The following is a 56,922-nucleotide window of genomic DNA, read 5'->3' as shown; positions in this document are numbered from 1 at the left end:
GGTGCTGCAGGGCCACTCCACCGAGACGGGGTGGCGGGAGCTCTCCGAGGCGGCGCTGGCGATTCGCGCGGGTGCCCGGTATTTTGCATCGAATCTTGATACCTCCTTGCCGATGGAGCGCGGGCTCATGGTGGGGAATGGGGCGATGGTCGCTGCTATTGAGTGCTCGACGGGAGTCTCGCCGCAGTCGGCCGGGAAGCCGCAGCCCACGATGTTCCTCCAAGGGGCCGAGCGGGCAGGAGCCAAGCGCCCGCTGGCGGTGGGCGACCGGCTGGATACGGATATCGAGGGTGGCGTGGCGGCCGAGATGGACGTCCTTCACGTCATGACGGGCGTATCGGGCCCCCAGGACCTGCTTCGTGCGCCAGCGACGCGCCGCCCTACCTTCCTGGCCAAGGATTTCACCGAAGCGTGGAATGACGCCGAGACCCTGCGCCCTGGCCCGCAGGGCGGGTTCCAGGCGGAGCGCTCGGGGGACACGATCACGCTGAGCGGCGGCGACGAGTCCTCGACGTTCATGCAGGCGGTGCGTACGGTGCTGGGCGCCGCGTGGGAGTCGGAGGACACTGCGGAGCTGAGCGTCGAGGCGCAGGGCGACGTGGCCCAGGCCGTGGTGAAAGAGTGGTGGTGAACCATGGCGGAGCCCACTCCGGCTCCTCGTCCCCGGGATCCGCGGCAGCCGCGGGTGAGTGCGGAGGACGTGGAGAGGACGTTTCGGGCGCTCCTCGCTGAGGAACCGCTCACCGATGAGCAACTACACCACGCCCACGACGTGCTCGTGGCGGCCTTGCAGGAAGGATGAGAAGGATGGGTGGACGTCGTCGGCTCGACGCGGAATTGGTGCGGCGGAAGATCGCTCGGTCCAGGGAGCAGGCGCGCACGATGATCCTCGAGGGGCGCGTGGAGGTCAATGGTTTCGCGGCGTCGAAGCCGGCGACGGTCGTCGATGAGGCGGCCTCACTCCGGGTGCTGAAGGCCGAAGAGGACCAGTGGGCCTCGCGCGGGGCGCACAAGCTCCTCGGCGCACTCGAGGCCTTTGAGCCCCGCGGCCTGAGCGTGAAGGGTCGACGCGTGCTCGATGCGGGGGCATCCACCGGCGGTTTCACCGATGTCGTGCTCCAACGGGGCGCCGCGGAGGTGGTTGCCGTGGACGTGGGCTACGGGCAGCTCGTGTGGCGTCTGCAGAACGATCCTCGCGTGACGGTGCTGGACAGGACCAATATTCGGCATCTCACCCCGGAAATGGCGGGCGGGCCGTGCGACCTCATGGTGGGCGATCTCTCCTTCATCTCGTTGAAGCTGACGCTGCCGGCCATCGCGGACTGCCTCAGTGAGGGGGCGGATCTGCTGCCCATGATCAAGCCGCAATTCGAGGTAGGAAAGGAGAGGCTCGGGCACGGCGGGGTGGTGCGCCAGCCGGCTCTCCGAGAAGAAGTCACCCTGGATATCGCGCGCTTTTCGCGGGAGCTGGGGCTCAGCACCCGGGGCGTGGTGGCCTCGCCGCTGCCGGGCCCGAGCGGCAACGTAGAGTACTTCTTGTGGCTCACTAAGGACGCAGGAGCCAGCTCTCCGACGGATGAGGAGCTGGAGCGCATGGTGTCCGCCGCTGTGAAGGAGGGACCGCAATGACGGAAGAGCGCAGAGTGCTCCTCGTCCCGCACGCGGGGAGAAAACCCAATGTCGAGGCCGCCGCTCGGGCGGCTGAGCTGCTGCAATCCGCGGGGATCGGGGTGCGGGTCGTGGAGCACCAGGACCCGACGCCGCTCGATGAGAACCCCATCCTCGCCGGGCTGGAGCGCTGCACGCATGAGCCTTCGGCAGCCGATGGCGTCGAGCTCGTCCTCGTGCTGGGCGGGGACGGGACCTTCCTCCGTGCGGCGGACCTCGCTCACCAGGCAGATCTTCCGGTCCTGGGGATCAACCTCGGGCACGTGGGGTTCCTCGCCGAGTGGGAGGCGGAGTCCCTCGACGAGGCCATCGACCGCGTGGTTCGCCGGGACTATCGCGTGGAGGAGCGCATGACCCTCGACGTCCTCGTCCGTGATACCAACCTGGAGACCATCGGGCGGGGCTGGGCGCTCAACGAGGTAAGCGTCGAGAACCATCACCGTTCTGGGGTTCTCGACGCCGTCCTGGAGATTGACTCGCGGCCGGTGAGCTCCTTCGGCTGCGATGGGGTGCTCATTTCCACGCCGACCGGGTCCACGGCCTATGCCTTCTCCGCTGGGGGGCCTGTGCTGTGGCCGGAGCTGGACGCGATCCTCGTGGTTCCCAACAATGCGCACGCCCTGTTTACGAAGCCGCTGGTAGTGAGCCCGCACTCGACGGTGGCGGTGGAGTCCGTGTCCCAGGCGTCCCCGGCCTCGGCGGTGATGGATGGCTTCCGCTCGATTGCGTTGCCGCCCGGTTCGCGGGTGGAAATCCGCCGGGGGCGGCGCCCGGTCAAGTGGGTGCGCCTCGACTCGAAGCCCTTCACGGACCGGCTCGTGACCAAGTTGCGGCTGCCCGTGGAAGGGTGGCGCGGACCGTGGGGGCGAGGGAGCCACGCAACACACTAGGCTGTAGACCATGCTTGCGGATATCGCGATGTGGAACCTCGGGGTGATCCCCGAGGCTTCGGCTGAATTTAGCCCCGGCCTCACCGTCCTCACGGGTGAGACGGGTGCGGGGAAAACGATGGTCGTCACGGCGCTTCGGCTGCTGACGGGTGGTCGCGCCGATGCCTCTCGCGTCCGATCGGGGGCCGATCGTGCGATTGTCGAGGGACATTTTCGGGTGGATGACCTGCCGGCGGATCACGCCGAGAGCGCTGTCCGCCTCGTAGACAGTGTGGGGGGAAGCGGCGATGAGGGGGAGTTCATCGTCTCCCGTCAGGTGAGCGCCCAGGGGCGGTCCCGGGCGCACCTCGGCGGACGAAGCGTTCCCGCCGCAACCCTCAAGGAGTTCAGCGCGGAGCTTCTCACCATCCACGGCCAGAATGACCAGCTCCGGCTCCTCGACGCTGAGCGGCAGCGCGAAGCGCTCGATCGCTGCGATCCGGCGATCGGCCCCGTGCTCGCCCGCTACCAGGATGCATGGCGCGAATGGAAGGCCCTGGACACAGAGCTCAAGGACAAGACGTCCAAGCGGCGGGAGATCGCCCAGGAGGTAGACCGGCTCCGCTTCGCGCTCAATGAGATTGACTCCATCGATCCCCAGCCGGGAGAGGACGAGGAGATCGTCGAGACCATTCGACGGCTCCAAGACGTCGATACCCTGCGGGAGGATGCGACCCAGGCGCTCACCGCGATCGACGGGGCAGAGGCCTTTGGTGACATGGACCCAGAGGATCGTGCGGCCAGTACGCTGCTCGGGCAGGCGGAGGCGGCGCTGGCCGCCAGCGAGGACCCGGCGCTGCGCGCCATGGGGGAGAAGCTCGCGGCGATCACCTCGGAGCTTGGAGATATCTCCGCGGAGTTGGGGAGCTTCCTCTCCGACCTGCCCGCTGACCCCTCCCAGCTCGAGGAGCTTCTCCAGCGCCAGCAGCAGCTCAAGACGCTCACCAGGAAGTATGCGGCGGATTGCGCGGGTGTGGTGGCCTGGCGGGAGAAGGCCGCGGCGAAGCTCGCGCACCTGGACGTCTCCCCCGAGGCGCTCGATGGCATCGCTAAGAAGCTCACCGCCGCGGAGAAGCGGATGCGCAGCGCCGGCCGGGAGCTTCATGCCGCGCGGCAGAAGGCCGCCCGCGCGCTGAGCGCGGCTGTCACGGAGGAACTGCACGGGCTCGCCATGCCGAAGGCGCGCCTCGAGGTGAAACTAAAGGAGACCGCGCCAGGTCCCCATGGCCTCGACGACGTCGAGCTGCTCCTCGCCCAGGCGCCCGGGGTTGAGCCCCAGCCGCTCTCCACCACGGCGTCGGGGGGTGAGCTCTCGCGGGTGATGCTCGCGCTGGAGGTCATCCTCTCGCAGGGTTCGAGCGGCGGGACGCTCGTCTTTGATGAGGTCGACGCGGGTGTCGGCGGGAAGGCTGCCGTGGAAATTGGCCGACGCCTCGCGCGGCTGGCCCTGCGGCATCAGGTGATCGTCGTGACGCATCTTCCGCAGGTCGCGGCCTATGCGGATGCCCATGTGCACGTGGCCAAGGAGGTCGCGGAGGATTCCGTCGTCTCGGGCGTCGAGGTCCTGGCGGAGGAGCGGCGAGTGGAGGAGCTGGCGCGCATGCTCGCCGGCCTCGAGGACACGGCGACGGGGCGCGCGCACGCCAAGGAGCTGCTCGAGAAGGCGCAGCGAGAAATTGCCCAGATGAAGGCCTAGGCGCCGGCGCGCCTCCCGCTGGGGAGGGGGCGCGGGGGGAAGAATAGTCGGCATGAGTCTGTTCTCCCGCTCTTCGGATCAACCCGGAACCCACGGCGTGCTGCGCGACTGCACTCCCCACGGCAAGGGCTTCCGGCGCCTTCACGACGGAGACATCGCGGTCATCGACAGCCCGGATCTCTCCCGCCGTGAAGCGCAGCGCCTCATCGACGCGAACCCGGCCGTCGTGGTGAATATTGCCAGCTACTCCACGGGAACTATCCCCAACTACGGGCCGCAGATGCTGCTGGACGCGGGGATGATCCTCGTGGAGGACGCCGGGGCGGAGATCCTTGATAGTTTCCGCGATGGCAAGAAGGGGCGCGTCGACGAGGACGGCGCCATCTTCGCGGGAGAGCGGCAGATCGGGGAGGGATCGATCGTTGATCGCGAGGCCGTGGAAGCGAGCTTCGTGGAGGCACAGCAGTCCCTCGTCGACCACATGGAGGCCTACTTCGGGAACACCATCCAGTTCATCCACTCGGAGTCTCCGCTGCTTATCGACGGCGTCGGGATTCCCGATACGGGTGCATCCATCGATGGGCGGGTGGCGCTGGTGGTCTCCCCGGACCCGAACCTCGTGGAAAAGCTGGCCCGCCTGAAGCCCTTCATCCGGGAGCAGCGTCCCGTCATCATCGGTGTGGCCGAGGCTGCCGATGTTCTCGCGGAGGCGGGGCTGGACATGGACCTCATCGTCGGGAACCCGTCGGATATCGGCGCGGATACGCTGCGCGGCGGCGCCCGCGTTGTCCTCCCGGCGGAGCCTGATGGTCACGCGGCTGGCCTCGAAAGGATCCAGGATCTTGGTATTGGCGCGATGACCTTCCCCGCCGCGACGGACTCGGCGACGGATCTGGCCATCCTGCTCGCCGACTTTCACGGCGCGGAGCTCATCGTTAACGTGGGCCCGGCGCTCGACCTCGACGCCGTGTTCAGCGACGCCGAGCAAGCCACCCCGGCCGCCCTTCTCACGCGGGCGAAGGCAGGCGCCAAGCTCGTCGACTCGGAAGCCGTGCTGCGCCTGTCCGCCTCCCGCTCGGGATCGGGTGGGGCGTGGGCGTGGGCCCTGCTGGGGATCCTCGTGGCGATCCTGGTCATCGTCCTCCTCGTGGGCTTGGGCGGCGACGGGGCTTTCGTCGAGAACCTCATCAACACGTGGAACACCATCGCACTGACAGTTCAAAGCTGGTTTAAGTAAGCCGGGAGGGACAGCACACTCATGGCAGGACACAATGGGCAGGGCCGCGGCGGATTTCTCATCGCGGGATTAGGCTTCGGCGTGGCGGCGGGCACCCTCCTGGGGGCGTTGGTCATTAGCCCCGCGACGGACGGGCTCGGTGGATCGGGTATCGATCAGCAGCAGCTTGACCAGGCCAATAGCCAGGCGGAGATCGCCCGGGCGCAGGCGGATAGCGCGGACAGCGTAGTCGCTGAGCTCGCCTCGGGCTCCGTGAAGGGGACCTTGGAGGACTCCTCGGTGCTCGTCATCCGCACCGCCGATGCCGACGACGAGGACGTCTCCGCGGTGAACTCCCTTCTCAAGGACGCGGGCGCACACACCACCGGCGAGCTGCGGCTTACCGAGCTGTTTAGCAGCAGCGACGGCGCGGACAGGCTGAAGTCGATCGTTGCGAACACGCTGCCGACGGGCGCCCAGCTCAACGAGAAAGACCTGGACCCCGGCACCCACGCGGGCGATGCCCTCGGCCCGGCGCTTCTCAACAAGCCGGGGACCAAGGACCCGGCCGCCTCGGAGAAGGATCGCACGCTCCTCCTCGAGGCACTCAAGGGCGAGGGCTTCATCAACTACGAGGACTCCCTCGAACCCGCGAACTCCGTCATCCTCATCACGGGGGATTCCGACGGCAGCGGGGACAAGAACTTCGATGCGGGGATGCTCGCGAACTTCTCCCGCTCCCTGGCAGTGCAGTCTGATGGTCTTGTCGTGGCGGGGCGCATCCACACGGCAGCGGATAGCGGTCTGCTCGGCCAGCTCCGCGGATCCAAGATCAAGGAGCTCTCGACGGTCGATTCCCTGGACCAGGATTGGGGCCGGCTGGGCGTCGTGCTCGCCGTCTCTGAGCTGCTGAAAGACCAGCACGGACACTATGGTGCGGCAGCCTCGGCCGAGGCAGTTGTGCCTCATCTGTCGAAGGACTGATATACTGAAGGCCCGTGGGTTGTGCCGGTGCGGAGCACTCCAAGAGTGTTCCCGGTGACCTGCGGATTCTTCGTTTCCGGGCACCCCACACTGTCCATGAACCCGAGAAACGCTTCAGGAGTCCGCTCGTGCCTCAGAAATCGCGTCCAACCAAGTATGTTTTCGTCACGGGAGGCGTCGTCTCCTCCCTGGGCAAGGGCTTGACGGCAGCGAGCCTCGGCCAGCTTCTCATTGCTCGAGGTCTGTCCGTCACCATGCAGAAGCTGGATCCCTACCTCAATGTGGACCCCGGCACGATGAACCCCTTCGAGCACGGTGAGGTGTTCGTCACCGATGATGGCGCGGAAACGGACCTGGACCTCGGACATTATGAGCGATTCCTTGATCGCAACCTGAGCTCGAACGCCAACGTCACCACCGGCAAGGTCTACTCGACGGTGATTGCCAAGGAGCGGCGCGGCGAGTTCCTGGGCAAGACCGTCCAGGTCATCCCGCACATTACGGATGAGATTAAGAACCGCGTCCTCGCGATGGGCGAGCCCGATGAGGAGGGCAACCGCCCGGACGTCGTGATTTCTGAGATCGGCGGCACGGTGGGTGACATCGAGTCCCTCCCCTTCCTCGAGGCGGTGCGCCAGATGCGCCATGCCGTCGGCCGGGAGAACATCTTCTTCATCCACTGCTCCCTCGTGCCCTACCTCGCCCCCTCCGGTGAGCTGAAGACCAAGCCGACCCAGCACTCCGTCGCTGAGCTCCGGGGCATCGGTATCGTCCCCGACGCCCTGGTGTTGCGCTGTGACCGGGAGGTGCCGGCGGCCCTGAAGGAGAAGATCGCGCTCATGTGCGATGTCGACACGGAGGGTGTCATCTCCTGCGCGGATTCGCCGTCCATCTACAACATTCCCGAGGTCCTCTACCGGGAGCACCTCGACACCTTCCTCATCCGCAAGCTCAACCTTCCCTTCCAGGACGTGGACTGGACTCAGTGGCAGGAGCTCCTCGACCGGGTGCACCACCCGAAGACGGAGATCACGGTGGGCATCGTCGGGAAGTACGTCGACCTGCCGGATGCCTACCTGTCCGTCGTGGAGGCGCTGCGCGCTGGTGGCTTTGCCCACTACGCGAAGGTCCACATTGAGTGGATCTCCGCGGACGAGTGCGCGAGCCCGGAGGGGGCCGCGAAGGCCCTCGCTGGCGTTGACGCCGCTGTGGTCCCGGGTGGCTTCGGCGTCCGGGGCATTGAGGGCAAGATCGGCGCGATCAAGCACGCCCGCGAGACCGGCCTGCCCTTGCTCGGCCTGTGCCTGGGTCTGCAGTGCATTGTCCTCGATGCGGCGCGTACCGCGGGGATCGACGACGCCACCTCCACGGAATTCGATCCCGAGACCGAGCACCCGGTCATCGCGACGATGGCCGAGCAGAAGGCCGCCGTGGCGGGGGAGGCCGACCTCGGCGGAACGATGCGCCTGGGTGCCTACCCGGCGAGCCTTCAGGAGGGATCCGTGGTGGCTGAACTCTACGGCACGACCTCGGTGAGCGAGCGCCACCGCCACCGCTATGAAGTGAATAACGCCTACCGTGACACCATCACGGAGGGCTCCGACCTGGTCTTTTCCGGAACCTCTCCCGATGGCACCCTGGTGGAGTTCGTCGAGTACCCGAAGGAGAAGCACCCGTACCTCGTCGGGACGCAGGCGCACCCGGAGTACACCTCGCGCCCGACGCGCCCCCACCCGCTCTTTGCCGGCCTCATTCGCGCGGCGCTGGAAAGGAAGGAGTCCTAAGACATGGCTGCAGGCCAGCACACGTTCACGGTTCATGATTCGGAGGTCCTCGTCGAGTCGCCGATTCTCGGGCTCCGCCGCGATGAGGTGGAGATGCCCGGTGGGAAGCGCAGCTACCGGGAGATCGTCGAGCACTTCGGGGCGGTGGCCATTGTGGCCCACCGGAAGAATGCGTCGACTGGGGCGAGTGAGATCGCCATGGTCAAGCAGTACCGTCACTGTGTGGGCCAGCGGCTGTGGGAGCTTCCGGCGGGAATCCTCGACGTTGCCCACGAGCCCGAGCTCACCTGTGCCCAGCGGGAGCTGGAGGAAGAGGCGGGGCTCGCTGCGGAGTCGTGGGGCGTGCTCGTGGACCTGGTGACGAGCCCCGGGTTCTGCGAGGAAGCCGTGCGCGTCTTTCTCGCCGAGGATCTCCGTGAGATTCCCCGCCCCGAGGCCACGGACGAGGAGGCCGATATGGCCTTCCGCTGGATGGGGCTCGACGAGGCCACGGCGATGATCTTCCGGGGCGAGGTGGTGAACTCCATCGCGATCGCCGGCATCCTCAGCGCCCGCGAGGTGCTCTCCGGCCGGGCCACGGCGCGGCCCGTGGACATCCCCTTCGAGTTCCGGCCCCGGCACCTTGCGGAACGCCGGATTGCTCAGGGCGTCGAGCCGGACATGAAGAGGATATGAGCGTCGATCCCCGCGGGCTCGCCACCCAGTGGATCAACCACCTCACGGTGGAGCGGGGGCTCTCCGCGAACACGCTGAGCAATTATCAACGCGATATCGAGCGCTATTGCGAGTGGCTGGAGGCATCCCAGATCACTGACCTTCGGGCCGTGAGCACGACGGATGTCGAGAACTATGTCGCAGAGCTGCGTCGGCGCGGGCTCGCGGCCTCTTCGGCGGGGAGGGCGCTCGTCGTGGCTCGGGGGCTTCATCGCTTTGGGGTGGCGGAGGGGCATCTCGACGTCGACGTCGCCCAGGATGTCCAGCCGCCGTCCACAGGCACCCACCTGCCGGACACGCTGACAATCGATGAGGTTGAGCATCTCATCGAAGCGATCCCCACCGGGGAAGAGGCGCGGGCGGAGGATCTCCGTGATCGGGCCCTCGTCGAGGTGCTCTATGGGACCGGCGCGCGCGTCTCGGAGGTCCTTCGGCTGTGCGTCGATGACCTCACGGACTGCGGCGGCATCCTCCGCTTCCTGGGCAAGGGATCGAAGGAGCGCATCGTGCCGATTGGCGGGAAGGCTCTCGAGGCCGTCGACGCCTACCTGGTGCGCGGGCGCCCGCAGCTGAGCAAGGGGAAGAGCCCTGCGCTGTTCCTCAACAAGCGAGGCGGGGCGCTGTCCCGTCAGAGCGCCTGGGCTGTGATCAAGCAGTGCGCGCAGAGGGCGGGCATCGAGGCCGAGATCTCTCCGCACACCCTGAGACACAGTTTTGCCACGCACCTCCTGGAGGGCGGGGCGGATGTGCGCGTGGTGCAGGAGTTGCTGGGGCACTCCTCCGTGACGACGACCCAGATCTACACCCACGTCAGCGCGGAGAACCTCCGCAGCGTGTGGACCATGGCTCACCCGCGGGCCCGATCGCGCGGATGATGGCCGAGCACGGTGGGGCTCATGTGTGATCCCCACCCGGGCATGTAGGCTAAAGTCACAGGGGTGAGACATCCCTCAGTGTCAAGGAAGAAGGGTTGACTGTGAGCGATTCGGGACTTTTTGACGCCCCCGACGTGGAATATGGGCTGACTGGGCGGCCCGTTCGTGAGCTGCCCGAACCCGCACCGTTGGAGAAGCACGGCCCCGCAACCGTTCTTGCCATGTGCAACCAGAAGGGCGGCGTGGGGAAGACCACGTCCACCATTAACCTGGGCGCCTGCCTCGCTGAACTCGGGCGGAAGGTCCTCATGGTGGACCTCGACCCGCAGGGGGCGCTCTCTGCCGGCCTGGGGGTCAAGCACCAGGACTTGGATGTCACGGTGTACAACCTCCTCATTGATCACACGACGACGATCCACGGCGTCCTCGTGCACACCGCTATCCCCGGCCTTGACCTCATTCCGGCGAACATTGATCTCTCGGCTGCAGAGATCCAGCTGGTCAACGAGGTGGGGCGGGAGCAGACCCTGGCCCGGGCGCTGCGTCCGGTCATGCGCGATTATGACTACATCATCGTGGACTGCCAGCCCTCCCTTGGCCTGCTCACCGTCAATGCCTTGGCCTGCGCCCACGGGGTGATCATTCCGATGGAGTGCGAGTTCTTCTCGCTGCGCGGCCTGGCACTCCTCACGGACACGGTGGAAAAGGTGCGGGATCGGCTGAACTTTGACCTGGAGATCGTCGGCATTCTCGTGACGATGTTCGACCGCCGGACCAGCCACGCCCGGGAGGTCATGAGCCGGGTGATGGAAGTCTTCGACGACAAGGTCTTCGACACCGTCATCACGCGGACGGTGCGATTCCCCGAGACCTCGGTGGCCGGGGAACCCATCATCACCTGGGCCCCGAAGTCTCAGGGAGCTGAGCAGTACCGCAACCTCGCCCGCGAGGTGATCGAGCGGACCACCCGATAGCTGGTCCCATGGCATCTCGCCCGCACCCCGCGGAGGGGGAGGCCGTCCAGCCGGAGCTCACCGGCTTCCGCGTCGCGCTGCACAACTTCGAGGGGCCCTTTGACCTGCTGCTCCAGCTCATCCACGCCCAGCGGATGGACGTGACGGAGGTCGCGCTCGCGCAGGTGACAGATGAGTTCGTGGCCTATACCCGAAGCCTCGGGCCGGAGGCTGACCTGGATGAGACCACGCAGTTCCTCCTCGTCGCGGCGACGTTGCTCGATCTCAAGGCTGCCCGGCTCCTTCCACACGGTGATGTGGATGATGAGGAGGATCTGGAGCTGCTATCCGCGAGGGATCTCCTCTTCGCCCGGCTTTTGCAGTACCGCGCGTACAGCAGGGTCGCCGATCAATTCCGGGAGTGGCAGCGCGATGCCCGCCGTCGATACCCGCGGGCGGTGGCACCCGAAGAGCGCTTCCTCTCCCTCCTCCCGCCCGTGGCGCTGCAGCACACCCCCGAGAGTTTTGCGCAGCTCGCCGCGAGCGTCTTTAGGCCTGCTCCGCCCGAGGAGGTGCAAACCAGTCACGTCCACCAGGTGCCGGTGAGTGTTCCGGCGCAGGCACGCAAGATCCTCGACATCCTCAAGCTGCTTGGAGCCCGGGAATGGACGAGCTTCGGGGCGCTCACCCGGGAATGCAGCGTCTCGATGGAGATCGTGGGCCGCTTCCTGGCTCTGCTGGAGCTCTACAAGGCTAAGGCCGTCGACACCGAGCAGGAGGAGGCGCTCGGGGAACTGCGCATTCAGTGGACGGGCCTGGATGTGGACCCGTCCGTCGTCGCCTCCTCCAACTGGGATTAGGCGGCCAGGGCTTTAGGGCCGCGCCTGGAGGATGGAGAGGGTGGTCTCGTCCAGATCCTCATTGGAATAAATGCGGACGAGGGGCTCGGAGGGATCGTCCTCGGTGCGGACGCGGCGGCCCTCCCACACCGCGTGGAGCCCGAGCTTTTCGAGGACGCGGATGGACACGGGGTGGTTGACGGTGACGCGGGCGCTCACGGGGAGGGAGGTCTCGCAGCGGGAGGCCTCGAGGAGGGCGCGCTCGGCGACCTCGGTGGCGTAGCCGTGGCCCCACTTCTCGGGCCGGAGGCGGAACTTGAGGTCCCAGACGCGGTTGGCCACGCCCTCCAGCCCTCCGACGCCGATGAATTCCGTGGGCTGGTCGCGGAGGTAGACGGCCCAGGGGCCCAGACCGTACTGGGCCCAGCACTGCTGGGCGTGGTCAATGAGCGCGAGCGTCTCCCTCGCTGACTCGTGGCGGGCCTGGGGGCGATGCTCCCAGATGCGGGGATCGCCATACACCTTGAAGGCCTCCTCGGTATGCGTGACATCGAGGGGGAGAAGAAGCAGTCTGTCGGTGCGTGTAATGATACTCATGTCACAGTAGTGTAGGTCACAGTGTCTGCGCGGGGTGAGAGGGGTAGTCCGAGGTGCCCCCGGCGTCGCCGATAGAATGCGCCCTGTGCATATCTCCTCCGATCAGCTCCCGCTCGTCTCGCCGCTGCGCTCCCGGCTGGAGTCGATCCTCCTCGTCATCGACGCGCCTGCGAGCGTCGACACCTTGGCCTCCGCGGTGGAGAGCAGCCCCGAGGAGGTCCTGCGCGAGCTCACCACCGTGGCCGAGGAGTTCGACGCGCGGGGAAGCGGCATCGACCTGCGCGAGACCGAGGAGGGCTGGCGCTTCTACACCCGCCCTGCCAATGCAGAGGCCGTCGAGCAATTCCTTCTCGACGGCGCGAGGACGACGCTTTCCCGGGCGGCTATGGAAACCCTTGCGGTGGTGGCCTATCGCCAGCCGGTGACCCGGGGGCAGGTCTCGGCGGTGCGTGGCGTCAATGTCGACGGCGTCATGCGGACCCTCCAGCTGCGGGGGCTCATCAAGGAGGTGGACACACCGGATTCGGGCGTCGCCCATCACTACGCCACCACGGAGCTTTTCCTTGAGCTGCTGGGGCTGGACTCCCTCGATCAGCTTCCCGAGCTAGCACCCCTGCTGCCCGACGTGGATAGCATCGAGGACGCCGCGATGGGGTAGAATACCTGCACCGTAGAGAACAATCGAACACCGAACAGAGAGGCACGAGACCGTGACCCCACCCGCTCGCCGAGATGGTACACCGGACAGAAAACACGAGGACACGCCCCAGAAGGGCTTCCGCTCCCGCTCCCAGCGGAGGAAGGGGGGAGCGCGGCAGGCCCCCCAGGAGAAGAACTACGTGCAGGGGGTGACCGCCGATCAGCGGAACATGCCGCTCATCTCCCACGCCAAGCCAGCCCGTCGCCAGCACGTCGATGAGGCTGAGGTCCGCCGACGCCAGGCCGCAGCCCAGGGGCAGGAGAGCGACGGCATCCGCCTGCAGAAGGTCCTTGCCCGGGCCGGTGTGGCCTCTCGCCGCAACTCCGAGATCCTCATTGAGGAGGGGCGCGTCGAGGTCAATGGGAAGATTGTCGAGCGGCAGGGGATGCGCGTCAACCCGGCCGTGGACATCATTCGGGTCGACGGCGTACGCGTGAATGTCAACGAGGATCTCGAGTACTGGATCCTCAATAAGCCGCGCGGCCTCCACAGCACCATGCAGGATGAGCTGGGCCGTCCCTGCGTGGGCGATCTCATCAGCGAGAAGGTGAGCTCGGGGCAGCGGCTCTTCCACGTGGGCCGGCTGGACGCGGACACCGAGGGGCTCCTGCTCCTCACCAATGATGGGGAGCTGGCCAATCGGCTCATGCATCCGAAGTACGGCATCACGAAGACTTACCTCGCTACCGTTCTGGGTGAGGCGGATAAGGACGTCGTGCGGGCGCTGCGCCGCGGCGTCGAGCTCGAGGATGGCCTCGCGAAGGCTGACTACGCGCAGATCGTGGACACCTACAATGGCCAGTCGCTCATCCGCGTCGAGCTGCACGAGGGCCGCAAGCACATCGTCCGCCGCATGCTCAAGGAGCTGGGCTACCCCGTGCAGCGCCTCGTGCGGACGAAGATCCACACGGTGCAGCTGGGCGAGCAGAAGCCCGGCCACCTTCGTGCCCTGAACTCTTCCGAGCTGACCAGCCTCTACAAGGCGGTGGAAATGTGAGTGAGACGATGACAGACCTCTCGAATCGCCCCGACGGTGGGCTCATTCTCGCGGTGGATGGCCCCTCGGGCACCGGCAAATCCACGATGTGTCGCGCCGTCGCGAAGACCCTGGGTGCCGCGTACATCGACACCGGGGCCATGTACCGCGTGGCCGCCCTCGCGGTTCTGCGCGCTGGCATCGATCCGCAGGACACGCAGGCGGTCATCGAAGCAACCCGCGATCTCCCCCTGGGAATTAATGATGATCCCGATTCCACGAACGTCCTCCTCGACGGCGAGGACGTCTCCGCCGAGATCCGCGGCCCAGAGGTCACGCAGATCGTCTCGGCTGTGTCTGCCATCCCGGAGGTGCGCGAGAACCTCGTCGCCCTTCAGCGCTCGATGGCGGAGCGGGCCGGGCGCGCGGTGATGGAGGGCCGGGACATCGGCACGGTCGTTCTCGCGGACGCCCCGGCGAAGGCCTTCCTCACGGCAGACGCGGAGGTGAGGGCGAAGCGCCGCTTCGATCAGGACCAGGCCGCCGGCCGCGAGGTGGACTTCGAGACCGTCCTCGCCAACGTCGAGCGCCGCGATCGCCTGGATTCCGAGCGCGCAACCTCCCCGCTGCGCCCGGCCGAGGACGCCATCATCATTGACACCTCGGATATGAGCCCGGAGGAGGTCCACGATGCGCTCCTCGGCGTGGTCGAGGAGTCCTGCGGCGAATGGGACGAGGAGCTCGAGGATTTCGACGAGGAGGAGCGCTGGGAGGAGCTCGAGGAGGAGTATGGCCTCGGGCGCCCCGACGTCGTCGAGGAAGCACTCTGCACGGTGGCGATCGTGGGCCGGCCGAACGTCGGCAAGTCCACGCTAGTGAACCGCTTCATCGGGCGCCGGGAAGCCGTCGTCGAGGATCACCCGGGCGTGACCCGCGACCGCATCTCCTACCTGGCGGACTGGAACGGCCAGCGCTTCTGGGTGCAGGATACGGGCGGCTGGGACCCGAATGTGAAGGGGATCCACGCCTCGATTGCCCGCCAGGCCGAGGCCGCGATGGCCACCGCGGACGTCATCGTCATGGTGGTGGACACCAAGGTGGGCATCACCGCCACGGATGAGGTCATGGCCCGACGCCTCCAGCGCAGCGAAGTCCCGGTACTCCTCGTGGCGAACAAGTGCGATTCTGACATGCAGCTCGCCGACATGGCCGAGTTCTATGCCCTGGGCCTCGGGGACCCGTTCCCCGTCTCCGCGCAGCACGGCCGCGGCGGCGCCGACGTGCTCGACGCCGTGCACGCCGCCTTCCCGGAGGAGCCGCGCAGCGCCTCCATCACGGAGGGGCCCCGGCGCGTGGCGTTGGTCGGCAAGCCGAACGTGGGCAAGTCCTCCCTGCTCAACAAGATCACCGGTGAGGAGCGCTCGGTGGTGGACTCCGTGGCCGGCACCACGGTGGATCCCGTCGACTCCCTCGTGCAACTGGATACTCACCTGTGGCGCTTCGTCGACACTGCGGGGCTTCGCCGCAAGGTGAAGAATGCCTCAGGACACGAGTTCTATGCCTCCATCCGGACGCAGAACGCGATCGACGCCGCCGAGGTGTGCATCATGCTCATCGACGCCTCCGAGCCGGTCTCCGAGCAGGACCAGCGGGTCCTCCGGATGATCATGGAGTCCGGCCGGGCGCTCGTGCTGGCCTTCAACAAGTGGGACCTCATGGATGAGGATCGACGCTGGGAGCTCGATCGCGATATCGACCAGCAGCTGGCCCACATCCCCTGGGTGCGGAAGATCAACATCTCTGCGAAGACCGGCCGCGCTCTGCAGAAGCTCGAACCCGCGATGATCGAGGCACTCGAGAGCTGGGACCAGCGCATCAGCACCGGGAAGCTCAACAACTGGGTGCGGGAGGTCATCGCGCAGAATCCGCCACCCATGCAGGGCGGGCGTCTGCCGAAGGTGCTCTTCGCGACGCAGGCCTCCACCCGGCCCCCGGTGATCGTCCTCTTCACCACGGGCTTCCTCGACGCCGGCTATCGCCGCTACCTCGAGCGCAAGCTCCGCGAGTCCTTCGGCTTCGAAGGCAGCCCGGTGCGCATCGCGGTGCGCGTGCGCGAGCGCCGCAAGCGCTCCTAAGACCGGGCAGGGCCGACGGGATCGGCAGGACCGGCGGTGCCGCCGAAACTCCCGCCCCGGATCATTCCGCCCGCTCGACGAGGAATGCGTCGAGGCGATAGGGCAGGGTGATCCGGGAGTCTTCCTCGAATCCGAGGTGTTCGAAGAGATACCAGTTGAGGTTGTCCGTCACGCGCTGGCGGATGTGCTCGGGGCTGCGGAGCCAGTACGAGCGGGTGTGCGTGAGCGCGTGAAGATCGGCGGGGCTCATCTCAGTGGACCACCGCGTGCGGAGGGTTCGACGGACCTCGAAAGGCTCAACCAGTTCGGGGAGGAATCCCTCCCGCTGGATGTCCCCGCTGTGCATGATGCGCGCGAGGCGAAGCACCCACGGCTCGGACACATCGATGGTGTTCCAGGCCAGGAGCAGCTGCCCGCCGGGGGCCAGCACCCGATCCGCCTCCTGACAGGCGCGGGCCGTGTCCACCCAGTGCCAGGTTTGGGCACAGGTGAGGACGTCGAGGGAGGAGTCGGGCAGGGGGATGTGCTCCGCAACCCCGCGCCACAGCGGAATTTCGGGGTGCAGGACCCGGCACACCCGAAGCATGTCGGTGCTGGGGTCGGAGGCGCTGAGGTGGGCGTCGGAACCCTCCCAGAGGGAGAGGAATTTCCCGGTGCCACAGCCGAGGTCATGGACGCGAAGCCCCGCGTGCGGCCGCCCCAGCAATTCCCGCGTGCGGGGCAGATACGCTGGGCGAATGCGATCATAGGCGGTGGCTTCCTCGACGAAGGCGCCGGCGCTGAGATGGCGGTGCGCGGCGTTTTTGAAACGGGGAGCATCTCTCTGGGATCGCGGTCTCAACACCCCTTGATGGTATCGCTAGAATGCAGGGGGTTGGTGTCGGCCCGTTGTCAGGGAAAGGTTGGGATAACGCCGGATGGCAGGAGAGAAGAAGCGGCTATCGCGGGTGGTGGCCCTCTTGGGCGGAATCGTCATCGGGCTCGCGGTCGTGATGATCGCTCTCTACTATGACACCGGTAATCACTCAGAGCAGTCGGGCTCCGGCGACCTCCACGCCACCGCTCCCGCGACGCGGACGGCGACGACCTCCATCGTCTCCCCCGAGGGCACCCCGGCCTTCAAGAGCCCCGGCGCGGGGGAGTCCGCGACGATCCAGCTCGCCTCCGCCGGGCGCACCCGCCAATTCATCCTCTCCGTTCCCCGAAACTTCTACCCGGGGCGCCGCATCCCCGTCATCTTCGCCTTCCACGGCTACGGGGAGAACGCCGCGCTCATGGAGACCTACACTCACCTCGACGACGCCCAGGCGCTCATCGTCTATCCCGATGGCATCCGCCAGTCCTGGGAAGGGGCGCCCTACTCGGTGACCAACAAGGGCAAGGACCGGCAGTTCGTGCACGATATCCTTGCTGCGCTGAAGACGGTCTACCCCGTGGACACCGAACGGGTCTTCGCGGCGGGGTTCTCCAACGGCGGGGGATTCGCCGCCATGATTGGCTGCCAGATGCCTGACCTCTTCGCCGGGGTGGCGCTGGTGTCCGCCGCCTACTATCCCGCCGTGCACGAGAACTGTTCCGGGGAGCCGGTGGCCCTTCTGGACATTCATGGCACCGAGGATCCCGTCGTGAAATACGATGGCGGGACGCGGCACGGCACCCGCTATGACTCCGTGCCGGCGGTTCTGGAGAAGGCCTCGCGGCGCAATCACTGCGTGGGAGGGTCTCAGTTCTATCGGATTAACCGCAGTGCCGTGCGCCAGGATTGGTATGGCTGCGAGCTTCCGCTCAGCCACATTCGCGTGGGTGAGGGGGTGCACGCGTGGCCGGGTGCCCCCAACGACAAGCGTGAGCACGTGCCCAAGAATATGGCGACCGACGAGATCCTGCGCTTCTTCGGCATCGCGAAGGTGCCAGCCCGCTAGGGGGAGAGACAGCCCTCTCCGGGCCACCCGCTACACTGTCGGAGTATGGTAGCTCACATTCTTTCGACCAATTGTGCCGTCCCCCAGCCAGACCCGGGCGGGGCCGATCGGGTTAGTGGTATTGAGAAGAAGCCCGTCGAGTTTCTGGAGATTTCCGCCCCGGGGCCCCACTACGGGGACGGATCGGGGGTGAAGGGGGATGTCATTGGAGACACCAAGCACCACGGCGGCGCGGATAAGGCGGTATACGCCTTTGAGTCGGAGGAACTGGCCTATTGGGAGGAGCGGCTGGGGCGCCCCTGCCCACCTGGCTCTTTCGGGGAGAACCTCACGCTCTCGGGGATCGACGCCTCGACGCTGGTCATCAACCAGGAGCTGGAGTGCGGCAGCACACGCCTCCAGGTGTCCGTGCCGCGGACACCGTGCCGGACCTTCGCCGGATGGATGGGGGTTCCCGGATGGTTGGCCCTATTTACCGAGCACGGGAGGGCTGGCAGCTATTTTCGGGTCCTGCGGCCCGGCGTCATCCGGCCGGGAGATCAGCTAATTCTCGGGGACGCTCCCTCACACGGCATCACCATGGGGATGGCCTTCCGGGCGAAGATGGGGGATCGTGAGTGCGCGCGGGCGGTCGTCGAGGCCAACTGCCTGCCGACCCTCCACCATGAGCAGCTGCAGCGGCGGCTGTGACAGAGCAGGGGCCTGAGGCCACGCCACCCGTGTGGAAGAGAAATAACCCGCCACATATGTGGCGGGGACTGGTCGGACTGACAGGATTTGAACCTGCGACCCCTACACCCCCAGTGTAGTGCGCTACCAAACTGCGCCACAGTCCGCCGCTGCTTCGTGAAGCAACTCCCATAGGTTACAACTGTGTGAGTCGCTTCGTCCAATCAGCAGGTCAGAGCGGTGTTTTTCGCTTTAGGCGTGACGGTCATCCACGCTGAGCTCCATCTCGGGGATACTCGCGATGAGCTCGCGCCGCGTGGCCTCGTCGATGTCCCCGGAGATCTCGATGCTGCGCTCAAATCCGCCGTCCTCCCGGGGATGCACCCGGACGGAGACTGCGTCCAGGCGGATCTTCTTCTTCCTCGCGAGGGCGCGGATCGCCTGGGATCCGTGGGCGGCCAGGGCTCCCGCCACGAGGTCGGACACCGAGTGCCCGAGGTTCTTCCCGCCGTCGGACTTGCTGCGGTCAGTGAGCAGGTTGCCGTGGCGCGTGCGCACGACATCGGCGAACTTGGTGCCCGTCGCCGACGTCGCCACGGCGCCGGCCTCCAGGGGCTCGGGCTGGTACTCGGGCTTGAGGTAGGGTGCCACCCAGGATCCGATGAGCTGTGCCGCCCGCTGCGCGCTGCCCTGGCGGGTGCACAGGTGATCCGCGCGGTCAAGGCTCACGAGGGACTTCGGGTACCGGGTGATGCGGAAGATGTTCTGCGCGTTGTCGATGCCCACCGTCTGGTCCGTCGGGGAGTGGAGGAGGAGCAGCGGCTTGCGCAGGCGGGGGAGATAGGACTCGACGCTCACCTCGGCGAGGTCCTCCAGGAACTCCCGGGAGATCACGATGTCTCGTCCGCCCAGGACGACGGTCACCGAGCCTTCGTCGTCCACCTCCTTGATGCGGTCAGCGAAGTGGAGGACAGCGTGCGCGGGGTCGAAAGGCGCGCCGATCGTCGCCACCGCGGAGAGCGCCTTGAGCTCAGTGGCTGCCCGCAGGGAGGCCGCACCGCCGAGGGAGTGCCCGATGAGCAGCTGGGGGGTGCCGTAGTTCTCGCTCATCCAGCGGTGGGCGGCCTTGATGTCCTCGACGTTTGAGCTAAATGAGGTACTCCCAAAATCGCCCTCCGACTGCCCCAACCCCGGGAAGTCAAAACGCAGGGAGGCGATCCCGAAATTCGTGAGCTCCCGGCACACGCGGCTCGCCGCAGGGGTGTGCCGCGAACCCGTGAAGCAATGCGCAAACATCGCCCAGGCGATGGGCTTGTCATCGGGGAAATCAATGGTGCCGGCCATCGACAGCCCTTCAGAGGACGGGACGGACACATTCACGGAATGCACGGGTTCCACCTTTCGCACAAGGAGTCATGAATCGATTCAACGCTATTGACGGGGGAGTCCTCTTCCGTATCCTAGTGGCCGGCTATTCTCGGGAACAGTACGAGTCTGAGTAGGAAGAGAGGCGCTCGCATGGCGGCGTTTGACTGGTTTTGGCGAGCGATGGGGGGAAGCGCCGCACGGAAGAACCACAAGCGGGGAGAGCACGTAGCCGCTCAGGCGGAGGCTACCCGCGAGGAGAGCGCGCGCCTCAGCGATGAGGAGCTCCGCACCCGCCTTCGCCAGGGAGATGACGGGGAGCGGCTGGCTGCCCTCGCGGAGGCGTCGCGGCGCACCCTAAGCCTCGATCCCTTCCCCTGCCAGCTTCAGGCCGTCCAGCTCATCCTCGGCGGCGATGTGATCCAAATGGCGACCGGCGAGGGCAAGACCCTCGTCGGCGCGATGGCTGCCGTCGGCTTTGCCGCCCAGGGCCGCCGCGTTCACATCCTCACCGTCAACGACTACCTCGCTCGCCGCGATGCCGAGTGGATGCGTCCCCTCGTCGACTTCTTCGGCCTCACGGTGGGCGCCATCGACGAGAGCCTGAGCCGCGAGGAGCGCAGGGACGTGTATCAGCGCTCCATCGTGTATGGGCCGGTCAATGAGATTGGCTTCGATGTGCTCCGTGACCGCCAGGTCACCGCGCGGGAGGAGGAAGTCCAGGGCGAGGTGGACGTCGCCCTCGTCGATGAGGCGGATTCGGTCCTCGTCGACGAAGCTCTCGTCCCCCTCGTACTTGCCGGGGCCGCGCCCGGCGAGGCGCCGACGGGGCAGATCACCGACATCGTCCGCGACCTCGTCGAGGGGCAGCACTACGAGATCGACGACGAGCGCCGCAACGTCTTCCTCACGGACGCCGGGGCAGATCGCGTGGCCGCGGCGCTCGGGGTGGAGTCCCTCTACGAGGGGGAGGATGCCGGCTCGACGCTCGTCCACGTCAACCTGGCGCTCCACGCGAAAGCGCTGCTCATCCGGGACATCCACTACGTCGTCCGCGAAGGGAAAGTGCAGCTCATCGACTCCTCCCGCGGGCGCATCGCCGAACTTCAGCGCTGGCCCGATGGCCTCCAGGCGGCCGTCGAGGCCAAAGAGGGCCTGCGGGTGAGCGAGGGCGGCCGGATCCTCGACACCATCACCATCCAGGCGCTCATGGGGCGCTACCGGACCCTGTGCGGGATGACGGGGACGGCCGTCGAGGCGACCGATCAGCTGCGGCAGTTTTATGACGTGGGGGTTGCCGTCGTGGAGCGGCATAAGCCGCTGGCGCGCGTCGACGAGGCCGATCGCATCTACGCCACGATGGCGGAGAAGAACCAGGCGATCGTGGAGGAGATCCGCAGGCTCCATGCGACGGGGCAGCCGGTGCTCGTGGGCACGCACGATGTGGCGGAGTCGGAGGCCCTCGCGGAGGAGCTCGAGGACCTGGACGTCGCCGTTCTCAACGCGAAGAACGACGACGAGGAGGCGCGCATCATCGCGGAGGCCGGCGACGTCGGACGCATCACCGTGTCCACGCAGATGGCTGGCCGCGGCACGGATATTCGCCTAGGCGGCGCGGACGAGGCCGCCTATGACGAGGTCGTGGCCAAGGGCGGCCTTGCGGTGATCGGGACGGGGCGGCACAAGACGGCCCGCCTCGATCACCAGCTGCGCGGGCGGGCGGGGCGCCAGGGTGACCCAGGCCGTTCGGTATTCTTCGTCTCGCTCGAGGATGACATGGTCGTGGCCGGCGGGAGCGGGGAGCGGATCACCGCGCACCCGGACGCGGACGGCCGGATCGAGGACAAGCGGATCAGCCACTTCATCGGGCACTGCCAGCGCGTCACCGAGGGGCAGCTCCTGGAAATCCATGCCCAGACGTGGAAGTACAACAAGCTCCTCACGGACCAGCGCGCCATTATCGACGAGCGACGCGCCCGCCTCCTGGACACCGATCTCGCCTGGGAGGAATTCCAGCAGCGCGCCCCCGAACGCGCCGCCGAGCTCGCTGACCTGCCGGGAATCGCGGAGGCGGCGCGGAGCATCATGCTCTTCCACCTCGATGAGGAATGGGCAGGGCACCTGAGCATCATGGATGAAGTCCGCGAGTCCATCCACCTACGGGCGGTTGCCAAGGAAACCCCGATCGACGAGTTCCACCGCATCGCCGTGCGAGAGTTCAAGGATCTGGCCCAGCGGGCGGTGGACAAGTCCGTCGAGACTTTTGAGAGCGTTCCTATCGACGAGGAGGGCGCTCACCTGGAGGATCACGGACGCATTCGCCCGTCGGCGACATGGACGTATATGGTGTCTGATAATCCGCTCTCGAGCAGCGGAAACTCAGTATTCTCCGGGATTGGTAACATTTTCCGGTGATGGCCGTGGCCGCGCGCCCCGCGGCGATGGCGCTATGATGAATTTCAACGTAGGTATCCGTCCATCCGGAGGTAGCAGATGAGCGAAAACGCCGGCACCAATGAGGCCCAGGTCGAGACCACATCGGTCTTCCGGGCTGATCTTCTCAAGGAAATGGAGTCGGGGGCCCAGGGCTCGGCGGCTGGTGCAGGAGCCGGTGCGGACAATTTGCCCGATGGTGCGGCGCTGCTGGTTGTGAAGCGCGGCCCCAACGCCGGTTCGCGATTCCTTCTCGATCGTGAGACGACGACCGCCGGCCGTCACCCCGAGTCCGATATTTTCCTCGATGACGTGACGGTCTCCCGCCGCCACGCCGAGTTCCGCATCAACGATGGGCAGTTCGAGGTTGTCGACGTCGGAAGCCTGAACGGCACGTATGTCAACCGCGAGCCGCGGAACTCCCAGGTTCTTTCTACGGGCGATGAGATCCAGATCGGCAAGTTCCGTCTGGTGTTCCTCGCTGGCCCGAAGAAGTAGCCACACCCCGGTCCGGCAGCGTCAGCGGCCGGGCCCTTCCATATATTGTCCATTCCTTTACGCTATCCATTTGATCCGCGAGGTCCACTGTGAGCGCTCTTCCTCAGAAAGCCCCCAAGAGGGCGACGTCGACGAAAACGATGTCGATCGGGGTGGTCCTCAAACAGTTGCGTGCTGAGTTCCCCGATATCACGGTCTCGAAAATCCGATTCCTCGAGTCGGAGGGGCTCATCAGCCCCCAGCGCACCTCCTCCGGCTACCGCCGTTTTACGGAGGCGGATGTGGAGCGGCTGCGGTACATCCTCGTCACCCAGCGGGACAACTACACCCCGCTGAAGGTGATCCGGGAGCAACTGGAGGCCATGGATAGCGGGCAGGTGACGGCCATCGTCTCCGCTGCGTCCGCGGATCCCCTCATCTCCCCGGAGAGCTTCCGGGCCCCGGTGGCTGTTCGGCTGACGGATACGGATGTTGCGGAGCGCGCCCAGGTGAGCGTGGAGTTTGTGAGCGACCTCGTGCGCGCCGGCCTCCTCACCCCTGACCACTCAGGTTTCTTCACCGCCGATGACGTGCGGGTTGCGCAGACCTCCGCCGCTCTCACGGAGTTTGGCTTCGACACCCGGCAGCTCAAGGTGTTGAAGACCACCGCCCTCCGCCAGGCCGGGCTGATCCAGCAGGTCACCAGCCCTGTCGCGCACTCGAAGAAGGACACCGCCCAACAGCAGGCTGAGGAACTGAACCAGCAGATGTCGGCCATGATGGTGTCTCTCCACGCCACCCTGCTCAAGAACGCTCTTCGGGAGGATAAGAATTAATGGGCTCTGTACCCGTGACGATTCATGGTGTGCATGAGGTAGGCCCCGAGGGATTCGCCTGCGCCATCATCGAGGGGGTCGGGGATAACCGCATCATTCCCGTGTGGCTCAACCCCGCGGATGCCATGCTTCTCGACGTTCGCCTGCGCGGGATGGGGCCGCGTCGTCCCACCACGCACGACCTGCTCGTTGAACTCGTGCAGGCCCAAGGGGGCATTGCGGAGAGTGTCATTGACTCCTATCACCAGGGAGTGTTCAGCGCGACCATCACGCTGAACAGCGGAGAGAGTCTCGACGCCCGTGCCTCGGACGCCATCATGCTGAGCATTCTCACCGATACCCCGCTGGCGGTGGACGAGGACGTCATCTCCCAGACCTCCCTGTATCTCAGCCCCGATGACCTGCGGACATACCTGGGGATCGATGGATTCCACCACGAGGATGACCCTCACGAGAGCAGTTCAGCCTCCGGGGATGCCCAGGCCGATGCGGACTTCCAGTCCTTCATGCAGTCGATGGGTGTGACAGAATCCGACCTCACCGGGAGCCGCGAAGAAAATGATGATGATGTGACTGGCGAGTCGCAAGATGAAGATGGGGAGTATTGAGGCTAAACTTCAAGTTGAGGTTGAAGTTTCAGGCGTGTCATTCTCATGGGCACGCCCGGCTCTTTTAACCTAAGCTGAGAACAACGACAACTCTGTGACCGGGAGATGGCCTCATGACGATCGACGAACCGCGCCAGGAATCACTCTTTGACCTCGGCCCCGATGAGGAGGTGGGCTACCGCGTGCCCATCGCCTGCCAAGTGGCCGGGATTACCTACCGCCAGCTGGACTATTGGGCGCGGACGAACCTCGTGACCCCGTCGATCCGCGATGCCCGCGGCTCCGGCTCGCAGCGTCTGTACTCCTTCCGGGACGTCCTCATCCTCAAGATCGTTAAGCGGCTCCTGGACACGGGGATTTCCCTTCAGAACATCCGCCTTGCTGTGGACAAGCTGCGCAACCGCGGTGTGCACGACCTCGCGGGAATTACTCTGGTCTCCGATGGGAAGACGGTTTACGAGTGCCGCTCCAGCGAGGACGTCATTGACCTTCTTGGCGGGGGCCAGGGCGTGTTCGGCATCGCCGTCCCCGGCATCGTCAAGGAACTTACCGGCACCATCTCCGCCTTCCCCTCGGAGAAGGTCTCGAGCGACGAGACCCCCGACTTCAGCGTCGTGGATGAGCTGGCGGAGCGCCGCCGTCGCCGCAGCTCCTAGCCTTTTAAAGCCAGGTGCCGCTCAGCCTTCCCACCGCTTCTCTCAGCTGCGCTTCGTCATAGGCCATGGTGGGGTGGTCATCGCTGACCACCGGATCCATGGGGGAGTAGCCCACCTGGATGAATTGGAGATCGAGCCCATCGTGGCGCGCTGAGGCGAGGAACTCCCGATAGTCGTTATCCTCGTTCATGTCGTCATGACCCGTCGTGAGAACAATGAGGCGCGTGTCCGCGCCGGTCTCACGGCGGTGTTTTTGTGCCTCCTCAATGGCGGCGCGCACCGCCGGGCGCGATTGCGGGGCGCCCTGCTCAGGCCCCCGATCCTTGAGGGATTCCTCGATGTCGCGGGCGGGGCCGAAGCCCGCGTCGCGGCGAACACTCTCGGGGCGTTCTGCCCCATGGGCGGCCGAGTAGGTCATGAGGCCGATGGGATGATGCTGCTCATCGAGCTGATGGGAGGCGTCGAGGACGGCTGCTCGGGCGGCATCGAAGGCGCTGCGCTCGCCGAGGGGATCGCGCATCCGCTCTGAGGTGTCGAGGAGGAAGAGGGTATCCACCGCGGGGAGCCGCAACTGGCGCTCAATGAGGTCATCGAGTGCGGCGCGGTCAAGCTCCGGCTGACCCTGGGCGCGGTCGGCGTCGTTGAGGTACTCCGTGAGGGCTGCCGCCGAGCGGGCCTGGTCCTCCTCAATGCGGTCACTCACCGTGAGCGGGGCCAGAAGGACCCCGGTGGAGGCGCCTGCCGGCACCCAGTGATAGCCCTCCGGGAGGACGGACGTCGCAATACCCGGTGACTGCTGTTCCACCGACTTCTCGGGGGTTACCATCCGATCCCTGCGGAGGAGAGTCTCCGCCTTCTCGACATCACCGCTGCTCAGCGCCAGCGCCGGGGCGGCGCCGCGGCCCTCCGGGAAGGAGGTGTTCTCTGCCGGAGCTGCTGAATCGGAGCCCTCGCGTGCGGCGACGCTGAGGCTCAGCGTCGTGGGGGTCGGGGCCCCGGCGACGCTGCGCTGGGATTGGGTGAGGGAAGCGTCGAGGTCCTTGTCGGAGAGCGCGATGATGAGGGCGGCATCGGCAGGATCAGCGACGAGGTGGGGCTCGATGCAATAGTCGCGGACGACGGGGTTCGTCGAGCGCCAGGAGTCCAGGGAGACCCCGCTGAGACCGGGGGTGGTCTCATAGACCGGGAGGTCGAGTGTCCCTTCGAAGCATTCTGCGCGGTAGGCGGCGTCGTCGGCCTCATTGTGGGCGCGCAGGAGCGTCCAACCATAGATGAGGGCGGCGAGGAGGATGATGACGCAGATGATGGTGATGAGCCCACCGGAGAGGCGGAAATTCCGCGTCCCCGAGGAGTGGCGACCCATGCCTGTCCTTTCCCTGTCCTAGTCCTAGGCGGATTGTTCGTGAGTCCAGTCGGAGACGGTTCCCACGTATTCCTCGATGAGATCTTCAAGGGCCACAATACCCAGGAGCTGGCCGGAGCGGTCGCGCACCTGGGCCATGTGGGCCGACTTGAGGTGGAGCTTGTGGAGAGCCTCGTCCATCGCCGCGTCCGACTGGACGATGATGAGCGGGCGGATCTGCTCGGCGGGGATGCGATAGTCGGGATCGGCGGTGCTGATGCGGTCGAGGACGTCCTTGACGTGGACGTAGCCGGCAAAGGAATCGGAGGAGGTCTGCACCGGGAAGCGGGAGAATCCGGTTTCGACGACGGCATCCTCGACGTCTCGGAGCAGCGGGCCGCCCTTGCCGTGCGGGATGCTGCGCACGTTCTCCGTAGGGATCATGACTTCGCGCACCGAGCGGTTCTCCGAGCGCAGCGCCTTGGAGAGCCGAGCGTGCTCTTCGGCATCGAGGAGGCCTTCGGAGCGGGACTCGGCGATCATGCTGGCCAGCTGCTCCTGGTCCACGGTGGAATCGAGCTCATCTTTCTGCTCGATGCCGCAGGCGTGGAGGGTGATGCGTGCGAGCCAGTTCATGAACTCGATGAACGGGCGTGTGATCGTCATCCACACGATGATGGCTGGGGAGAGCCACAGCGCGAGGAGTTCGGGTCCGGCGATGGCGATGTTCTTCGGCACCATCTCTCCGAAGAGGATGTGGAGGAACGTGATGATGACGAGCGCGATGACAAAGGAGATCGGGTGGATGAACGCCGGCTCGACGCCCAGCGCAACGAAAGGCCCCTCGATGAAGTGCGCGATCGCAGGCTCGGCCACCTTACCGAGGATGAGCGAGCAGATCGTGATGCCAAGCTGCATGCCCGCTAAGCCCAGCGAGAGGTGCTCGATGGCGTGGATGGCCTTCTTCGCCCGAGGATTTCCCTGCTCGAGGAGGGATTCCAGGCGGTCGCGCCGCGAGGAGATGAGTGAGAATTCACCGGCGACGAAGAAGGCATTACCGGCGAGGAGGGCGACAATGAGGAGGACTGTCGAGAAAATGCTCACTGGTACTTCACCACGTCTTCATGATCGATGGGGGAGAGGATGGCCTTGTCGATGCGCCGGTCCTCCATGAGAGTGACCCGGGCGATCCAGCGGCCGCCAAAGCCAGACTCAAATTCCGCGCGGAAGGGGTGATCGGGCTCGGGAAGGAGCACGGTATCGCCCGCCTCGGGAATCCTCCCCAGGGCGGACATGATGAGCCCACCCACGGTTTCGTAGGGTCCGTCGGGGCAGTCATAGCCGATGGTCTCCTTGAGGTCATCGACGCGCACGAGCCCCGAGACCTCCCAGCTCGAGCCGAAGCGTTGGAAGTCGCGTTCGGCTTCGGAATCGTCGTGCTCGTCATAAACCTCGCCCAGGATTTCCTCGACGACGTCCTCGATGGTGACGAGCCCCGCCGTGCCGCCGTATTCATCGGCGACGAGGACCAGCTGCGAGCCGGCCGAACGCACGGCGTTGAGGACGGCATCACCGTCGAGGCTGGCGGGCACGGAGCGGATCTCACGGGCGAAGGAGCCGACGGTGGTGCGGGAGCGTTCCTCGCGGGGGACGGAGAAGGCGTCCTTAACGTGGACGACGCCGACGGGTTCATCGAGGTCGCCGTCGGCGACGGGGAAGCGGGAGTGCCCGGTCTCGAGGGCGAGGGCGACGAGGTCCTCCACCGTGTCGTCCTTGTCGAGGAAGTCCACGGTGGACCGGGGGGTCATGAGCTCCTCGGCGGTCGTTTCACCGAATTGGAGGGAGCGATCGAGGACCTCGGCGGTGGTGGCGTCGAACTCGCCGACCTCCATGGAGTGGCGCACCAGGGCGCCGAGCTCCTGGGCGGAGCGCGCGGAGGCGAGCTCATCGGCCGGCTCCACACCGAGTTTGCGGACGAGTCCGTTGGCGGAGGCGTTGAGGAGGCTGATGAACCAGGTGCACACTGTGTTGAAGGCGTTCACCGGGCCAACAACAAAGCGGGCCGTCTGCAGCGGCATGGTGATGGCGATGTTCTTCGGGACAAGCTCGCCAAAGACCATCGACAGCAGTGTGGCGATGATGAGCGCCAGAATGAGCGCGACGGCCGTCGAGGAGGATTCTCCCAAGCCGATGAGCTCCAGAAGGGGGGTAAAGAAGCGGGCCAGGACGGGTTCTGCAAGATAACCCGTGGCCAGAGTCGTGACGGTGATGCCCAGCTGGGCGCCGGACAAGACGAAGGAGAGGTTCGAAAAATCCCTCAACACTGCACGGGCTCTCCGGTCCCCTTTGTTCTTCGCGTGCGCCTCAACGGTGGAGCGCTCCAGACCGGTGAGGGCGAACTCAATCGCCACAAACAAACCAGTGCTGGCCGTGAGCAGCACGAAGCACAGCAGTGCGAGGATACTTATGACTATGTCCATTGAAGGCGGCTACCGAGCCGTGTGACCATCTTTCCCTGTTCGTGGACGCCCGCCGGTCGAGCGTCTCTTATGCGTACAACGATGCGCACGCCGCTGAGGTTCCCGCGTCCGGGAGGGACGCGAAGGACGAGAAGGACGTGCGCCGGTGATTGTAATCAACTCCGTGGAGCGATGCGTGATGACCCTCCACTGCACCCGCACGCCTGCCTCGCGGAGGATCTCCTTCGCGTGCTTCTTCTCCCCGGGCAGAATGAGCGTGACGACTGTGCCACTGGCCCCCGCCCGGGCCGTCCGCCCGGCCCGGTGGACATAGGCCTTCGGATCTCGCGGCGGGCCCGCGTGGACGACGAGCGAGACGTCGGGAACATCGAGCCCACGCGCAGAAATATCCGTGGTGACCAGCACGGATGAGCGTCCGGAGCGCAGCGCGTCGAGGGCCTCAGTGCGCTGTCGATACGTCTGCGAGCCCTCATAGGCGATGGCGGTGATGCCGTGGGCGTGGAGATCCTCGACGAGCCGCCGGACGCGCGCCCGGGTGGGCAGGAAGATGAGCGTGCGCCCCCGGCGCCCCGCAATGGCGCGGAGGGTGCGGTCCCGCTCCTCGGGGCTTTCCACCTCCAGGGCATAGTGCGTCATCGCGGGAACGTCGGTGACCTGGACGGGGGCGTCGTGGCGGTGGTGCTCGGGGAGGAACTCCTCGACGAGGCCCGCGATCTCACCGTCAAGGGTGGCGGAAAAGAGAATGCGCTGGGCCGAGTGGGGTGTTGCCCGGAGGATTTTTCTCACGTGTCGGAGAAAACCGTGGTCCACGAGGAGATCGGCCTCATCGAGGACAGAGATCTCGACGGCATCCAGCGCGAGAATGCCCTGGCGCTGAAGATCCAGCGTCCGGCCGGGGGTAGCAATAAGCACGTCCACGGGGGCGGCGAAGGAGCGCCGGTGCCGGGATACGGCCACGCCCCCGACAACACAGAGGCAGCGAAGCCCGAGGCTCGCCGCGAGGGGATCAAGCCGCTCGGCAATCTGGAGGGCGAGCTCCCGCGTCGGTGCCAGTACCAGGCCCCGCGGGTGACCGGGCCGGGAGGGGGCGCCGCTCAGCCTCGCCAGCAGCGGCAGCCCAAAGGCGAAGGTTTTGCCGGAGCCGGTCGGGGCCTGGCCGAGGACGCAGTGGCCGTCGAGAATATCGGGGATGCACGCCGTCTGGATGGGGAAGGGCTCGCTGAGGCCTGCCGAGCGGAGGCTCTGGCAGAGCGGCACCGGCAGGCCGAGGTCCTGGAAGCTGGGCACGGGCGAGAGGTACTCCTAGGAAATCGCGATCTCGGAGCGGTCCGCCGACCACAGCGTGTGGAAGCGGCCCTCCTTGTCAACGCGCTGATACGTGTGGGCGCCGAAGAAGTCGCGCTGGCCCTGGATGAGGGCGGCGGGCAGGCGCTCGGCGCGCAGGGCGTCGTAGTAGGAGAGGGAGCTGGCAAAGACCGGCACCGGGAGGCCCAGGCGGGTCGCGGCGACCACGACGCGGCGCCAGGAATCGACGAGGTCCTCCATCTCGCCCTTGAAGTAGGGGTCGAGAAGGAGCGATTCCAGCTCAGGGTTGGCGTCGTAGGCTTCGCGGATCCGGTTGAGGAACTGGGCCCGGATGATGCAGCCGCCGCGCCAGATCGTGGCGAGGTCCCGGGGATCGACGTTCCACTCATGCTCGGCGGAGCCGGCCTTGATCTCATCGAAGCCCTGGGAGTAGGCGACGAGCTTGGAGGCGTAGAGAGCGCGGCGCACGTCCTCGATGAAGGTCTCGCGGTCTGTGCCGAGGTCCTCGAAGGTGTCGAGGCTGCCGGAGGGAAGGGAGCCCGCGGTGGCCGCGCGCTGCGTCGAGGCCCCGGAGAGCGCACGGGCGAAGACGGCCTCGCCGATGCCGGTGGTGGCGATGCCGAGGTCAAGCGCCGCCTTCACGGTCCACCGGCCGGTGCCCTTCTGCCCGGCGGCGTCGACGATGACGTCCACGAGAGGGCGGCCGGTCTCGGCGTCGGTCTGGGAGAGCACCTCGGCGGTGATGTCCACAAGGTAGGAGTCGAGGTCCCCGGAGTTCCACTCGCGGAAGACGTCGGCGATCTCGGCGGGCTCCATGCCCGCCGCATAGCGGAGCAGGTGATAGGCCTCGCCGATGACCTGCATGTCCGCGTACTCGATGCCGTTGTGCACCATCTTGACGAAGTGCCCGGCGCCATCCGGGCCGATGTGCGTCACGCACGGGGTGCCGTCCACCTTCGCCGCGATGGATTCCAGCAGTGGGCCTAGCGCCTCATAGGACTCCGCGGGTCCGCCGGGCATGATGGCCGGTCCGTGGAGAGCGCCCTCCTCGCCACCGGAGATGCCCGCGCCCACAAAGTGCAGGCCCCGGGCAGCAATCTCCTTTTCCCGACGGATCGTGTCGGTGTAGAGCGCATTGCCGCCGTCGATAATGATGTCCCCGGGCTCCATCGCATCCGCCAGCTGGTTGATGACGGCGTCGGTGGCCTTGCCGGCCTGGACCATGATGATCGCGCGGCGCGGCCGCTCGAGGGAGCGAACGAAATCATCAATCGTCGTGGAGGGGATGAAGTTCCCCTCCGAGCCGTGGCCCTCGATGAGAGCATCCGTCTTCGAGGTGCTGCGGTTGTACACCGCGACGGTGTGTCCCTTATGGGCAAAGTTCCGGGCCAGGTTCGACCCCATGACTGCAAGTCCGACGACGCCAATCTGGGCGAGATTCTGCTCGTTGCTCATGGTTGGACATCATACTCTCCGATGTCGGGTAATCGTGTGACCTAACGTAGAATGGCTCACCATGACAATCCAGGGACTGTGCGCCACGATCGGGCGCGGCACTGCCACGCCGGAGCAGGTTGCGGAATTCAATCGTCTGTGCAGCGGTTTCAGTGCGGAGCTCGGGCTCCGCTTCACCTCGCTCAGCGCCGAGTACGTGGAGGCGGAGATGAAGGTGACCAGCCGCCATCTTCAGCCGGACGGCGTCGTCCACGGGGGAGTGTATTGCGCGATCGCGGAGACCGTGGGCTCCGTTGCCGGGTTGCTTGCGGCCCCGGGGCGCGTCGTCGTGGGGATCAATAACTCGACGGACTTCATTGCGCCGATGAAGACGGGCGTACTGACCGCCCGCTGCGAGCCCATCCAGCTGGGCGGGCGCACTCAGCTCTTCCTCATCACGATGCTCCACGAGGGGCGGGCGGTGGCGCGCACCAACCTGCGCACGATGGTGCTGCGCCCGGTGGCTTAGAGCCACTCGTTCTTCTTGAACCACCAGGCCATAAGCGCCACGATGAGGACCATGGCGATGAGCACCGCCGGATAGGCGAGGGGGTGGTGGAGCTCCGGCATGTAATCGAAGTTCATGCCATAGATACCGGCCACGAGGGTGGGCACGGCCGCCATACCGACGAGCGCGGAGATCGTCCTCATGTCCTTATTCTGCTGCATGGTCACCTTGGCCACGCCGGCGTCGATGAGGGAGGTGAGCCGCTCGTCGTAGCTGGCGATCTGGTCGGTGGCGATGAGGTGGTTATCGAGGGCGTCGCGGAAGTAGGAGCGAATCTTCTTCCCCATGAGGTCCTTGTTCCCCTCGGAGAGCTGCCGCAGGGCGGGGGCGAGCGGCGCGATAGCGTGGCGCATCTCCAGGATCTCACGCTTGTAGGTGTAAATCTGCTCAATGTTGAAGCGCGAGTTCGGGGTAAAGACCTCTTCCTCGAGGGCGTCGACCTCGACGCCCAGCTGATCCGCAATCCACCCGTAGCGTTCCACATGCGTGTCCGCGACGGCCCACGCGAGCGCCGCCGGACCGCGGGCGCAGAGCTCCGGATCCTCGTCGAGCCGCCGCGCGAGGCTCCCGCCCTGGGAGCGGTGCCGGATGGTGATGATGAAGTTCCGCCCGATGAGCATCTGCACCTCGCCGGTGGAGATGATCTGGCGGCCGTCGGTGACATAGTCGTGGTCCTGGAAGTTGACCGAGCGCACGACGATGAAGAGCTGGTCCCCATAGCGCTCGACCTTGGGCCGCTGGTGGGCCTCAACAGCGTCCTCCACGATGAGTTCGTGGACGGAGAAGTGCTCCGCCACGACCTTCATCTGCTCGGCCGTCGGCTCCTGAAGGGCGAGCCACACGAAGCTCGTGCCGGGCCCTTCCTGCTCCTCGATGCGCTGCACCTGGCCGATCGCCGCACCATAGCTGTACTGGCCGGGGAGGCTGTGCCCGTTGTGGTAGACGCGGCAGTGCTCGATGGCTTTTTCCACGGTCTGCTCGACGGGCGGCGGGGCTGGCTGCGCACTTCGCCGCGGGGATCCAAAAGGAAGTGGAAGCTTTCCCGTCACCATGATGTCCTCCTTCAGCGAAGTGTCAGATGAAGGCTGAGCGGAGTGCTGGTGCGCTGCAGCCTTCACAAATATATATCGGGAATCCATAAGATGGGCGGTATGCCAACCTGGAAAGAGATTGTCGAGAAGAATCCCCAGCACTCCGTGCAGTACGCCGCCCGGTGGCGCCGTTTTCAGGCGGAGGGCACAGACATCGACGGCGAGGCCCGCATGATCGACGCGATGGCCCCGCGGGGAGCGAGGATCCTCGACGCCGGCTGCGGCACCGGCCGGGTGGGAGGCTACCTCGCCGCCCGGGGGCACCGGGTCACCGGAACGGATGTCGACGACGTCCTCCTCGAGCACGCCCGCCACGACTTCCCCGACGTCACCTGGGCGCGCGTGGACCTGGAGACCGAGCCTCAGCCGGAGGGCCCCTATGACATCATCGTGCTGGCAGGAAACGTGGTGGGCTTCATCGATCCCGCCGCGCGCGGCGCGATGCTCCGCTCACTGCGGGAGGTGCTCGCCGACGGCGGGCGCTGCGTCATCGGCTACGGCGCCGGCCGGGGCTGGCCCTTCGATGACTTCCTCCGCGATGCCCAGGCGGCGGGGTTCCGCGAGGACATCCTCTTCAGCAGCTGGGATCTGCGCCCCTTCACGGCGGACTCGCCCTTCCTCGTCGCGGTGTTGCGCGGGGACTAGGGAGACCATAGGGACAGTGACGCCCCCGCGGAGCGAATCACGCGGGGGCGGTCCGGGCGTCGAGAAAAGAGCTAATAGGTGGTGATTCCGCGGGAGCGGAAGACCTCCCGGGTGGCCTCGGTCTTTTCCGCGGACGGGGGCTCGACGCCCTCGAGCGTGTAGCGCAAACCGAGTTCATGCCACTTGTCCGCCGCCATGTTGTGGAAGGGGAGGACCTCCACGCGGGCGACGTTGTCCTTCCACCGCTCGACGATGTCCGCCACAGCGTTGATGTTCTCGGGATCATCCGTGAGCCCGGGGACGAGCACGAAGCGCACCCACACGGGCTTGCCGATGGCCGCGAGACGGTCGCCAAAGTCGATGGTGGGCTGCAGCTCGCGCCCGGTGACCCGCTTGTAGGTCTCGGGGATGCCCGACTTGACGTCGAGGAGGACGAGGTCGATGTTCTCCAGGTCCTCGTCGCGCAGGCGGGTACCCAGGAAACCACTCGTGTCGATGGCCGTGTGAATCCCGGCCGCGTGGACCTCGGCGAGCAGCTTGCGGGTGAATTCGATCTGGAAGAGCGGCTCCCCGCCGGAGATGGTGAGACCGCCTCCCGACACGGCGAAGATTCGCTTGTACCGCACGATCTTCGCGAGGACATCCTCGCGCCGTTCGAGGGTGCCGGTCTTCATCTCCATCGTGTCGGGGTTGTGGCAGTACTGGCAGCGCAGCGGGCAGCCGGAGAGGAAGAGCGTCATCCGCGTGCCGGGGCCGTCGACGGCGGTGACCATCTCCCAGGAGTGCACGAGGGCGATGTCGCCCTGGCGTCGGGCTTCGAGCATCTCCGAGCGATTGAGGTCCAGGTCTCCGCTGCCAATTCCCTGGGCCACGCCGCGCACCCGGTCGCCGAGCTCCGGGTCGAGGGTGACGACACCGCTAATACCGTCCGAGGCCATCGTCGAGCCTTCCTTCTTCTCGTGGGTGAATGTGGGTCGAGCCCGCCGACGCCCGATGGCTGACGGTGGGCTCGAACAGTGACGTCAGGGTTTAGGCCCCGTGGTGGAACGTACGGGAGATGACGTCGCGCTGCTGCTCCTTGGTGAGCTTCACGAAGTTCACCGCGTAGCCGGACACGCGAACCGTGAGGTTCGGGTAGTTCTCCGGGTGCTCCATGGCGTCCTCGAGGGTGGAGCGGTCGAGGACGTTGATGTTGGCGTGGTAGAGGCCAGCGTCCATGTTGTGGGCGCTGCGGTTGGCCTTCATGTCAGCGAGGCGCTCGTCGAAAGTCTTGGTGCTCATGATGTCTCCTTTGCAGTGAGTGAGTGGGATGGTTTAGCGACCGCAGCAGGTCCCGGGCTCGTTCATGATGAAGCCCGCGTCGAGGACACCAACGAGGTTGGCGACCTGCTCCTCCTTGTCGCGGCCCAGGCCGGACGGGGTGATCGTGTTCGTCAGCGAGATGCCGTCGAGCGCATCGTGGTAGTCCAGCTTGCCGACGGAGAGCATGGAGGAGACCATGCCGTGGTTGTCGGCGCCGTTCTCCGGGTTGGCGCCCGGCGCGAACGGGGTCCCCGCCTCGTGGCCGGACGGGAAGGCGCCGGTGGCCTTGCCGTAGACGACGTTCGAGGTGATGGTGAGGACCGACTGCGTCGGGATGGCGTCGCGGTACATGGGGATCTGCTTGATCTTGTCCATGATCGTGTGGACCACGGTGGCGGCGATGTCGTCGACGCGGTCGTCGTCGTTGCCGTAGATCGGGAAGTCACCCTCGGTGCGGTAGTCGACGACGAGGCCGGTCTCGTCACGAACCGGGTAGACCTTCGCGTACTTGATGGCCGACAGGGAGTCCGCCACGATCGACAGGCCCGCGATGCCGCAGCCCATGGTGCGGACGATCTCGGAATCGTGGAGGGCCATTTCGACGGCCTCGTAGGCGTAGCGGTCGTGGCAGTAGTGGATGATGTTGAGGGCCTCGACGTAGGTGCCGATGACCCAGTCCAGCATCTCCTCGTAGCGCTGCCAAACCTCGTCGAAGTCGAGCGGGCCGTCGCCCTCGATGGGCTGGTGCGGCTCGGCGACGACCTGCTTGCCGGTGACCTCGTCGCGGCCACCATTGATGGCGTAGAGGAGGGCCTTCGCGGCATTGACGCGGGCGCCGAAGAACTGCATCTGCTTGCCGACGCGCATCGGGGAGACGCAGCACGCGATGGCGGCGTCGTCGCCCCACTGCTCGCGGATCTGGCGGTCGGACTCGTACTGGACGGAGGAGGTCTCGATGGAGATCTGCGCGCAGAACTTCTTGTAGCCCTCGGGAAGGGAGGGATCCCAGAAGATCGTGATGTTGGGCTCCGGGGCGGGGCCGAGGTTGCGCAGGGTCTGGAGGAGGCGGAAGGAGGTCTTGGTGACCTGGGTGCGGCCGTCCTCGGAGACGCCGGCGTCGGACCAGGTGGCCCAGTAGGGATCGCCGGAGAAGATCTGGTCATAGTCGATGGTCCGCAGGAAGCGGACGATGCGCAGCTTGATGACCAGGGCGTCGATGATCTCCTGGGCGTCCTGCTCGGTGATGAGGCCGCGGGCGAGGTCGCGCTCGAAGTAGATGTCGAAGAAGGGGGAGAGGCGGCCGAAGGACATGGCCGCGCCGTCCTGGCTCTTCACGGCGCCGAGGTAACCGAAGTAGGTCCACTGCACGGCTTCCTTGGCCGTGCGGGCGGGGCCGGAGATGTCGAAGCCATAGGACTCGGCGAGCACCTTGAGCTTCTTCAGGGCCTTGATCTGCTCGGCGTGCTCCTCGCGGAAGCGAGCCCAGTGCTCGGAGAAGGGCTTATCCGCCACGGCATCCTTGGCGGCCTGCTTCTCCTCGATGAGCTTGTCAATACCGTAGAGGGCGACACGACGGTAGTCGCCGATGATGCGGCCGCGGCCGTAGGCATCGGGCAGGCCGGTGATGATGTGGGAGGACCGGGCTGCGCGGATGCGCGGGGTGTAAATGTCGAAGACCGCGTCGTTGTGGGTCTTGCGATAGCGGGTGAAGATCTTCTTGACCTCGGGGTCGACCTCCTTGCCCGCCTCCTTGATGGCCGTCTCAACCATGCGCCAGCCGCCGAAGGGCATCATGGCGCGCTTCAGCGGGGTATCCGTCTGGAGGCCGACGATGATGTCGTCATCATCGTTGATGTAGCCGGCGGGGAAGGCGTCGATGTCCGCGGGAGTGTGGGTGTCGACGTCGTAGACGCGCCGCTTCCTCTCCTCCGAGAGGTAGTGCTTCTCCAGGTAGTCCCAGGTCCGCAGGGTCTTGTCCGTTGCGGGCGAGAGGAAGGAGGAATCTCCCTCATAGGGGGTGTAGTTCTTCTGGATGAAGTCCCGGACGTTGATGGAATCTGTCCAGTCACCGGGGGTAAAACCTTCCCAGGCTTCTGTGGCAGCGGGAATGGTGGTGGTCAATCTGGTGCCTTTCACTCAGTCGCGGGTAACGCGATGTGTGTGTCGATCACGGTGCCGTGGTGATCGGCTCCGGTCATGCAGGCAGAGCCTTCGGGCGATCCATCAAAGGGGTGGGATGGATCGATCCAGCTCTGTCTGCCAGCACCTTCTATTCTACGACTGTGCGGTGGGAGCCGGCCCAAAGACTCTGTGGAATCCTGCACAGCCCCCTATGAGATGACGAACACCACAGAGGAGGAGTGATCCATTACTCAATTTTAGGGCCGACGGAGCGCCTGCTCGAAGAAGTGGTACTCGTGCTCGCAGGCGCTGAGGTAGGCGCGACGTGCCCGAGCCCGCTGCCGAGGAGTAGCGTCCGCAAAGGCGCGCTCGACCCGCTGGAGGGCCCCACGAACATCCTCGACGAATTCGCTCCCGTCACCGTAGGTGGCGAGCCAGGAGTGATAAGGATGCCCATCGTGGTCCTTCTCCGCGAGTGCGGCGCCCACCTCCGCATAGAGCCAATAGCACGGCAGGACGGCCGCGGCTCCGATGCAATAGTCCTCGCAGGCGGCGGTGGACTTGAGGAAGTCTGTATATGCCGTGGTGGTGCGGGAGGGGCCGCGCGTGGCATCGGCAGGGTGTTCCGCCAGCCAGGAACGGTGTAGCTGGGCCTCCTCCACGAGGCACTGCTGCGCCCCGGCTGCCCAGGCCACGGATTCCTCGGGGTCCTCAGCCCTGCTCGCGACCAGCGAGAGAGCGCGGGAATACTCCGCGAGGTAGTGGGCGTCCTGGCCGATGTAGAAGCGGAAGTCCTCCTCCGCGAGAGAGCCCTCACCCAGGCGCTCGATGAAGTCTGAGGTGATGATCTCCTCCCAGAGGTCCCCACCGATCCGCCAGAGGGCGGAGGTCCAGGGCCCGGCCGCCGCGATGCGTGGCTCGCGCGGGAGAGCGCGGGCGTCGGGACCCAGCCGCTCCGGGGAGGTGGCATCGCAGAAGGGGAGGTGCGCAGTGGATTCCGCCTGGGGAACCACGGTGCTTCCCGCAGCGGAGAGGCGACGGGCCCGGTGGGTGTGATCGATGGGCCCGTGGCCATGCCCGATGCGGAGGGCGTCGGAGTGGCGGATGGACTCGTGGAGCCAGCGCGTGCACCAGCGCAGGGCCTCCACCAGGTTCTGTCCGCGGGCCGCCCGGGCCGCGAGAGCGGAGGAGAGGGAGCAGCCGGTGCCATGGGTGCTGGAGGACTCGACCCTCGGATTCGGGATGCGCACCGGGGAACCATGTGGAGTGACCACGGCATTATCCGCCTGAGGTCCGGCCACGTGGCCGCCCTTGACGATCACCGTGGTGCCCGTCTCCCGGGAAAAGGCCTGGGCAGCCTCGATGGCCTCCTCGAAGCTCGTGATGGACTCGCGCTCGCAGAGCACGGCGAGCTCCGGGATATTCGGGGTGATGATGTCCACGCGCGCGGCGAGGCGGCGCACGGCTGCCTCGGCGTCCGGCTCGAGGAGGCGGTGGCCGCTCGTCGCGACCATCACGGGATCGAGCACGACGAGAGGCGGGCGCTGCTCCTCCAGCCACTCGGAGAGCACCTCGGTGGTGCGCGTGTCCCCGAGCATCCCGATCTTCACGGCATCGATGGCGACGTCATCGCTGACCGCCTTGAGCTGCGAAGCAAGGACCTCGGCGGGCGGGGTGAAGATGCTGCGAACCCCTTGGGTGTTCTGGGAGACGATCGCGGTGATGACCGAGTAGCCGAAGCCCCCGGCCGCGGCGATGGACTTGAGGTCGGCTTGCGCCCCCGCGCCGCCGGTGGGGTCAGTCCCCGCGACGGAGAGGACGCGGGGGATGCTGCCCCGATCGGCGAGCCCCCGGGCGCCCTCCTCGCGGAGCCGACGAGCGGCGACAGCCGGGTCCTCGGCCGTCATGATGTCGGAGACGACGCAGAGGCCGTCGATATCCGTCTCGGCCCTCAGCTGCGCGGCATTGTCCGGGTGGATCCCGCCGATGGCCACGCAGGCCATGCCGTGGGCCCGCGCCCGGCGCGCGATGCGCGCGATCCCATCGATCCCGAGGGGCTGGGCGGCGTCGGTCTTCGTGGCCGTGGCGCGCACGGGACCGAGCCCGAGCACGTCGGGAAGGGGGAGGCCGGAGGCTTCGCAGCGGGCGAGGATGTCGTCGAGCTCCGCCTCGGAGGAGACGGAGAGGCCGATCATGAGGTGCTCGGGCAGGCGCCGTCGGGCTTCCTCATAGGGGACGTCGTCTTGCCCGATGTGGAGGTGGAGTCCCAGCTCGATGGCGCAGTCGAGGCGGTCATTAACGAAGATCGGGACGCGGGCGCCGACGCAGTCGATGAGCTGGGCGGCGCGCTGGCGGAAGGTGTCCTCGTCTGCGTGCTTATCGCGAAGCTGAACGACGGAGACCCCGCCATCGAGGGCGCGGGAGACGATGCCCGGAACGGCATCGGGGCCGCCGCCGAGCTGCGGATCTGTGACGAGGTAAAGGTCCCAGGCTGTACTCACGCCTCCACCTCCTCGCAGGAGACGAGGCGCTCAATGTCCTCAGCGCTCAGTGCGTAGAGGGCGTCGATCCACGCGGAGTGGAAGCTCCCCGGCCCGGCGGACAAGGACCCGGCGACACCGCCGGCTGCGCCCATGTGGGCGTGGGCGGCGAGCACGGCGTCATGGGCGCTGATCCCGGCCTCCTTCGCGGCGCCGAGATACGCGGTGCACACGGCGCCGAGGCTGCAGCCCGTCCCGATGAGGAGCGGCATGAAGCGATGCCCGGAGCGCAGCCAGGTGGCGCGCTCGGCAGAGACGATGAGGTCACGCTCCCCGGAGATAGCGACCACGCAGTCGTGCTCCCGCGCGAGCTGGCGGGCGGCGTCGAGAGCGGAGGCCACATCGGTGGTGGCATCGACCCCACGGCCGCCCGATCCCGCGCCGGCCAGGGCGCGGATCTCTGAGGCATTGCCGCGGATGGCGGCGGGGCCACGGGTGACGGCGTCGAGGCAGAATGCGGTGCGCTGGCGGAGAGCGCCCACGGCCACGGGGTCAAGGACCCAGGGGGTGCCGGCGCCCGTCGCGCCGGCGATGGCCGCGCGCATGCCGTCGTATTGCTCGCTGCTGGGGGTTCCCGCGTTAATGAGAACCCCGGAGGCGATGGCGGCGAAATCGCCGGCTTCCTCCGGGGTGTCGCACATCGCCGGGGAAGCGCCCACGGCGAGAAGTACGTTGGCGGTGATCTCCGCAACGACGGTGTTGGTGAGGCATTGGACGAGAGGCGTGCTCTCGCGTACAGCCTTCACCGCGTCCTGAAGAGCATGAGTAGTCATCCTGAGGTGACATCCCTTCGCTAGTCCTAACTAGAGCAGGTTCAACGGGTGTTCTCTCAGCTCCGTGGGGGAGCACCCCGTGTCCTGTGGCCGATCCTAGCAAGGAGGGCGGACACGAAAGCCGTGCCCGCCCGTCGTCCACATGCGCTGCCTGCGGTGAAGCCGAGATTAGCCCTGATACTGGGAGGTATCGCGCAGCTCGATGGGGTTATCCCCCTCATCGACGGAGCGCGCGAGCTTCATCAGCCCGGTGCGCGCGTGCTGCTGCTGGCGGGTCACCGCGAGGTTCCAGCGGTTCTTCGACAGGGCGTTGATGCCCCAGGAGACCACGGAGACGAAGCGGTTGCGGAAGCCCACGAGGTACATGACGTGGACGAGGAGCCAGAGCACCCAGCCGAAGAAGCCGGTGACCTCGATCTTGCCCATCTTGGCCACGGCGGAGAAGCGGGAGATCGTGGCCATGGAGCCCTTGTCGATGTACTCGAAGGGCTCGCGGGCCTCGGACTCGCGGCCGGAGACCTCCGCGGCGATCTGCTCGGCGGCGTACTCGCCGCCCTGGATCGCGACCTGAGCCACGCCGGGGAGGCCGTTGAGGCTCATCATGTCACCGACGACGAAGACCTCGCGGTGATCGCCGAGGGTGAGGTCCTCGTTCACCGGGACACGACCGGCGCGATCAACCTCGAGGCCAGCCTGCTGGGCCACGAGCTTGCCCAGCGGGGAGGCGGAGACGCCGGCCGACCAGATCTTGCAGAAGGAGGGGAAGGTGTGCTCGGAGCCGTCCACGGTGGACTTGTAGGTCACGCTGTCCGTGTCCACATTGGTGACGATGCTGTTCGGCTTCACGGTGACGCCGAGCTTCTCCAGCTGACGCTGCGTGTAGCGGCCCAGGCGCTTGCCAAAGGGCGGAAGAACCTGCGGGGCGCCGTCGAGAAGGACGATCTTCGCGGCAGACGGAGCGAAGTGGCGGTACTCCTCGGAGAGGGTGCGGTGCGCCATCTCGGCGAGCTGGCCGGCGAGCTCGACGCCCGTCGGGCCGGCACCGACGATGGTGAAGGTGAGCAGCTTCTCGCGCTCGGCGGGATCCCGCGTGAGCTCGGCGCGCTCGAAGGCGCCGACGATCCGGGCGCGGATCTCGAGCGCGTGGTCGATGGTCTTCATGCCGGGGGCGAACTCGGCGAACTGATCATTGCCGAAGTAGGACTGGTTCGCGCCGGCTGCGAGGATGAGATAGTCGTAGCCGTAAGTCGCCTCATACTCACCGAGGGTGGCAGTGACGGTGCGCTTCTCGATGTTGATATCGGTGACTTCGCCCTTGATGACGTCGACGTTGTCCTGGCCGGCGAGGACCTGGCGCGTCGAGGGGGCAATCTCTCCAGAGGACAGGATGCCCGTGGCCACCTGGTAGAGAAGGGGCTGGAAGAGGTGGTGGTTCGTGCGGTCGATAACTGTAATATCTACATCTTCGTCTTTAAGCTCCTTCGCGGCGAACAGTCCGCCGAAGCCAGAGCCAATAATCACGACGTGCTTGCGGCCGCCGTCGGGCCGGTAAATCTCGCTCATCGAGTAGAAACTCCTCGGTGTCGGTATTACATGGATCACTGACGTAGCCAGTAGATCACTATGGTAGACCTCGCGCATCTGGGGCTCACCGTGGAGCCCCCTTTACCCGCGCTGGGCCGCGCCTCCCGGAGCGCGGGGGAGAGGGGCGCTAGAGTGAGCGCCGTGACATCTGCAGAGCACCTTGAGGACATCGACCCCGACCTGTGGCCCGGCATCGTGGAGGTGCCCTCTGGCTGGGGAATGTCCACGCGCGCCCGGGTGGCGGAGGCGCGGTTCGCTCAGGCATGTGAGAAGGCTGGGCTCCGCCTCGAGGGCGTGGACGCCGACCTCATCGTTGACCACGAGGAACTCTTCCCCCGCCTGGCCCAGCACGGCTGGGTGGGGCTCGCGGAATCGTGGATGGCGGGGGAATGGCGTGCCCGCGACCTCAGCCATGTGCTCTCTGCCCTCCTTAGCGCCGACTACCATCCCCGGCGCCGCCGCCCCCGCTTCCGCTTTGATCCCTATGACGGGGGCGCCCTGCCGCCCGAGCTCATCCGCGTGAGCAGCCCCGACGGCATGAGCTTCTTCGGCGGGCTCTTCACAGGGGTCTCGACGACGGAACGCCAGGCGATGACCAGCTATGTCCCCGGGGCGGGCCGCGGCTCAGAGGCGGCGACGCACTTCGTGGACGTCACGCACATCGATGACCCCCAGGAGGTGGAGCGGGCCGACCTCTCCGATGCGCAGCAGCGCGCGCTCGAGCGGCTCCTCGACGAGACGCGGGTGGGGCCCGGCTCGCACATCCTCGAGTACCCGGCAAGCGGCGGGCTTCTTGCCGTCGAGGCTGCCCGGCGTCGGGCGACCGTCGACGTCCTCAGCGCCGATGAAGACATGCTGGCCAGCATGAACGAGCCGCTCGTCCTCGCGGGCGTGGCGGATTCGGTTCACCTCCAGCCCCTCGAGCACCCGGTGGCGACGGCCCGGGATTGGCGCGGTCGCTATGACGCGATCCTCTCGATGGAGTATCTGGAGCTGCTCAGCGAGCAGGAGCGGCGAGCCTTCGTCCGCTCGATTGAGCGGCTCCTCGGCAGCTCGGGGCGCGCGGGGATCCAGATGGTCACGGCCACCCCGGCCATGCCGGAGGTCGCGCGCGAGGCGCTCGACGCCCTGCGGCTCTACATCTGGCCGGATCTGCGCTACCCGACGGTCGAGGACGTCCACCGCCTCATCGATCGCTACACGACCATGCGGGTCATCGCGCAATCCCACAGCGCCGGGCACTACGAGCGCTGCCTGGAGCTGCAGCACTCGCACTTCCTGGGGATGCAGCGGGAAGCGGCCGCCGATGGCTTCGACGCCGTCTTCCGCCGGATGTGGGAGTACCAGTTCGCGCTGCGCAGAGTCCTCTTCGAGCACGGGTGGCTCGACGCCGTCCAGTTCACCGTGACCGCCCGCCACCGTCGAGGTCGCAGGTAGGACTCAGCGAAAAGGCAGCGCCCCGGTGATCGGGACGCTGCCTGTGGTGCGCCTGGGGCGCGGGGCCTTAGATGGCGGTGAGGTCGTGGTGGCGGGACTCGCGCATCGTGAGGATCGCGATGAGGGAGATCACCGAGACGACCAGCAGGTAGATGCCGACGGCGGTGACGCCGAACTTCGCGGCGAGGGCCGTCGCGATGAAGGGGGCGATGGCCGCGCCGAGGATCGAGGAGACGTTGTAGCTGATACCGGATCCGGTGTAGCGCACGTTAGTGGGGAAGAGCTCGGGCAGCACGGCGGACATCGGGCCGAAGACGAGGCCCATGAGGAACATGCCGATCGTGAGGAAGATGAGGACGCTCGTCTCCGTGGCGCGGCCGGGGCTGAGGAAGAAGGCGAAGGTGAAGCTGTAGATGATGATGGCCACCGTTACCCAGGTGAGGGTCTTGCGGCGCCCAACGGTGTCAGCGAAGTAGCCGGAGATCGGGATGCCGAAGACGAAGCCGAAGATGGAGATGAGCTGGAGAACGAGGAAGTCGTTGTAGGGCATTCCCAGCATGCCGTGCTCCTTGGAGCCGATGCCGAAGGAGAGAATCCACGTGGTCACCAGGTAGAAGAGGGTGTAGCAGCCGACCATGATGAAGGTGCCCGCGATGAGCGGCTTGGGGGCGACGCGGAAGACCTCGAGCACCGGGGTGTCGAGCTTCTGGCCCTTGTCCATCGCGTCCTTGAAGACCGGAGTCTCGTCGAGCTTGAAGCGGACCCACAGGCCGATCGCCACCATCACGATGGAGAAAAGGAAGGGGATGCGCCAGGCCCAGCCGAGGAATGCGGCCGTGGGGTCGGAGTTCGAGTGGCCGAAGGCGAGAACGAGGATAAGGAAGAGGCCGTTGGCCAGAATGAAGCCGAAGGGAGCGCCGAGCTGGGGCCACATCGCAGCGCGGGCGCGCTTGCCGTGCTCGGCCGTCTCGGTGGCCAGAAGCGCGGCGCCCGACCACTCGCCGCCCAGGCCGAGACCCTGGCAGAAGCGCATGAGGGCGAGAGCGGCCGGAGCGGCGAGGCCGATCTGCTCATACGTCGGAAGGCAGCCAATAATGAAGGTCGCGATACCCATCGTGAGGAGCGAGCCCACGAGGGTAGCCTTGCGGCCCACGCGGTCACCGAAGTGGCCGAAAATCACCGAGCCCAGCGGTCGGGCAATGAAGGCGAGGCCGAAGGTGGCGAAAGACTTCAAAAGACCCATCGTGGGGTCGTCGCTCTTCGGGAAGAAGAGGAAGGGGAAGACGGCCACGGCCGCGGTGGCATAGGCATAAAAGTCGTAGAACTCAATGGTCGTGCCAATGGTCGAGGCGAGGATCACCCGCCGGCGCTGCGTCCGGGGGCGACCCTGCTGCTCGGCGGCCTGTGCGGCCGAGGTGCTCGTGGAGGTGCTCACGGTGTGCCTTCCGATCGTGAGAGAAACAGTGTCGATTGGATCACCGTAGCGATTCCGCCTATTGGAAGTCAAATCTCACGTATTGAGAAATCCGTGGGTAGCACCCCCGCTGCATCGACTCTAGGCGTACTCCTTCGAGCCGGGCTTGAGGAAGAAGCCGAGGATGAGAACGGCGATCACCGCGGAGATCGCTGCAGCCCACAACGGCGCCGCCACACCGAAGCCTTCGAGGGGCCCGACGAGCGTCGGCCCCAATGCCGATCCGATGAACCGCACCCCGGAATAGGCGGAGGACGCGACGGGGCGCGGCAGGCTCGACTGGGACATGGAGACCGTCGTGAGGAGGGTGTTGACCGTTCCCACGCAGAAGCCGCCCAGGATGACGACGATGATGAGCGGGACGAGGCTCTCCGAGGTGAGCGCGAGAGCGACGTGGACGAGAGCTACGAGCGAGATCGCCGCGAGGAGCGTCTTCTGCGTGCCGAAGGTGCGCGCCAGCTTGGGCGCAATCCACACGCTAGAGATCGCCAGCCCCACGCCCCAGCCGAAGAAGACCAGGCCCAAGTGAATGGGGGTAAACGTCAGCCCAGCCACCGATGCCGCGTGCTCCACCGGGAAGGGGGAGTAGACGAGCATCATCATGAAGGAGAAGTTGAAGAAGAGGGCCCCGAGCGCCAGCCAGCGCATATCTGGGTGGAAGGCACCCTTCACGCCGTCGAAGAAGGACAGGGGAGCGGGCGCAGAGGACTTCTCCGGCACCTTGAAGAAAATGACCACCGCGATGAGGGCCAACCCCATGAGGATCGCAGTACCGGCGAAGGGGCCGCGCCAGGAGACCTCGCCGAGAAGCCCGCCGACGAGCGGGCCGAACGCGAAGCCGAGCCCCACGGCCGCCTCGTAAAACATGATGGCGATGGTGGCGTGCGTCGTCGAGGCCACGATGGCGGCCAGCGCCGTCGAGACAAAAAGGGCATTGCCCAGGCCCCAGCCAGCACGGAAGCCAATGATCTCATTGACCCCGCCCGCCAATGTGCAGGCGGCGGCAAAGAGAACGATGATCCCCACTCCCACGATGAGGGTTCGACGGGTACCAATGCGCGAGGACACCCATGCCGAGAAGAACATCACGAGTGCGGTGATGAACAGGTAGCTGGTGAAGAGAAGCTCTGTTTGCCCGGCTGTGGCGTCGAGTTGGGCGGCGATGGTCGGGAGGATCGGGTCGACAAGGCCGAGACCCATATAGGACACAGTGCAGGCAAAAGTTAAAACCCAGACCTCAACGGGCTGGGCTAAAACCGAAGAACTTCCTTTGGCGGAAGAACTCACAAAATTTACTCCTTAGACGGCTGAGGCTTGTTGTGCTTTTCCAATTCCATGAGGAGAAGCTTCTGGAAAACCGGCTTTGCGCGGTCCAGGGCGATGAGCTCCTCCTCGCTGAGGTCCGCGTTAAGCGACTCGAGGGCGTGGCCGATGGAGAAGCGGATGTCGCGGAGAAGCTTCTGGCCGGGAGGGGCGAGCTTCACCATGGTGCTGCGGGCATCCGTGGGGCCAGGGAAGGTTTCGACGATGCCCTGGTCAGCCAAGCGGCGCACGACGCGGGAGGTGGTGGGCTGAGCGGTGCGCTCCAGTTCTGCAATGTCTCCGATGCGGAGGGCGCCACGGCGCTCGAGGTGGCCCAGGATGCGCCAGGTCACGGCGGTCGGCGGGTAGCCGGCGCGGTACAGGGCGTGGCGCGAGAAGCGATTGCTGAGCATCATGAGCTCCGACCACCAGTCGGCAGAGCCGCGGTCATGGATGGTGTCCGGAACTCCTTCGGGGTTCTGTCCTTGTTCAAAAGAGTGGTTGGTCATAACCCCGAAGGTTACATGTCATCGTTATAAGAGAGGAAATCTAATTTGCACTCTGATGGGGGAGGTGTGCAAATTTCGGCCCCCGGCGTGAAAGCTGCTGCTGAGGTGGGGTGTGTGGCTGGGCGGAGCCTCAGGAGGCTTGGTCATTGTGTGATACGCGGACAATGCAGAAGGATTCTAGCGGGAACTGGGCAGACGGGGAGTGTGAGGTGATTTGCATGCTCCTCACCAAGGGACCGAGCAGCGTCGCTCCCTATATACGGGAGGACTCGGTGGTTGGACGTTACCGGGGGGGGGATGACGTTTAGCTCGAGGGTGGATATATCCCGACTGTGATAGAAGGCCGTGCTTCCGTGGGCCTCTCGTGTGAGACGGGTGGTTGTGAAGGTGACGTATAAAAGCGCCGTGCACAGCAGATATGGGAATGACGTCGCGCATGTCGCCTCGGCTCCAGGTGGTCGCCCGCCGTGTGTATCACACCTGTGATAGTATGGCGCAACGCAAGCCTTTCGGGTGAAGACGGTGAGCGTCACGACGTTCTACGGGATGTCACGACCCCGTGATGACTTCTCCGACTGCGAACCCGAGGGACGGTGTGGTGTGATCGATACTCAGAGAAACGAGCAGTACAGCATATGCCAGCGCGTGTAGACATTCGAGAGCGTCGCCAGCAGGTGGTGGACGCAGCATTTCGGTTAATCGTCAAGAATGGCTTGGAAGGTCTCACGATAAGAAAGGTTGCCCTAGAGGCTGGGCTGAATGTGGGATCGGTCCGTCATTTCTTTGATAATCGTGAGGACCTACTGACAGCTGCGGCGCTCAAAGCGACGACCAGGATGGAGTCGCGGCTCAAGAAATACCCGGTGGAGCGACTCAAGACGCTTCGGGGGGACGATGCTGTCAGTGCCCTGCAAGAGATCCTGGAGCAAGTGTTGCCTGTCAACGAAGAAAGCAGGGAGGAGGCAATTATCGTCATTGAGCTTATTCGAGCCTCGCGGACTCAGCCGGTATTTGCAGAATGTGCGGCTCAAATGGGCAGCGACCTCAACGACGTTATTATATCAGCGCTATCGTGTCTGGCTGTTCCTGATCCGAGCATTGTTGCGCGGCACATTTCTGCTCTCATCGGAGGGTTGACCCTGGACACCATCACTCCGCATGGGTCACTCACGGTGCCCCAGTTGCGCGCGACGTTGAGAAGTGCATTGGAGAATATCCTCAAAATGGAAAGGTAGATCGGAGTGCGATTTCCTTCGTGGTTATGGACCCTTTTTGGCGCGGCTTTTGTGGTATATACGGATGATTATGTAATATCTGGAATCTTACCTGAGCTTGCTGCTGATCTTGGGGTAAGTGAATCACAAGCGGGGCAGCTGGTTACTGCCTATTCTCTCACTGTTGCATTGGTAGCTCCCTTGGCAGCAGTGGCGTGTGCTCGTGTTCCTAGAAGACGTCTATTGTGCTGCGGGATTATCATTTTCGTTTGCGCTAATGCGTTTGCGGCTGCAGTCTCGACGTACACGCTCCTGTTGGCGCTGAGAATCGTTATCGCTTCATCGGCGGCAGCTGTCACTCCGGCTGTGTTTGCGTTTGCTGCGGAGCGAGCACCCGGCGACAAGACCGGCCGTTATGTCGCCATCGTTTCTCTTGGTGTTACTGGCTCTATCGCCGGCGGTGTTCCGATCGGGGCATGGATTGGCGGGCATTATGGATGGCGAGCATGCTTTATCGCCATGGCAGCAGGAGGGGTTATTGTTCTTTGTGCTTCCTTCGGTACGCTCCCGGATGAACATCAGAGTGGGGAAGTGCCAGGTCTCTGCGAGCAGCTGCGTGTGTTGGTTTCTGGGCCAATCGCGTGTGGACTTTTATCGAATTGCGCCCTCATGAGTGGGTCAATGATGATGTTGACGTACCTTGCACCCTATCTCAGCTCAACGAGTTCTGGTGGAATCGAGGAGCGTGCACTCGCCTTTAGCTTATCCGGTATTGCTGGTATTGTTGGGATCTGGTTAGGTGGCATTTTTACCGACAAGTGGGGGCCTAGTAGAACGCTTCTTTTCGGGATTGTCGGCATGACTACCTCGATGGTCATGTTGTGGATCTTGTGGGCTATAAGGCCGGTCCCTATTTCTGTTGTTGTCTGTGTAGTTGTTCTGTGGGGTGGGTTGGCGTTCTGGAATTCACCCGCCATCCAAGCACGGCTCTATATGTTAGCCGGTTCTGTAGCTCCCCAAGCTCTTGCGTTGAATACCTCTGGAACGTACCTGGGCGTATCGATTGGTGGTGCAGTGGGAGGGATTGCCCTTCATTCCTTCGGCCCCGGATCCTTGCCGCTAGCCTCTGTATGCTTCTGCGTGGCTTCTCTGGTTTTGATAGAGATTGCTGGTCGTCTGCGGGAGCCGCAGATGTGATGAATCATGACTCAATAGGGTTGCATCTATCGTGTGGGGTTCGCGCCGCTCCGGATGTCATAGGTGATGTCGTGAAGGTCAACTGCACGATCAACCGCGTGAACTGGTTCGAGCGGTCGCGCGGAACGGGGAGGGGCGCGTATGGCGAGGGGTCAATCGCCCCACGCGCTAAATGACATAATGTACATTATCGGCCAATTGGGGAGGGATCTAGCGATACGCCATGATGAGCTGCCAGATTGTAAGGACGATGAGCAACGCTGCGAGCACCGCAACGATCGTCATTCCCTCGTACGCGACGTAGCCGCAGAACACCACGAGGACGACGAGCCTCAGCCACAAGAACATATGAAGACGCCTGGGGTCCACCGTCGAGCCCGTCCTTCCTAGCCCTCAGACTTGTCGAAGCTCAGCCGGATGTTGAGAAGACCCTTCGGGGCAACCTTCGCGGCGATGAAGTCAGGCGTCTTGACGCCGTAGTCCTCGCGGGCGATGGGCACATCGGCGGAGACGACGAGGCGGTCATCATCGCGCAGCGCCTGGAACTCTTGCGTGATCTCGTGGGACTGCCCCATGATGGTGAGCGTTCCCGTGAGCGTCAGCGTGCCCGGCGTGCCATTGCCCGGCACCTGGGAGACGTCAACCGGCTTGGTGAGCGTGAAGTGCGACTCCGGGTACTGGTCCGTGAAGAGCAGCTTGCGGCGGACGTTGATGTCGCGCTTTTGTTCATCGGTGGAAATGTTGCCCATCTGGACGGTAACTTCGCCGCGCTGGAGCGTCGTCCCCTCGATGTCGACGAAGCCGGACACGTCGTGCGTCGTGCCAGAGGTGAGCTTGTGCCCGCTCGGGAGGATCTCCTCGAAGGTGAAGCCGACGGCGGAGGTGTTGGGACGAGAGCCCTTGCCCACCGTCCAGTGGCCGGTAACGTCGGTGCTGGCGGGTTTCGCGCCATCGGCATTGAGCATCTCCGTGCGCGTGCCGGGGCCCATGATGGCGGAAACGATCATGGGTGCCACGCCGGCGACCGCCAGGATGACGATCAACGCCACGAAGAGAGCAACGACCTTGTTATTGCGCTGGAATTTCCGTGTTTGACGTGGTTGAGCAGCCATGGCTTCGTCTTAGCACTCGACTTTCTTCGCAGAGAGGCAACGGTGTTTTCTCTAGCATAGTCGGTGTGTGGGCGTACGCCACGACGGGCCAGATCCCGCGCTGCACGGAGAGCCGGCGGATGATCGGCGCGGACTCCCCGGCGCGGGAATAAGCGGAGGGCATCATTCGTTATACTGTGGTGTCTGAATCCGCCGAGGATTCGCACACGCGTCGCGAGAGGGTGCGAACACAACCAGAAAGGACTGATGTCAAGATGGCAGACCGCGTGCTTCGTGGCAGCCGGATGGGCGCCGTGAGTTATGAAACCGATCGAGATCACGACCTGGCGCCCCGTCAGTTAGTGAAGTATCGCACCGAGGAAGGCGACGTCTACGAGGTCCCCTTCGCCGAGGACGCAGAAATCCCCGGCACCTGGCTGTGCAAGAACGGGAAGGTCGGCATCCTCATGGAGGGCGAAGGCACCGAGGCCAAGCCCGCCAAGCCCCCGCGGACGCACTGGGACATGCTCTGCGAGCGCCGCTCCATGGAGGAACTCGACGCCCTCCTGGAAGAGCGTATTGAGCAGCTGCGGAAGCGTCGTCGAAACGCCGCGAAGCTTCTCAAACAGCAGAAAGAGCAGGAAGCCAAGCAGGAAAAGGACGGCAAGTAATAGCCACGCCGCACTCCCTGAGCGAGGAGGAGTTGAGGGGCCTCTCCCCTTCTCCCCTCGCTTTCTTCATGCTCGTGTGACGTGTGCTGCCCCGCCCCGGAGCCTAGTCGGCGTCGCGCATCTGGCGGCGCGCCTTGCGGGCCTGCTTCTTGCGCTGGCGCTCCCCGCGGAGCTCGCCGAGGATGGAGCTCAGCTCCTTCAGCTGGGTCACGCGGTGCTGGACTCCCCATTTGGTCACTTCCACGAGGGAATCCTTGACGAAGGAGCCATCGAGCTTGGACTCGCCGATCTCACGCTCGGTGAAGGTGATGGGGACCTCGCAGACGTCGGCGCCAGCCTCGACGGCCCGCCAGGCGAGCTCCACCTGGAAGATATAGCCCGCGTGCGAGAGCGCCTCCAGGTCCAGCTTCTCGAGGAGCTCGCGACGATAAGCCCGGTACCCTGCGGTCATGTCGCTGAGACCCGCACCCAGCGCCGCGGAAATGTAGATGTTGCCGCCGCGGGACAGGAACCAGCGCTTCTTCGGCCAGTTCACCACCTTGCCGCCGTCGATATAGCGGGACCCAATGACGAGGTCCGCGCCCTTGTCGATCTCCTCGAGGAGCAGGTGCAGCTGCTCGGGGGCGTGGGATCCGTCGGCGTCCATTTCGCAGATGACCTGGTAGCCGCGCTCGAGACCCCAGGAGAATCCCGCCATGTAGGCGGCGCAGAGCCCCTCCTTTCCCTCGCGGTGGAGGACGTGCACCTGGGAGTCCGCGGCGGAGATCTCGTCGGCTTTGCGGCCGGTGCCGTCGGGGCTATTGTCGTCGACGATGAGGACGTCGACATCCGGTGCGGCGGTGCGCACGCGGCCCACGATGAGCGGAAGGTTTTCCAGCTCGTTGAACGTGGGGATGACGACCAGAGTGGACTCTGAGGGGGCGCTCATTATTTCCTCTTCTTTCGTGTGGACCTGGATGGGGCGGCGTGTCCCTGGTCGAGGGAGGCGCCCCGATGAGGGACGAAAGCCCAAGCCATGAACAAAGTACCGATAATAACCATCGTGATGTCGATGATAAAACCGTAGCGCGCGGCCATAGTGATGGTATCCCTCAGGGGCATCTCCGCAACAAGATGCCGGGGCTCGAAGATGTGGGTGTGCTGCGTGACGGTGCCGTCGGGCTCGACCATGGCGGAAACACCCGAGGTGGCGGAGACGACGACGGCGCGGTCGAGTTCAATGGCGCGCATACGGCTCATCGCGAGCTGCTGGTAGCTCATGTCGGTGAAACCGAAGGTCGCGTTGTTGGTGGGGGTCGCCAGCAGCGTGGCGCCGTGCAAGATGGCATCGCGTCCGGCCTGGTCAAAGGCCACCTCGTAGCACGTCATGATCCCGAGGCGCACACCGGCGATATCGACGACCCCATCGCCATCACCGGGCTGGAAGTTGCCAGCACGGTCAACATAGGGGCTGAAGTGCCGGAGGAAGGAGCGCATGGGCATGTACTCGCCGAAGGGCTGAAGGTACTTCTTGATGTGCTTGTCGACGGGCCCCTTCTCCGGATCCATGACGAGCATGGTGTTGCGGTCCCCCACCTCGTCCACGGTGATGGTCCCAATGAGGATCGGCACCTTGACGGCGTCGAGGGCTTCCTGGAGCATCTCCCCTGCGGCGCGGTCAACGAGTGGGTTGACGTCGACGGAGTTTTCCGGCCACACGAGGAAATCGACGGGCTCGTCGATGGCCTCGGTCTCTCGCACGTGATTGGCCAGCACGGCGCGGCGCTGGGCATTGAAGTCCAAGCCCATGCGCGGGACGTTGCCCTGCACGGCGCCGACCGTCGTGCGCCCCGTGGTGTGCTCCGGCGCGTTGAGCTGGAGGCCGCACCACCCGGCGCTCCCCACGATGAGGAGGATGGAGAGGATCGCGGGGAGCAGCGAGCCACCGCGGGAGGCAAGCGCCCGGTAGAGGGCGATGCACGCCGCCGCGAGCGCGATGGTCGCGAACGTCACCAGCGAGGGCCCTCCCCACCGGGCGAGAGCGGCGAGTGGGCCGTCGATCTGCCCCCACGCCAGGCGCACCCAGGCGAAGCCTCCGAAAGGCCAGGAGCTGCGCAGCCACTCCACTACCACGTAGAGGAAGACGAATCCGAGCAGCCCGCCACGGCGGTGCAAGAGCCGAGCGCCCGCCCCGCCCAGGAGCAGCGAATACAGGCTCAGCACCACCGCGAGGGCCACATAGGGCAGCGGGCCCACGAACTCCCCTACCCACGGCAGCAGGCAGAGATATGCGACGAGAGCCTGCACCGCTGCGATGAGCATGCCGCCGCGTCCGCGGAGGGGACGACGCAGACGCTCAGGCAGCCGGTCGCTGGTCCACGGCATGAGGCTGAGAATGAGGAGAAGAGCGGAGACGATGCCAGCAATCCACCAGCCGAGTGGTTCGAAGGAGGCGAAGAAGCAGACCCCCGAGAGCGCTGCGAGAAGAAGACGGAGGAGAAGGGCCACTTAGTGGTCCTTCCCGTCGGGCTTGTTGCCCCGGGGCGGGTTCTTGTGGGGATCGTCCGGATCGGTGAAGTCCTCCGGCCGGAGGGACTCGGACCAGCGGTGGAGCTCCTCCTCGTCGATGACGTCCTCGGGCTCAGCGGGGGCGGAGGGCTCAGCGGAGGCCGGTCCAGCCGGGTGCATGCGGACATCGCCGTACGTCGTGCGGGGGAAACGCCCATTCGCGCCGAAGGTCCGCACGCCGATGTCCTCGATGCCGCGCCGAACCTTGCGCGCAAGGATGGAGCGCATCATGACGCGCGTCGGCCGGATCACGAGGAGAAGGCCCAGGACCCCCGTGACGAAACCCGGAAGGACAAGGAGCACGCAGCCGGACAGAATGAGGCCGATATCCCCCATCGCGCTCCCCGGATCCTGCTGCCCCTCGGCGGCTGCGAGGGCGACTTTCTGCAGCTCATAGCGAACAAGCAGCAGGCCACCGAAGAAGAAAATCAACAGGAGAACGAGCGCCCAGCCCGTTCCGATGCCAAGAGAAACGGCCCAGAACGCCAGGCACTCGATGAGGACATAGGGAATGAGGAGCAAAAAAGGCACGCCCCTACCCTACCCAGTCTCCTTCGTGACGTGGTCGAGCAGCCAGAAGGCGTCGTTCACCGCGTGACGGTAGTAAGGGCCAAAGTGGTTGATCCCCAGCTGGCCAGGAATCCGCGGGAACGAGTTTTCCCGCCACGACACCTGAGCGCCCCGGGCCTCCCAGTCCGCGCGGAGGGCACGGACCTGGGCTGGCGGGACCACGTCATCGTGCGTCGAGCACCACAGGAGCACGGGGACGGTGGGGGCGGTGTGGCCGAGGCGTCGCCGCGTGAGGGCGGCGCGGAGCGCGGGGGCGTCGTCGAGGGTGTCGGCGAGGGGCTGGCCGTCGCGGGTCCATGTGGAGGAATCGCGCCAGCCGCAGCGCAGGGCGGCGCCGATGGCGCAGGTGCTGCGGGCGTCCTCGACGGCAGCGATGCCGGCGGGGCTCAGGCGGGCACACACCTCGCCCTGGATGGCGGGTTCGTCGACGAGGAAGGCCGCGAGGCTATAGGCGATGACCCCGGTGACGAGGCTGCCATCGACGTGGCGAAGCACCTCATCGAGGCGCGAAGGCGGGGCCCCCACCACCCCGGCGCGCACGGGCCACGGGCAGTCGCTGGGTGGATCTTCGAGGAGGGCACCCGCGCTTCCGCCGCCTTGGGAGAAGCCCCACACGCCCAAAGGCGCCTCCTCCGACACGCCGAGGGTGCGGGCGGCGCGCACGGCGTCGACGAGCGCCGCGGCACCCGCCCGGTGCTCGCAGTAGAGCTGGGTGCCGGTGGCGGGGTCGCGGGGGTAATCGGTGAGGACGACGTCCGCCCCACTGGCGAGAAAAAGCCCGATGACCGGCTGCTCATAGGCCATGATGAGGTCCAGGTGGGGGCGCAACCGCGCGGCGATCCCCACCGCGCAGCTGGCACTCGGATCGCAGGACGGGGCCACCCCTTGCGTCGAGGGGGCGAAGACGATGAGAGGGCGCGGGCCCCGCTGCCACGGCCGGTGGGAGCGCAGGAGCGCGCCGGTCGTCGGAAGGAGGCGGCCTCGGGAATCCGCGCTCACGTAGGTGAGGTGCGTGCCCGAGGCCGGAAGAAGGGAGGGATGGGTTCCGACGAGGGAGATCGGCCGCGCGGCCAGCAGGTCTCCTCGCTGGGGCACGGCGCTCAGCTTCCCCGGGGCGGCGACGCGCGGGAGCGGGAGCCTGGGGGCTGGGCGCGGCGTGTGGCTGGTCCTGGCGTGGAGCAGGCCGAGAGCCCCCGCCCCGAGGACGCGCGCCATGACCCGAGGGGCGCCTGCGTAGCGCACGGAGTCTGGCTGGGAGGACGGCGGGGTGCGCGTCGAGAATGTACCGATCTCCGTCTTCCCAGGGTTCACCCTGCCCACCCTAGCGCCCGAGCGCGCAGGTGGGGCGTGGCCACCCGACTAGGATGAGGAGAATGCACGCTCACCCGCATGATCTTTCTCGCTTCGACCCGCTGGAGGGGCGCGACGGCCTGAGCCTCAAGGCCAGCGTCGCCGGGCAGTGGCTGGGAGCCTCGGCGTGGGAGGCGCTCGCGGCGCTCGCCCGCCTCGGCGATGGTGCGCTCTACCTCACCGCCAGCGGAAACTATCGAGTTCGGGGGCTTCAGGAGGCTGATGTTCCGGCCGCCGTGGAGCTCCTCGAGGTGCTGTGCGGGGAATCCGCGGCGTCCGAACCGCTCGAGGACCGTGGCTCTCAGGGCTCGACGGTGAGAATCGGCTGGACGGACACCGAGGACGGCACCGTGGAGCTCGGCGCGGTTCTGCCGCTGGGGCGGCTGTCTGCGCAGCTCGCGGACATATTCGGGATCCTCGGTGCGCGGGTGCGCAGCGGGCGGGATGCTCGGATTCTCCTCGCCGGGCTCGAGGAGGGCGTGGCGGAGCAAGCGCTGCGGGTGCTCGCGCCCGCGGGAATGGTCTTTGACGCCGCCTCCCCCTGGGCGCAGGTGAGCGCCTGCGTGGGGGCGCCGCGCTGCCCGCACGGGCTCTCAGCAGTCCAGGAGGACGCCGTTCAGCTTGCCAGGTCCGGTGTCGAGACCCGAACGCACCTCGTGGGCTGCGCTGAGCGCTGCGGCGAGCCGGTGGAGGAGCACGTCTTGTATGTGGCCTCCGGCGAGGGCGAGTATGACGTCGAGGACATCGAAGAAAAGCCGGAATCCGCCCGCTGAGTGGGCTGGCCGCGCTGGCCTCGCCGGACTCTTCGGACCTCGTCGCCCTTAATCGGCGTGGAGGGCGTGAAGGATCTCCGGGACGGCGTGGCAGGAGAGCGTCGCGCCGGGAGGGGCGGGGCGGTCGATGAGGATGATGGGGATGGCGAGCTCGCGGGCGGCGTCGAGAGTGGGCTCCGAGCGAGTATCCCCGGTGTTGCGCAGCACGATGCCGTCGATCTGATTGTCGCGAAGGAGCTGCTTCTCCCCCTCCACGCTGTCCGGCGCCTGCCCGATGATGCGGAATCGCGCGGGAGTGCGCCCGTGGACTGCCCGGCCCCGCCGGGGCACGGCCGTGCGGAGAACGTAGAGGTTATCGCGGTCCTCGGCAAAGGCGGAGGCGGATTCCGGGGCGTCCCAGAAGTCCAGCAGGATGTGGCGGAAACTTCGCGACGCCGGCTGCACGGCACCCTCGAGCGTCGTGACCGATTGCCAGCGATCGTGGGGGCCCGGCTGCCAGGGCGCCTGAGCGAGGAGGAAAAACGGGGTGGAGGTGGCCCGGGCGGCTTCAGCGCCGAGGATGCTCGCGCG

Annotated in this window: 52 protein-coding genes, 1 tRNA gene, 1 pseudogene and 1 riboswitch (2 of these 55 only partly in view); of the genes and pseudogenes, 29 read left to right on the top strand and 25 right to left on the bottom strand. The window is 65.9% G+C overall.

The genetic code is table 11. The features are described from left to right. The 12 genes from L1O03_RS05910 to L1O03_RS05855 all read left to right on the top strand — a co-directional run. Positions 1–631, top strand: the 3' portion of a protein-coding gene (locus tag L1O03_RS05910; protein ID WP_236118494.1) for an HAD-IIA family hydrolase. The gene continues 356 nt to the left of window position 1, outside the view; 631 of the gene's 987 nt are visible here — the last part of the coding sequence; its start codon lies beyond the left edge, outside the window; its stop codon occupies positions 629–631. Between the two features lie 3 nt (positions 632–634). Continuing rightward, positions 635–802 (top strand): hypothetical protein, encoded by a 168-nt coding sequence (locus tag L1O03_RS05905; protein WP_236118493.1) that lies wholly within the window; start codon positions 635–637, stop codon positions 800–802. 5 nt (positions 803–807) lie between these two features. Next, positions 808–1,629 carry a TlyA family RNA methyltransferase gene (locus L1O03_RS05900; RefSeq protein ID WP_236118492.1) on the top strand — a complete coding sequence of 274 codons (822 nt, stop codon included), beginning with the start codon at positions 808–810 and terminating at the stop codon, positions 1,627–1,629. Next, positions 1,626–2,558: an NAD kinase gene (locus L1O03_RS05895; protein WP_236118491.1), complete on the top strand. Its 933-nt coding sequence runs from the start codon at positions 1,626–1,628 to the stop codon at positions 2,556–2,558. Before L1O03_RS05900 ends, L1O03_RS05895 begins: the two co-directional genes overlap by 4 nt. 10 nt (positions 2,559–2,568) lie before the next feature. After that, positions 2,569–4,293, top strand: a complete 1,725-nt coding sequence (gene recN, locus L1O03_RS05890; protein ID WP_236118490.1) for a DNA repair protein RecN — start codon at positions 2,569–2,571, stop codon at positions 4,291–4,293. 52 nt (positions 4,294–4,345) lie between these two features. Further along, positions 4,346–5,530, top strand: a complete 1,185-nt coding sequence (gene steA, locus L1O03_RS05885) for a putative cytokinetic ring protein SteA (RefSeq protein WP_268913973.1) — start codon at positions 4,346–4,348, stop codon at positions 5,528–5,530. A 21-nt stretch (positions 5,531–5,551) separates the two neighbouring features. Further along, positions 5,552–6,493, top strand: a complete 942-nt coding sequence (locus L1O03_RS05880) for a copper transporter (protein ID WP_236118489.1) — start codon at positions 5,552–5,554, stop codon at positions 6,491–6,493. 128 nt (positions 6,494–6,621) lie between these two features. Then, entirely contained in the window at positions 6,622–8,277 is a 1,656-nt protein-coding gene (locus L1O03_RS05875; protein WP_236118488.1) for a CTP synthase, read from the top strand. Positions 8,278–8,280: 3 nt separating this feature from the next. Further along, complete coding sequence (locus L1O03_RS05870) at positions 8,281–8,952, top strand: NUDIX domain-containing protein (protein ID WP_236118487.1); 672 nt, start codon at positions 8,281–8,283, stop codon at positions 8,950–8,952. Continuing rightward, a complete protein-coding gene (xerD, locus tag L1O03_RS05865; protein ID WP_236118486.1) occupies positions 8,949–9,866 on the top strand; it encodes a site-specific tyrosine recombinase XerD in 918 nt (305 codons plus the stop codon). The genes L1O03_RS05870 and xerD overlap by 4 nt, the downstream gene beginning before the upstream one ends. Positions 9,867–9,967: 101 nt before the next feature. Then, complete coding sequence (locus L1O03_RS05860; RefSeq protein WP_236118485.1) at positions 9,968–10,840, top strand: ParA family protein; 873 nt, start codon at positions 9,968–9,970, stop codon at positions 10,838–10,840. Between the two features lie 8 nt (positions 10,841–10,848). Then, a complete protein-coding gene (locus L1O03_RS05855; protein ID WP_236118484.1) occupies positions 10,849–11,679 on the top strand; it encodes a segregation and condensation protein A in 831 nt (276 codons plus the stop codon). A 12-nt stretch (positions 11,680–11,691) separates the two neighbouring features. Here L1O03_RS05855 and L1O03_RS05850 read toward each other — a convergent pair whose 3' ends face one another. Further along, a complete protein-coding gene (locus tag L1O03_RS05850) occupies positions 11,692–12,255 on the bottom strand; it encodes a GNAT family N-acetyltransferase (protein WP_236118483.1) in 564 nt (187 codons plus the stop codon). An 85-nt stretch (positions 12,256–12,340) separates the two neighbouring features. Between L1O03_RS05850 and scpB the strand changes: the two genes are divergently transcribed. The 3 genes from scpB to der all read left to right on the top strand — a co-directional run bounded on the left by scpB (position 12,341) and on the right by der (position 16,066). Then, positions 12,341–12,913: an SMC-Scp complex subunit ScpB gene (gene scpB, locus L1O03_RS05845; protein ID WP_236118482.1), complete on the top strand. Its 573-nt coding sequence runs from the start codon at positions 12,341–12,343 to the stop codon at positions 12,911–12,913. 181 nt (positions 12,914–13,094) lie between these two features. Beyond that, a complete protein-coding gene (locus L1O03_RS05840) occupies positions 13,095–13,952 on the top strand; it encodes a pseudouridine synthase (protein ID WP_420830306.1) in 858 nt (285 codons plus the stop codon). Between the two features lie 8 nt (positions 13,953–13,960). After that, positions 13,961–16,066, top strand: a complete 2,106-nt coding sequence (gene der / locus L1O03_RS05835) for a bifunctional cytidylate kinase/GTPase Der (protein WP_268914099.1) — start codon at positions 13,961–13,963, stop codon at positions 16,064–16,066. Positions 16,067–16,127: 61 nt separating this feature from the next. Here the strand turns inward: der and L1O03_RS05830 are convergent, their stop codons facing one another. Beyond that, complete coding sequence (locus tag L1O03_RS05830; RefSeq protein ID WP_338026130.1) at positions 16,128–16,910, bottom strand: class I SAM-dependent methyltransferase; 783 nt, start codon at positions 16,908–16,910, stop codon at positions 16,128–16,130. Positions 16,911–16,983: 73 nt separating this feature from the next. Here L1O03_RS05830 and L1O03_RS05825 point away from each other — a divergent pair, with 73 nt between their 5' ends. Both L1O03_RS05825 and L1O03_RS05820 read left to right on the top strand, forming a co-directional pair. Then, entirely contained in the window at positions 16,984–17,988 is a 1,005-nt protein-coding gene (locus L1O03_RS05825; protein WP_236118480.1) for a CE1 family esterase, read from the top strand. 45 nt (positions 17,989–18,033) lie between these two features. Then, positions 18,034–18,678, top strand: coding sequence for an MOSC domain-containing protein (locus tag L1O03_RS05820; protein ID WP_236118479.1), 645 nt, complete (start codon positions 18,034–18,036; stop codon positions 18,676–18,678). A gap of 69 nt (positions 18,679–18,747) precedes the next feature. On the opposite strand, the gene L1O03_RS05815 is transcribed toward L1O03_RS05820, so the two are convergent. After that, a tRNA-Pro gene (locus L1O03_RS05815) sits at positions 18,748–18,824 on the bottom strand. Positions 18,825–18,909: 85 nt separating this feature from the next. Next, entirely contained in the window at positions 18,910–20,046 is a 1,137-nt protein-coding gene (locus L1O03_RS05810; protein ID WP_236118478.1) for a bifunctional alpha/beta hydrolase/OsmC family protein, read from the bottom strand. 129 nt (positions 20,047–20,175) lie between these two features. On the opposite strand from L1O03_RS05810, the gene secA2 reads away from it, so the two are divergent. From secA2 to L1O03_RS05785, 5 genes are all read left to right on the top strand, one after another. Further along, positions 20,176–22,437 (top strand): accessory Sec system translocase SecA2, encoded by a 2,262-nt coding sequence (secA2, locus tag L1O03_RS05805; protein ID WP_236118477.1) that lies wholly within the window; start codon positions 20,176–20,178, stop codon positions 22,435–22,437. A 78-nt stretch (positions 22,438–22,515) separates the two neighbouring features. Beyond that, the gene (gene odhI, locus L1O03_RS05800) at positions 22,516–22,953 is read left to right on the top strand and encodes an oxoglutarate dehydrogenase inhibitor Odhl (protein WP_236118476.1); all 438 of its coding nucleotides are present in this window, start codon (positions 22,516–22,518) and stop codon (positions 22,951–22,953) included. Between the two features lie 140 nt (positions 22,954–23,093). After that, positions 23,094–23,768, top strand: coding sequence for a transcriptional regulator FtsR (gene ftsR / locus L1O03_RS05795; protein WP_236118528.1), 675 nt, complete (start codon positions 23,094–23,096; stop codon positions 23,766–23,768). Then, positions 23,768–24,376, top strand: a complete 609-nt coding sequence (locus L1O03_RS05790) for a bifunctional nuclease family protein (RefSeq protein WP_236118475.1) — start codon at positions 23,768–23,770, stop codon at positions 24,374–24,376. Before ftsR ends, L1O03_RS05790 begins: the two co-directional genes overlap by 1 nt. Before the next feature lie 113 nt (positions 24,377–24,489). Then, a complete protein-coding gene (locus L1O03_RS05785; protein WP_236118474.1) occupies positions 24,490–25,032 on the top strand; it encodes a MerR family transcriptional regulator in 543 nt (180 codons plus the stop codon). A 4-nt stretch (positions 25,033–25,036) separates the two neighbouring features. Here the strand turns inward: L1O03_RS05785 and L1O03_RS05780 are convergent, their stop codons facing one another. Genes L1O03_RS05780 through gndA form a run of 5 tightly spaced genes read right to left on the bottom strand, consistent with a single transcriptional unit; the run spans position 25,037 to position 31,614 of the window. Continuing rightward, positions 25,037–26,395, bottom strand: a complete 1,359-nt coding sequence (locus L1O03_RS05780) for a vWA domain-containing protein (RefSeq protein ID WP_236118473.1) — start codon at positions 26,393–26,395, stop codon at positions 25,037–25,039. A gap of 24 nt (positions 26,396–26,419) precedes the next feature. Next, complete coding sequence (locus L1O03_RS05775; RefSeq protein WP_236118472.1) at positions 26,420–27,478, bottom strand: hemolysin family protein; 1,059 nt, start codon at positions 27,476–27,478, stop codon at positions 26,420–26,422. After that, positions 27,475–28,854 carry a hemolysin family protein gene (locus L1O03_RS05770; RefSeq protein WP_236118471.1) on the bottom strand — a complete coding sequence of 460 codons (1,380 nt, stop codon included), beginning with the start codon at positions 28,852–28,854 and terminating at the stop codon, positions 27,475–27,477. The genes L1O03_RS05775 and L1O03_RS05770 overlap by 4 nt, the downstream gene beginning before the upstream one ends. A 9-nt stretch (positions 28,855–28,863) precedes the next feature. Then, positions 28,864–30,141 (bottom strand): DEAD/DEAH box helicase, encoded by a 1,278-nt coding sequence (locus tag L1O03_RS05765; protein WP_236118470.1) that lies wholly within the window; start codon positions 30,139–30,141, stop codon positions 28,864–28,866. Between the two features lie 15 nt (positions 30,142–30,156). Beyond that, on the bottom strand, positions 30,157–31,614 hold the full coding sequence (gndA, locus tag L1O03_RS05760) for an NADP-dependent phosphogluconate dehydrogenase (RefSeq protein WP_236118469.1): 1,458 nt from the start codon (positions 31,612–31,614) through the stop codon (positions 30,157–30,159). A gap of 61 nt (positions 31,615–31,675) precedes the next feature. On the opposite strand from gndA, the gene L1O03_RS05755 reads away from it, so the two are divergent. Next, entirely contained in the window at positions 31,676–32,122 is a 447-nt protein-coding gene (locus L1O03_RS05755; RefSeq protein ID WP_236118468.1) for a PaaI family thioesterase, read from the top strand. Here L1O03_RS05755 and L1O03_RS05750 read toward each other — a convergent pair. Continuing rightward, positions 32,119–33,213, bottom strand: coding sequence for a magnesium and cobalt transport protein CorA (locus L1O03_RS05750; protein WP_236118467.1), 1,095 nt, complete (start codon positions 33,211–33,213; stop codon positions 32,119–32,121). The genes L1O03_RS05755 and L1O03_RS05750 overlap by 4 nt on opposite strands. 99 nt (positions 33,214–33,312) lie before the next feature. Here L1O03_RS05750 and L1O03_RS05745 point away from each other — a divergent pair, with 99 nt between their 5' ends. Continuing rightward, positions 33,313–33,897 carry a class I SAM-dependent methyltransferase gene (locus L1O03_RS05745; RefSeq protein WP_236118466.1) on the top strand — a complete coding sequence of 195 codons (585 nt, stop codon included), beginning with the start codon at positions 33,313–33,315 and terminating at the stop codon, positions 33,895–33,897. A 71-nt stretch (positions 33,898–33,968) separates the two neighbouring features. Here the strand turns inward: L1O03_RS05745 and pflA are convergent, their stop codons facing one another. The 5 genes and pseudogenes from pflA to L1O03_RS05715 form a co-directional block, all read right to left on the bottom strand. Then, a complete protein-coding gene (gene pflA, locus L1O03_RS05740; protein ID WP_236118465.1) occupies positions 33,969–34,835 on the bottom strand; it encodes a pyruvate formate-lyase-activating protein in 867 nt (288 codons plus the stop codon). A gap of 94 nt (positions 34,836–34,929) precedes the next feature. After that, positions 34,930–37,335 (bottom strand): annotated as a pseudogene (pflB, locus tag L1O03_RS05730) (formate C-acetyltransferase); the annotation flags it as partial. Positions 37,336–37,577: 242 nt separating this feature from the next. After that, positions 37,578–39,821: a bifunctional hydroxymethylpyrimidine kinase/phosphomethylpyrimidine kinase gene (locus L1O03_RS05725; RefSeq protein WP_236118462.1), complete on the bottom strand. Its 2,244-nt coding sequence runs from the start codon at positions 39,819–39,821 to the stop codon at positions 37,578–37,580. Continuing rightward, positions 39,818–40,633: a hydroxyethylthiazole kinase gene (gene thiM, locus L1O03_RS05720; RefSeq protein ID WP_236118461.1), complete on the bottom strand. Its 816-nt coding sequence runs from the start codon at positions 40,631–40,633 to the stop codon at positions 39,818–39,820. The genes L1O03_RS05725 and thiM overlap by 4 nt, the downstream gene beginning before the upstream one ends. Next, positions 40,629–40,723, bottom strand: a riboswitch (TPP riboswitch). It overlaps the preceding gene by 5 nt. 78 nt (positions 40,724–40,801) lie before the next feature. Next, positions 40,802–42,196 (bottom strand): NAD(P)/FAD-dependent oxidoreductase, encoded by a 1,395-nt coding sequence (locus L1O03_RS05715; RefSeq protein ID WP_236118460.1) that lies wholly within the window; start codon positions 42,194–42,196, stop codon positions 40,802–40,804. Positions 42,197–42,358: 162 nt separating this feature from the next. Here L1O03_RS05715 and L1O03_RS05710 point away from each other — a divergent pair, with 162 nt between their 5' ends. Continuing rightward, a complete protein-coding gene (locus L1O03_RS05710) occupies positions 42,359–43,654 on the top strand; it encodes an SAM-dependent methyltransferase (RefSeq protein WP_236118459.1) in 1,296 nt (431 codons plus the stop codon). A gap of 67 nt (positions 43,655–43,721) precedes the next feature. On the opposite strand, the gene L1O03_RS05705 is transcribed toward L1O03_RS05710, so the two are convergent. The 3 genes from L1O03_RS05705 to L1O03_RS05695 form a co-directional block, all read right to left on the bottom strand. Further along, the gene (locus L1O03_RS05705) at positions 43,722–45,089 is read right to left on the bottom strand and encodes an MFS transporter (RefSeq protein WP_236118458.1); all 1,368 of its coding nucleotides are present in this window, start codon (positions 45,087–45,089) and stop codon (positions 43,722–43,724) included. A gap of 120 nt (positions 45,090–45,209) precedes the next feature. Further along, positions 45,210–46,415, bottom strand: coding sequence for an MFS transporter (locus L1O03_RS05700; protein ID WP_338026129.1), 1,206 nt, complete (start codon positions 46,413–46,415; stop codon positions 45,210–45,212). Between the two features lie 5 nt (positions 46,416–46,420). Next, positions 46,421–46,939 carry a MarR family winged helix-turn-helix transcriptional regulator gene (locus tag L1O03_RS05695; protein WP_236118456.1) on the bottom strand — a complete coding sequence of 173 codons (519 nt, stop codon included), beginning with the start codon at positions 46,937–46,939 and terminating at the stop codon, positions 46,421–46,423. Between the two features lie 674 nt (positions 46,940–47,613). Between L1O03_RS05695 and L1O03_RS05690 the strand changes: the two genes are divergently transcribed. Next, positions 47,614–48,174 (top strand): TetR/AcrR family transcriptional regulator, encoded by a 561-nt coding sequence (locus L1O03_RS05690; RefSeq protein ID WP_236118455.1) that lies wholly within the window; start codon positions 47,614–47,616, stop codon positions 48,172–48,174. A gap of 6 nt (positions 48,175–48,180) precedes the next feature. Beyond that, entirely contained in the window at positions 48,181–49,350 is a 1,170-nt protein-coding gene (locus L1O03_RS05685; protein ID WP_338026128.1) for an MFS transporter, read from the top strand. 210 nt (positions 49,351–49,560) lie between these two features. On the opposite strand, the gene L1O03_RS05680 is transcribed toward L1O03_RS05685, so the two are convergent. Together L1O03_RS05680 and L1O03_RS05675 are read right to left on the bottom strand one after the other, a co-directional pair. Further along, a complete protein-coding gene (locus L1O03_RS05680; protein ID WP_236118454.1) occupies positions 49,561–49,719 on the bottom strand; it encodes a hypothetical protein in 159 nt (52 codons plus the stop codon). Between the two features lie 17 nt (positions 49,720–49,736). Next, a complete protein-coding gene (locus L1O03_RS05675) occupies positions 49,737–50,462 on the bottom strand; it encodes a YceI family protein (RefSeq protein ID WP_236118453.1) in 726 nt (241 codons plus the stop codon). 254 nt (positions 50,463–50,716) lie between these two features. On the opposite strand from L1O03_RS05675, the gene L1O03_RS05670 reads away from it, so the two are divergent. Next, positions 50,717–51,112: an RNA polymerase-binding protein RbpA gene (locus tag L1O03_RS05670; RefSeq protein ID WP_236118452.1), complete on the top strand. Its 396-nt coding sequence runs from the start codon at positions 50,717–50,719 to the stop codon at positions 51,110–51,112. Between the two features lie 103 nt (positions 51,113–51,215). Here the strand turns inward: L1O03_RS05670 and L1O03_RS05665 are convergent, their stop codons facing one another. From L1O03_RS05665 to L1O03_RS11600, 4 genes are read right to left on the bottom strand one after another with little or no spacing between them, the layout of a single operon-like run. Continuing rightward, positions 51,216–52,040 (bottom strand): polyprenol monophosphomannose synthase, encoded by an 825-nt coding sequence (locus L1O03_RS05665; protein ID WP_236118451.1) that lies wholly within the window; start codon positions 52,038–52,040, stop codon positions 51,216–51,218. Then, a complete protein-coding gene (gene lnt / locus L1O03_RS05660) occupies positions 52,040–53,599 on the bottom strand; it encodes an apolipoprotein N-acyltransferase (RefSeq protein ID WP_236118450.1) in 1,560 nt (519 codons plus the stop codon). Before lnt ends, L1O03_RS05665 begins: the two co-directional genes overlap by 1 nt. Next, positions 53,600–54,190, bottom strand: a complete 591-nt coding sequence (locus L1O03_RS05655) for an FxsA family protein (RefSeq protein WP_236118449.1) — start codon at positions 54,188–54,190, stop codon at positions 53,600–53,602. A 9-nt stretch (positions 54,191–54,199) separates the two neighbouring features. After that, positions 54,200–55,540: a lipase family protein gene (locus L1O03_RS11600; protein WP_236118448.1), complete on the bottom strand. Its 1,341-nt coding sequence runs from the start codon at positions 55,538–55,540 to the stop codon at positions 54,200–54,202. Positions 55,541–55,602: 62 nt separating this feature from the next. On the opposite strand from L1O03_RS11600, the gene L1O03_RS05645 reads away from it, so the two are divergent. After that, on the top strand, positions 55,603–56,352 hold the full coding sequence (locus L1O03_RS05645) for a hypothetical protein (RefSeq protein WP_236118447.1): 750 nt from the start codon (positions 55,603–55,605) through the stop codon (positions 56,350–56,352). A gap of 48 nt (positions 56,353–56,400) precedes the next feature. Here L1O03_RS05645 and L1O03_RS05640 read toward each other — a convergent pair whose 3' ends face one another. After that, positions 56,401–56,922: the 3' portion of a precorrin-6A/cobalt-precorrin-6A reductase gene (locus tag L1O03_RS05640; protein WP_236118446.1), read on the bottom strand. It continues 219 nt past the right edge of the window; only the last 522 of its 741 coding nucleotides appear in the window; its start codon lies off the right edge, out of view — the gene reads right to left on this strand; its stop codon occupies positions 56,401–56,403.

Source organism: Corynebacterium uropygiale, assembly GCF_021568315.1.
Classification (GTDB): Bacteria; Actinomycetota; Actinomycetes; order Mycobacteriales; family Mycobacteriaceae; genus Corynebacterium; species Corynebacterium uropygiale.
This window is presented reverse-complemented; position numbering and strand designations above follow the sequence as displayed.

Bases quoted from the DNA above. Each gene is read 5' to 3' on its own strand.
- L1O03_RS05905 (WP_236118493.1), top strand. From the start codon at position 635: ATGGCGGAGCCCACTCCGGCTCCTCGTCCCCGGGATCCGCGGCAGCCG.
- L1O03_RS05900 (WP_236118492.1), top strand. From the start codon at position 808: ATGGGTGGACGTCGTCGGCTCGACGCGGAATTGGTGCGGCGGAAGATC.
- L1O03_RS05895 (WP_236118491.1), top strand. From the start codon at position 1,626: ATGACGGAAGAGCGCAGAGTGCTCCTCGTCCCGCACGCGGGGAGAAAA.
- recN (WP_236118490.1), top strand. From the start codon at position 2,569: ATGCTTGCGGATATCGCGATGTGGAACCTCGGGGTGATCCCCGAGGCT.
- steA (WP_268913973.1), top strand. From the start codon at position 4,346: ATGAGTCTGTTCTCCCGCTCTTCGGATCAACCCGGAACCCACGGCGTG.
- L1O03_RS05880 (WP_236118489.1), top strand. From the start codon at position 5,552: ATGGCAGGACACAATGGGCAGGGCCGCGGCGGATTTCTCATCGCGGGA.
- L1O03_RS05870 (WP_236118487.1), top strand. From the start codon at position 8,281: ATGGCTGCAGGCCAGCACACGTTCACGGTTCATGATTCGGAGGTCCTC.
- xerD (WP_236118486.1), top strand. From the start codon at position 8,949: ATGAGCGTCGATCCCCGCGGGCTCGCCACCCAGTGGATCAACCACCTC.
- L1O03_RS05855 (WP_236118484.1), top strand. From the start codon at position 10,849: ATGGCATCTCGCCCGCACCCCGCGGAGGGGGAGGCCGTCCAGCCGGAG.
- L1O03_RS05850 (WP_236118483.1), bottom strand. From the start codon at position 12,255: ATGAGTATCATTACACGCACCGACAGACTGCTTCTTCTCCCCCTCGAT.
- der (WP_268914099.1), top strand. From the start codon at position 13,961: ATGACAGACCTCTCGAATCGCCCCGACGGTGGGCTCATTCTCGCGGTG.
- L1O03_RS05825 (WP_236118480.1), top strand. From the start codon at position 16,984: ATGGCAGGAGAGAAGAAGCGGCTATCGCGGGTGGTGGCCCTCTTGGGC.
- L1O03_RS05820 (WP_236118479.1), top strand. From the start codon at position 18,034: ATGGTAGCTCACATTCTTTCGACCAATTGTGCCGTCCCCCAGCCAGAC.
- secA2 (WP_236118477.1), top strand. From the start codon at position 20,176: ATGGCGGCGTTTGACTGGTTTTGGCGAGCGATGGGGGGAAGCGCCGCA.
- odhI (WP_236118476.1), top strand. From the start codon at position 22,516: ATGAGCGAAAACGCCGGCACCAATGAGGCCCAGGTCGAGACCACATCG.
- ftsR (WP_236118528.1), top strand. From the start codon at position 23,094: ATGTCGATCGGGGTGGTCCTCAAACAGTTGCGTGCTGAGTTCCCCGAT.
- L1O03_RS05790 (WP_236118475.1), top strand. From the start codon at position 23,768: ATGGGCTCTGTACCCGTGACGATTCATGGTGTGCATGAGGTAGGCCCC.
- L1O03_RS05785 (WP_236118474.1), top strand. From the start codon at position 24,490: ATGACGATCGACGAACCGCGCCAGGAATCACTCTTTGACCTCGGCCCC.
- L1O03_RS05780 (WP_236118473.1), bottom strand. From the start codon at position 26,395: ATGGGTCGCCACTCCTCGGGGACGCGGAATTTCCGCCTCTCCGGTGGG.
- L1O03_RS05770 (WP_236118471.1), bottom strand. From the start codon at position 28,854: ATGGACATAGTCATAAGTATCCTCGCACTGCTGTGCTTCGTGCTGCTC.
- gndA (WP_236118469.1), bottom strand. From the start codon at position 31,614: ATGAGCAACGAGCAGAATCTCGCCCAGATTGGCGTCGTCGGACTTGCA.
- L1O03_RS05755 (WP_236118468.1), top strand. From the start codon at position 31,676: ATGACAATCCAGGGACTGTGCGCCACGATCGGGCGCGGCACTGCCACG.
- L1O03_RS05750 (WP_236118467.1), bottom strand. From the start codon at position 33,213: ATGGTGACGGGAAAGCTTCCACTTCCTTTTGGATCCCCGCGGCGAAGT.
- L1O03_RS05745 (WP_236118466.1), top strand. From the start codon at position 33,313: ATGCCAACCTGGAAAGAGATTGTCGAGAAGAATCCCCAGCACTCCGTG.
- pflA (WP_236118465.1), bottom strand. From the start codon at position 34,835: ATGGCCTCGGACGGTATTAGCGGTGTCGTCACCCTCGACCCGGAGCTC.
- thiM (WP_236118461.1), bottom strand. From the start codon at position 40,633: ATGACTACTCATGCTCTTCAGGACGCGGTGAAGGCTGTACGCGAGAGC.
- L1O03_RS05715 (WP_236118460.1), bottom strand. From the start codon at position 42,196: ATGAGCGAGATTTACCGGCCCGACGGCGGCCGCAAGCACGTCGTGATT.
- L1O03_RS05695 (WP_236118456.1), bottom strand. From the start codon at position 46,939: ATGACCAACCACTCTTTTGAACAAGGACAGAACCCCGAAGGAGTTCCG.
- L1O03_RS05675 (WP_236118453.1), bottom strand. From the start codon at position 50,462: ATGGCTGCTCAACCACGTCAAACACGGAAATTCCAGCGCAATAACAAG.
- L1O03_RS05670 (WP_236118452.1), top strand. From the start codon at position 50,717: ATGGCAGACCGCGTGCTTCGTGGCAGCCGGATGGGCGCCGTGAGTTAT.
- L1O03_RS05665 (WP_236118451.1), bottom strand. From the start codon at position 52,040: ATGAGCGCCCCCTCAGAGTCCACTCTGGTCGTCATCCCCACGTTCAAC.
- L1O03_RS05645 (WP_236118447.1), top strand. From the start codon at position 55,603: ATGCACGCTCACCCGCATGATCTTTCTCGCTTCGACCCGCTGGAGGGG.